Source organism: Frankia sp. Mgl5 (genome assembly GCF_023242985.1).
In the GTDB taxonomy this organism is placed as follows: domain Bacteria; phylum Actinomycetota; class Actinomycetes; order Frankiales; family Frankiaceae; genus Parafrankia; species Parafrankia soli.
In genome coordinates, this window is the sequence record NZ_JALKFY010000799.1 from 1 (window position 1) to 41,016 (window position 41,016).

Here is a 41,016-nt window from a genome sequence, read left to right on the forward strand (position 1 = left end):
TCCGGAATACCGAAGATCGTCTTGATCCCCTCGGCCTCGAACAACTGGAGGATGCGCTCGTAGACTTTTACCGCCATATTCGCCCCTCTCGGCAATAATCGCGAATTCGCCACGGAGGCCACGGACGCCGTCATCACGGATGCCGTCAGCCTGCTTCGTGTTCGTGTTCGTGTTCGTGTTCGTGCGCGTTGCGGGCGAGGTGGCCTGGACGGGCACCACGCCCGGGTCGGTCAGTCGGTTCGCGGTGACCTCGGCTGGTCGACCCGGCCCCGGTTGTCGCCTCGCCGCCCAGCTCCGCCCGGCCGCGCGCGGCGGAGCGTCCTGTTCCGGGACGCCGCGTTCCAGGGTGCCGCCATCCCGGTCGCCGTGCTGCGGGTCGCGGTGATGTAGGTCGCCGTGGTCCGGTCCGTCGAGGGCCTGTGTTGGCCATCCGAACACCGCCTCAGGGAGGAAGGGTGTATGCAATATAGGTCGGAGGACCGTTTTGTTGCAAGACTCTTGCGGTGCTTCCGGGCAAAGTGTATGCAATAAAGGCCGGGTGTCGAGCCGACGCGACAGGGGGTCGCGGCTGCCGGCACCGCCGGCCGGTGACGCGCGCGGCCGGGTGACCCACACCGTCCGGCGCGGGTCGGTCCGGGCTGCGCAGGCCGGTCCGGGGCTCCGATGACGAGGTCGGTGAGCTCGCCGTCCGGCGTCTCCGGCCCGGCGCGGGCCACCCGGCGTGGGCCGCGCCGGTGGTCGCGTGCCACGCACCGCTCGCCACTCACCGCTCGCCGGGAACGGACAGAGCCGGGACTCGACGGAACGGAGCTTGTGATGACGGACGCGTTAGGCTGGAGACTGAAACTGGGTGTGGTCACGCCCTCGGTGAACACCGTGGTGCAGCCCGAGTATGACGACATGCGGCCGCGCGGAGTGACCAACCACATCGCGCGCATTCACATCCCCGACTGGGTCGTCAACAACGACGAGGACTTCGACGGGCTCGTACGGGACATCGACCGCAATGTCGACGACGCGGTCGGGTCCGTCCTGACCTGCGACCCGGCGTGCGTGGTGCTCGGGGTCTCCATCGAGGCGGTCTACGGCGACCCGAAGGCCGGCGAGGCGATCCGGGACCGGCTGCGGGCCAAGTTCGGCGAGGATCTTCAGCTCATCCACGCCGGAGACGCGATCCCCAGCGCGCTGCGGGCGGTCGGTGTCGAGGACGGGCCCATCAGCCTGATCACCCCCTATCAGCCGTCCTCGGAGCCGCATCTGCGTTCCTTCGTGGAGAGCCGCGGCTACGAGCTGCACACCGCGGTCCACCTGCGCAGTCCCACGGCGGTGCAGATCGCGCACACCTCGGGGGAGACCCTGCGGCGCGAGCTGAAGCGGCTCGCCGCCGACCGGCCGCGGGCGATCGTCCAGTTCGGCGCGAACATGTCCATGGGCCGGATCGCCGCGGAGGCCGAGCAGTGGCTCGAGCTTCCGGTGATCTCGGTCAACACGGCGACCTACTGGTACGCGCTGCGCAGCAACGGCGTCGACGACCAGGCGGAGGGCTTCGGGCAGCTCCTGGCCCACCACTGACGCCCGCCACTGCTGCCCGCGGCCGACGCCCGGTTGCCGCCCGTCGCTGATCACCGCCGTTGACCGCTGTCGCGATGGAGGCCCTGGAGGCACGAATGCCCCACGACTACCCGACGTTGTTCTCCCCGATCGCGCTGGGGCCGCGCACGGCCCGCAACCGGCTCTGGCTCGCCGCGCACGCCACCGAGTTCTCCACCGACGGCACCTTCGCCGACGCCAGCGCGGACTACTACGCCGAGCGGGCCCGTGGCGGGGTGGCCGTGATCACCATGGAGGCCATGGCGGTGCACCCGACCACCCGGCCCCGGCGCGGGGTGATCCTGGCCTACGAGGACGCGGTGGTGGACAGCTACCGCAAGGTCGCGGCCGCCGTCCAGCCGCACGGCACGCTGCTGATGGCCCAGCTGTGGCACCGCGGCCGGCAGACCGACGGCATCATCAGCCGGCTGCCCACCTGGGCGCCGAGCCCGGTGCCCGACACGGTGTACCGGGAGATCCCGCATGAGGTGACCCACCGGGAGATCGACGAGCTGGTCGCGCACTACGTCCTGGCGGCGCGGCACGCGATGGAGGGCGGTGTCGACGGCGTCGAGGTCCACGGGCTGGCGCACGGCTACCTGCTCGGCCAGTTCCTGTCCCCGGCCACGAACCACCGCACCGACGAGTACGGCGGCTCGTTCGAGGGGCGGATCCGCATAGTCCGCCGCATCGTCGAGGAGGTGCGCCAGGTCGTTCCCGCCGACCGGGTGCTCGGGATCCGGGTCAACAGCAACGACGGCCCCGGGCAGGGCCTCGACAACGCCGACTGGGTGCGCATCGCGACGGAGGTCGAGAGCTGGGGCGCCCTGGACTACATCTCCACCACCCAGGGCACCTACCTGGACCGGATGCAGATCTACGGCACCTCGGCGGCGCGGCCCGCCGGCTACGAGGTCGCCGACACCGCGAACATCACCCGCGCGGTCTCGCTGCCGGTCGTGGCCGTCGGGCGGATCACCACCCCGGAGATGGCCGAGGACATCCTCGCGAGCGGCCGGGCGCAGTTCGTCGGCATGGCCCGTCAGCTGATCGCCGATCCGCTGTGGGCGGTCAAGGCCGAGCAGGGGCGCCCGGACGACATCCGGCCCTGCGTCGGCGCGAACTGGTGCGTCGCCTCCTTCGCTCGCGGCCCGCTGGCGTGCATCCACAATCCGCAGGTCGGCCGGGAGCGGGAGTTCCGGCACGACGAGACCCGGCAGCGGCGTCGCCGGCGGGTCGCGGTCGTCGGTGGCGGTCCGGCCGGGCTGCGTGCCGCGCTGACCGCCGCCGAGCTCGGCCACGAGGTCACCCTCTTCGAGCAGGACGACACCCTCGGCGGCCAGGTCAACCTGATCGCGCGGGCACCGTCCTACCGGGAGTGGACCGGGGTGACCGACTGGCTGATCACCCAGCTGGCCCGGACCGACGTCGCGGTCCAGCTCAAGCACCGGGCCACGGCCGACGAGCTGGTCGGCCGGTTCGAGGCGGTCGTGGTCGCCACCGGGTCCACGCCGCTGCGCCACGGCTGGACGGCTCGCCGTCCCGAACGGTGGGCCCGGGACGCCGCGGCGCTACCCGGTTCGGACCAGTGGAACGTCTACACCCCGGTGGAGATCCTCACCGGAGGCGTCGACCTGCCGAACCGGATCCTGATCGTCGACGACACCGGCGACCGCCAGGCGTTCGTCACCGCCGAGTACCTGGCCCAGCGCCGCCACGAGGTGCACGTGATCTCGCAGTACCCCCAGCTCGGGCATGCCTTCGCCGACGGTCATGATCTTCCGTTCGCGTTCGGGCAGCTGCGGCGCTCCGGGGTCACCTTCACGCCGAACGTCGAGGTGCGCGCCATCGACGAGGACACCGTCACCCTGGTCGACGTCTTCACCGGTGAGACCTCCCAGCTGTCCGACGTCGACGGTGTCGTGCTCGTTCTCGGCAACGCCGTCAACGACCTGCTCGCCCGTGAGCTCGACGGCACCGGTCTCGACGTCCACCTGGTCGGCGACGCGCAGGCGCCGCGGCGCATCTTCAACGCGATCTGGGAAGCCGACACCGCGGCCCGAAAAATCTGACCGAGCCAAGTGGAAAGCTGAGGAGACCAGTGGACAACGGAGAAGTGCACGGGCCGTTGACGGGATGCCGTGTTCTCGAGCTCGGTTCATTGATCGCCGGCCCGTTCTGCGGGCAGCTTCTGGGCGACTTCGGCGCGGAAGTCATCAAGATAGAGGACCCCGCCGGGGGCGACCCGATGCGCAACTGGGGCAGCCAGGCACCGGGCGGACTGTCGCTCACCTGGCCGATCATCGCCCGCAACAAGAAGTCCATCACCTGTGACCTGCGGGACGCCCGCGGCCAGGAACTGGTACGGCGGCTCGCGGCGCACGCGGACGTGCTCGTGGAGAACTTCCGCCCCGGCACCCTGGAACGCTGGAACCTCGGGTACGACACTCTTTCGAGTATCAATCCGGGGCTCGTCCTGGTCCGGGTCACCGGCTACGGGCAGGACGGCCCGTACGCGAACCGGGCGGGCTTCGGTTCCATCGGGGAGGCGATGGGCGGCATCCGCTACACGACCGGGAATCCGGACCGCCCGCCGAGCCGCACCGGCATCTCGCTCGGCGACTCGCTGGCGGGCACGTTCGCGGCGCTCGGAACGGTCATGGCGCTGCTCAACCGGGAGCGCAGCGGCCGCGGGCAGGTCGTCGACTCCGCCATCTACGAGGCCGTGCTGGCGCTGATGGAGGCCCTGGTGCCGGAATGGGAGCTGGCCGACTTCCGGCGCGAGCGCACCGGCTCCATCCTGCCGGGGGTCGCGCCCAGCAACGTCTACACCACCGCGGACGGTGCGGAGATCCTGATCGCGGCGAACCGGGACACCATCTTCACCCGCCTCTGCGACGTCATGGGCAGCCCCGAGCTGGCGACGAACCCGCACTTCGACACGCACCACGGGCGCGGCGAGAATCTCGAGGAGCTCGACAAGATCATCGGCGAGTGGACCGCGACCCAGCCCTCGGACCAGCTCCTCGACCGTCTGCACGAGGCGGGTGTCCCGGCTGGCCGGATCTACACCGCGGCCGACATGGTCACCGACGCGCACTTTAAAGCGCGCAAGGCCGTCGTCCGGCTGCTGCACGACCGCCTCGGCGAGTTCCCGATGCAGAACGTCGCGCCGCGGCTGTCCGCCACGCCGGGCGGCATCCGCTCGCTCGGCCCGGAGCTCGGCGAGCACAACGAGACCGTCTACGGTGGCCTGCTCGGCCTCAGCCCCGCCGACCGCGAACAGCTCGTCGCCGACGGCATCATCTGACCGGCACCAGCCGAACCCCGGAACGGAGTACCGCGTGGCCATCACGATCTGCGAGGTAGGCCCGCGTGACGGCCTGCAGAACGAAAAGACGCTGCTTCCGACCGGGACCAAGGTGGAGCTGATCCGGCGCGCCGTCGCCGGCGGCGTGCGCCGGATCGAGGCGACGGCGTTCGTGCACCCGAAGCGGGTGCCACAGATGGCCGACGCCGAACAGGTGATGGCGCAGGTCCCCCGCGACGGCGGGGTCTCCTACATCGGCCTGGTCCTGAACCGGCGGGGATTCGAACGCGCCCTGCGGGCGGGCGTCGACGAGGTCAACATGGTCGTCCTCGCCACCGAGACGTTCAGCGAACGCAACCAGGGGATGACCGTCGAGGCGAGCCTGCGCGCCTGGTCGGAGATCGCGGAACTGGCGCACCAGGCCGGCGTCCGGGCGTCCGTCACGCTCTCCGCCGCGTTCGGCTGCCCGTTCGAAGGCGAGGTCAGCCCGGAGCGGATCCGGGACCTGGCCCGCCGGGTCGTCGAGTCGGGCCCCGCGGAGATCGCCCTGGCCGACACCATCGGTGTCGGGGTGCCCACGCAGGTCACCGAGCTGGTGGCGGCCGTCCGTGACGTCGCCCCCGGCGTCGCCCTGCGGTGCCACTTCCACAACACCCGCAACACCGGCTACGCCAACGCCGTGGCCGCGGTCAGTTCCGGGGTGGAGACTCTCGACGCCAGTGCCGGGGGCATCGGGGGCTGCCCGTTCGCCCCGGCGGCCACCGGCAACATCGCCACCGAGGACCTCGTCTACCTGCTCGACCGGATGGGCGTCCCGACCGGTGTGGATCTCGGCCAGCTCGCGGACACCGGCCGCTGGATCGGCGCGCAGCTCGGGACCGACGTGCCGGCGCTGCTCGGCCGCGCCGGTACGTTTCCCGAACCACGTCCGTAGCCGCGGTTGTCGGATGTCAGCTGACAGTGATTCGGACCTGCTGACGACCGAGTCCTGGGACGATCACCGAGCCGGGTTCGTGTCGCGGTAGCCGGACCGGGGCATGCCTTGCCGGGAAATCTGCCGGGACAACTGCTTCCCGCAGATGGAGGCCTGGGTTAGTTTTTCTACCATGGGGGACGCGTTTGTAAGCCACACGTCGGACATGGCCGGGTACCCGCGGACCCGATCGTTCGTCCGAGCGGCGATGGACGCGGTCGCCCGTGCCGGTTACGTTCCGGTTGACATGTCGCTCTTCCCGGCGGGCAGTGAGACTCCTGAGGAATACTGCCGGCGCAGGGTGGGAACGTGCGATGTCTACGTCGGAGTCATCGGGTTTCGGTACGGCAGCCTTGTTCCCGACACGGACATCTCGTACACGGAGCTCGAGTTCGACTCGGCGACCGAGAGCGGCATCCCTCGGTTGCTCTTCCTCCTCGACGAGGAGGCTCCGCTGCCGCCCAGCATGGTGGATCGTGACCAGTCGCGCGTATGCTTCTTCCGGGAGCGACTGAACAAAGCGGGGATCGTGACCGTCAAGTTCGGGTCGGCGGAGGACCTGGACGGGAAGATCCTGCATGCGCTGCACTCGTTGGCACGGCTCGGTGGCGGGTATCCGGACGGCGTGCCCGGCGTGGCCGGAGTGCGTTCCGATTCGGTAGCCGAGAACCTCCTCCGTTACCGGGAGGGCCTGGTACGACGTTATCGTCGCCTCGAGCTCGAGGTACTCACACCGACCGATCACGAAGAACAGCCGCCGGTGATGCTCCGGTCGATCTTCATTCCTCCCGCGGTGCGGCCGGATGCACCCCCACCGGAGCTGCCCAAGGAGCTGTGGCACCGGCTGCTCGACGACGGCGAGATCGAACGGTCCGAACTCCCGGAGGGTTTCGATGCCGAACGGCTCGCGAAGCAGCGCGCCGTCTACCGGGAGCAACCGGTGCGACCGGTCCTCGAGGTGCTCGGCGATCCCGGCGCTCGGCGGACGGTCATCCTGGGTGATCCCGGTTCGGGAAAGTCGACGCTGACCCGCTACCTCGCGCTGTCGCTGCTCGCCGGGCCGCTGCCGGACCCCCTGCGTAGGCTTGAGGGCTGGCTCCCGTTTCTGGTGGAGCTGCGGGCCTACGCCAGCCGACGGCGCGACCTGCCGACGTTCCTCGACTACCTGGACGACCTGCACCACACCGAGAACCTGGGCATCCCGGCGGATCAGCTGGAGCGGCTGCTCGAGTCGGAAGGCCGCGTCGTCGTGGTCTTCGACGGGCTCGACGAGATTTTCGATCCGCGTGAGCGCGACGTGGTCGGCCGGCAGATCGCGGCCTTCGCGGAGCGTTTTCCGCGGGCCCGCGTCGTCGTCACGTCGCGTGTGATCGGTTACGGCCGCCGGGTTCTCGCGGACGCGGATTTCGCGCACTTCACCCTGCAGGAGCTCTCGGTCCAGGAGATCCGTGCGTTCGTGCGGAGGTGGTACGAGATCGCGCTGCCCGACCAGCCGACGGAGGCGACCCGGAGACGTAACCGCCTGTGGCAGGCCATAGACGAATCGTCATCCATCCGCGAGCTGGCCGGAAATCCTCTCCTGCTGACCGTCTTGGCCATCATCGGCCGCCGCCAGGAGCTGCCCCGGGAACGGCGTGCCGTCTACGCGCACGCCGCAGCTGTTCTGGTCGACCGCTGGGATGTGAACCGCTACCTGGTCGACTCGCGGGTCGACACGGGTTACCTCGACGTCGACGACAAGAAGGAACTGCTGCGACGGGTAGCCGGTCGCATGCAGTCGGGCCGGTCCGGGCTCGGTGGCAACCACATCCGCGGCGCCGATCTGATCAGGGAGTTCAGTCGGTACCTCCGCGACCGGTACGAGCTCGACGAACCGGAGGCGAAGCGGGTCGCCACGACGATGCTCGCGCAGTTCCGTGAGCGGAACTTCATCCTCACCCTGTACGGCGCGGAGGTGTATGGCTTCGTCCACCGGGCGTTTCTCGAGTACTTCTGCGCGGACGACATCGTCCAGCGGTTTCAGAACAAGCGCGAGCTGACGCCGGAGGACCTGGTTCAGGGAATTGTCGGGCGGCGCTGGTCCGATTCGGCGTGGCAGGAGGTTCTCCTCCTGGTCGCGTCGATGGTTGATGACAGGTTCACGGCGCGGATGGTGGAGTACCTGGTCCGTGAGGCGAACCCGGTCTGGAGTCTGGCGGCCTGGGACCAGTCGGTGACCCGTGCCACGCCGGACGCGCACCTCCCACAGAATCTGGTGCTTGCCGCGCGCTGTGTCGCCGACGTCCGGAGTTCTGCTGCCTCGGCGGGTAATGGGGCTCTCCTGCTGAACGTGCTGCTCGCGATGCTCGAATGGGTCGGGGACTACAACGGAGTGCCGCTGGCCTCCCGGTCCGCGCTGGCGGCCTTCGCCCAGGACGAAGTCCTTCCCGTCGTCGCCTCGACCGGCATCCGGTGGCCGAGCCGTGCTCAGTTCCGGCGGTGGCACGAGGCGGGATGGCCCGGCGAGCCGTGGACCGGCCCGGGAACGACCTCGGTTCTGGCCAGCCTCTTCGCCGACGACGAGGCTGTGCGGCGCCAGGTCATGACGGCGGCCGCGTTGGACCCGAGCTGGGAAATCCGCGAGGACGCGGTCCGCGGAGCGGCGCGGGCCTGGCCGGGGCATCCGGATCTGTATTCACTTCTGCATGAGTATGCGGTCCAGGACGCGGACGACGACGTTGTTACCGCCGGGCTGCAGACCTTACGGGAACACTGGCCCGACGAGACCGCGACCCGTGTGTTGCACTGGGAGCTCGCCGAGAGTTCTCGGAGCGATCAGGTTCGGGAAACGGCACTCACCGCACTGCTGGAGACCTGGCCGCAGGAGCCAGGCCTGCGAGACCTCGCTCTTCGCCTGGCGATGGACGACACGACCGCAACGACGGACATCCGTGCGGCGGCGCTGGCCGCGCTGCTGACCCGGTGGCCGCCGGACGAGGATCTCGTCGTCGTCCTGCGCGAACGAGCGGAACGCGATCCTGATCCGGACATGCGGACGGCTGCGCTGCGTGGTTTCGCCGAGGTATCGCAAGATCATGATCGGGTTGCCGACCTTGCGGAGCGGCTTGTCGGCAGCGACGTTCATCCGGATGTGCGGGGCGAGGCACTGGAGGTCCTGTCCATGCTTCCCCGGGCTGACGATCTCCTTCTCCCCGTGGTTGCCGTCGCCGCGCGGTCCGACCGCAGCTCGGGTGTGCGGACGGCGGCACTCCACATCCTGGTCGGGCGGTTGGCGGCCGAAGCGGAAGCGATGGCTGCCGTACTGGATCTCGCCGCGGGTGACCGTGATCCCAAGGTGCGCGAGGCCGCCATCCGCGGCCTGGAGGGAGGCTGGCTGTCCGTCCGGGACGGGTTCGGCGTGCTCGCTCGGCTGGCCACCTCAGACGAGGGCGCCGAAGCCCGCGCCGCCGCCCTGGCTGTGCTCGCCGAGACCTGGCCCGACGACCCACGGACGGCTCCGATCCTCCGGGCCTGTGCCATGCGTGACGGGCATCTCGACGTCCGCTTCGCGGCCATGACCGCGCTTTTCGGTGAACTGGACGATGATCCGTGGATCGGTCGCGTCGTCCGGCGTGGGGTTCTGCCTGTACTGGCCACCGACCACCATGGTGAGCTGCAGGATGTTGCCACCGAGGTGATCATTTCTGCTTTCGTCGACCGGCCGGCGGAGGACGTGGCGCTGCTGAGGGAGATCCTCACCCAGTCACCGTTCAGCGGGTTCGAATCGGCCGTGGTGACAATGCTCTTCGATGAAACGGACGAAGCGGATGAAGTAGACGAGGCGACCGACGACGACAGCGGTAGCGGGATCGCTCGGTCGTTGTCCGCAGCGGTAAACCTGCTTCCTCGCCTGTCGGACATCTCCGCGCGGTTGACGATCGTGAGATATCTGGCGAAGCGATGCGCAGATCATCCCGAGCCGGGGCCGATCCTACGCGCCACGGCCGCCGCTGACAGTGATGACAGCGTTCGCCGGGCGGCCATAGAGGCGATCGGCCGATGGCAGCGGGATGATCCCCCGACGCGTCAGTTCATCCGGTCGAGGGCCGTCCACGACGCGGATGCGAAGATCCGGATCATTGCGCTTCAGGCGGTGGTGGTCGGCTGGCCGGAGGATCAGGGGCTGTTTGACTGGCTGCGATGGCGCGGGGCGGCCGACGCCGACTGGACCGTGCGCAGGGCGGTGGTCCGCCTTGTGGCCCGGCACTGGGGCGATCACGCCGAAACCTTGCGGTGGCTGCGGCATCGAGCGCGCGCCGACGGTCACTTCGTGGTCCAGGAGTCTGCTGTAATCGCGGTGGCGGCACACCAACACGACCGGGCGGCCACGGACGCCTGGTTGCGTTCCTGCGCCGTCCGGCATCCCGGGGCCTGGGAACGAGCCGCCGCCCTCACCGCGTGCGCGCGCCGGGGCCGAGCCGACAGCTCCGTGCTGGCATGGTTGCTTCGGCGTGCCGTCGCCGACAGCAGCCATATCGTTCGAGGCCGGGCGCTCACCGAGATCCTGCTCGGCTGGCCGGACGATCCGGCCGGGTACGACCTGCTCCTCGACCGGCTCACCGTGGACGACGCGTCCGAGGTTCGCGAGGTGGCTGTCGGGCTCCTGACCCGGGCGGCGAAGCGCGTGCCGGGTGCCAGAGAGCGTCTGCAGGATTCGGCGCTGAACGACGTCAGTGGCAAGGTGCGGCGTGTGGCAGCCGAAGCGGTCGTGGATCGATGGTGGCGGGATCCGGCACTCCGGCCATGGCTCGAGGAGGTCGCCGCCACGCACGCGGACCCGGCGGTCCGGTCCGCCGCGTACACCGGATGTGCCGCAGCGCGCTGGATCGGTGGCGACCCGGACCTGTACGGATGGCTCGGCGCACAGGCGGCGCTGGACGGCGACCCGGCCGTCCGGATGCGCATCATGGAGATGGTCTCCGAGAACCACCCCCAGTACGGCCGAAGCATCGCCTTGGCGGCAGCCGACGATCCGCACTGGCAGGTGCGGAAGGCGGCGGTGGGCATCCTGGCCGACGGCCGGGACGACCCTGAGCACCTGCGGTGGTTGCGAGAGCGGGCCCGACACGACTCAGACCAAGAGGTCCGGCGAGCGGCTCTGGGCGCGCTGGGCGACGTGGCTGACACCATGCCGGAGACGGGTGACCTGCTGCGCGAGCTGGCGGGGACGGACCCGCATCGAGCAGTGCGCATGCAGGCGATCGACAGCCTCGGCGATCGCGCTACCAGCGACGCGGGCGCCCTGACGACACTGCGGGACCTGGCGGAGACCGATAGCGATTGGCGAGTCCGCAAGGCGGCGGTGGCCGCGGTCGCGCGCAACGCGAACGACTGGAGGCCGGTGCGGATCTGGTTGCGGAAGGTCGCTGAGACCGACGCCGACGGCGATGTGCGCACCGAGGCGCTGTCCGCCGTCTGCAGTAACGATCACGTTGAGGTCGACACGTTGGAGTGGGTGCTCGGTAGGGCGCGCAGTGAGGTCGACGACGACGTGCGAATGAAGATTCTCACCGAGCTGGTGGATAATTGGCCGTCGAAGCCGGAAGTGGTGCGGTATCTACGTAAATGTGCTGAGGACGACCCGAACCCGGATATGCGGGCGGACGCGCTCGACGCCTTCATGACGGGGACCTACGCGGATCCGTCGCGCGGAGAATGGTTGTTTCGCCGCGTGGTTGCCGATCCCGCGGAAGAGGTTCGGGAAGCGGCGGTCCGAGCGGCGATCCGCTGTGCCGAGCAGGCTGGGCCAGTCGGGTGGTTGCGGGTATGCGCGGCCGATGACCGGAGGCAGGCCGTCCGCCGTGCCGCATTGTTCGCGGTCGTGCGGACCTGGCACGATGAAGCCATCGTGCCGTGGCTGCTGTCCAGATTCGAGGAGGAACGCAGCACCGAGCTTCAGCGGGAGATCGCTGTCCTGCTCGTGACCGGATGGCCGTTCCACCCCGATGTCCAGGACCGGCTCAGGGATGTCGCCGGCCGGAACGACGGACCCCCCTCGCCGGCGGTGCGTGCACTGGTGAGTGACCTTGACGAGGCCTGGTGAGCTCAGAGCCCGGGTGAACCTGCCACGACCTACCGGCCGGCGTTGTTGTCCGCAGGGGTGACCGGGGCGCGCTCCGGTAGAGCACAGCCGATCCCGAAAGCGATCAGGGTCGTGCTGAGGGTGATGGCGAGATCGGTGGGTGTCGACGGAGCCGTCAGGCCCATCGCCGACAGCGCGAGAACGGCGAAGAGCCCGGCGACGCAGCCGGCCGGGACGAGGCGCAATCCACGTCGCCATGGTGCAGCCGGCCGCCCGTGCCGTCGCCCAGGCAACAGGCCCATCGCGAGTAGCAGTCCGGCCAGCGCGAACAGGCCTAGGCCGAACAGGCCGTAGGCCGAAAACAGCGACCCGTGAACGTCCGCGCGTCCGTTCTCGGCGGCCACCATGGTGAGATCGGTGTCGCGGATCTCCACCCGGACCGGTAGCGAGCCACTGACCCGTCGAGTGAGGCCTCGCAGGTCGAGATCGACGGTCCAGGTTGCCGCGCCGCGTGCCGGGACGGTCGTGCGCACCCGGGTGTCGTAGCCGAAGAAGGTGATGCCGAACACCGTTCCGCTCAGCCGCACCGCATCGACCTCGAGCGCCGACCCGCCGAGGTTCTCCACGCCGACGACCAGACGGGTCGCGGCTGACGAGTCCAGGACGACGTCACCATCGAGTGGTTGGCCATCGATGGTGACGGACAGCCGTGTCGTATTGTCGTTCTCCGCCCAGGCCGTGGGTGCGAAGAATACCCCGAGCCATGTCATGCAGATGACAAGGGTGGCGAGGAGGCGGCATTTTAGTGTCGTTGTCGGCCCGTGCGATCCGGACATCACATCTCCCCTCCTGGCCGGTAGGACGCCGAATCGGATGTTACGCTGGCCGGGATGTCGGCGGTCCTTCACCGTAATCGTATTGGTGGCGGGCGCCGTTCGGATGGCGCACTTCGGGTGCCATGCCGCGGCCGAACTCCACTCCTGGGTGTGTGGGCGATCACTGGCCTGCGTGTCCTGGGGATCGCGGCCGGCTTTCGCGATACTGGAAAATTATTCCCGGGGGACGGTGGATGGTGGGCGGGCGACGTGCCGCTGGAATGCGCGGAAAACCGTGGGCTCTCCGCGTTCTCCTTCTCGCGCTCGCGGCGCTGTTCTGCGGCGTAGCCGGTGGGGTGCCGCCGGCCGCCGGTACGTCCGTGTCGGCCTCGGCTGTCGACACCGTTCCGCCGGCAGCGCTGTCCTCCGCCAAACCACCATCGTCCGATCCGCTGCCGTCGGAGCCGCGGCCATCAATGCCCGCGCCGGCGCCTGAGCCGTCCACGGTGCCGGCGCCGCCGCCAGCGGGCTCCGGGGCAGCGCCACCGGCCGGTACCGCCGAGCCGGCCCCGGATGCGCCGGACACGCCTGCGGGCACGACCGCACTTGGTGGGGGCGGGTCGGGAGACGACAGCGAGACGACCGCGCCGGGCCCGCCGACCGCCTCGCCGTCATGCGTGCCCGCAACGCCGGTGCCGAGGGGGAGTGGCTGCCCGCCGACCACCCCGGGCGGGACCACCGGCCCCGGAAAGACCTCCAGCCCCGGCGAAAGCACCGGCCCCACCTCGAGTCCGTCCTGCGGGGCCGGCCGGGGGTCGGGTCCGCCTGCGGTACCGCAGGCGAACTGCGGCGGCACTGTCGTCTGTCCGAGCCTCGGCCGGCCGTTCGACACGCTGCCCCTGCCCGGCTGCCCGCCGGACGACTCTGGTGACGGCGGCCAGCCCGGCGGCGGGGGCGGCAGCGGTGGAGCGGGCAGCGGCGCGGGGGGCAGCGGCGGCAGTGATGGCGGCGGAGCCCCCGTCGTGCGCTGTGACGACGGCTCGTGGGCCCGGACGGCCGGAGACTGCCCGATCCGGCGCGTCCAGTGCCCGAACACCCCGGTCAGCGTGGCCGTGGGGGAGCCGTGCCCGCGGCCGGCGCCGACCCGGCCCGCGCCCGTCGCCTGCTGGGACGGCTCCACCGCGCCCAGCACCGCCGCCTGCCCACCCGGGCGCACGTTCTGCCCGGGCGGCGTCACTGTCCCGCTCGGGAGCAGGTGCGCCGAGCCGGCCGAGGCGGCGAAGTGCCCGCCGGGCACGGCGCGCGTCCTCGGCGCCTGCACCCCGATCGCCCGGCCGGGTTCGCCGCCACCACCGCCCGGCGTCCCCGTCGCGCGCGAGCCCGAACCCGGGGAGCTGCGCTTCGACCGGTACGTGCTGGCCGCCGGCGACCTCCTCTACGCGCAGGGCGCCGGCTGCACCCCGGGCGCGGAGACGACCCTGACCGCCGGCGGCGAGCTCGTCGGGCGCACCGTCGCCGACCAGGACGGCCGTTTCGAGACCGTGGTGCGCTTCGCGAGCTTCCGTCCCGGCCACCGGCAGGTCGCCGCGGACTGCGGCGCCCACCTCGCCTCCGGCGTCGACATGATGCTGGTCTCCGCGGACACGAGTGCCTCCGTCCCGTCGGTGGCGCTGCCGTTCCTGCTCGCGTTCGGGTCCCTCGCCGTCCACCGCCAGACGGCCCCCCTGCGCGGCCGTCGCCCCCGGCGGCGGCAGCTGCACCGCCCCCGGCGGCGGCAGTCGTAGCGGGTGACAGTGAGCTCGTCCAGCCTCGGTGGATCCGATGGGTTCGACGGCGCCGATCCGGTGCGGGTCGGGCCGTACCGGCTGCTGCGCCGGCTCGGCGCGGGCGGCATGGGCACCGTCTACCTCGGGCTGAACGGTTCCGGGCGGCAGGTGGCGGTCAAGCTCGTCCGGCCCGACCTGGCGCGGGTCGCCGAGTTCCGCGAGCGGCTGAAACGGGAGGCGGACAGCGCCCGGCGGGTCGCCCGGTTCTGCACCGCGGCGGTGCTCGACGTGAACGTCACCGCCGACGTGCCCTACCTGGTCACCGAGTTCGTGGACGGCCCGACGCTGGCCGAGGTGGTGCGGGAGCGCGGGCCGCTGCATCCCGCCGAGCTGCACCAGCTCGCCGCCAGCATGGCCACCGCGCTGATGGCGATCCACCGCGCCGGCATCGTCCACCGCGACCTCAAGCCCAGCAACATCGTGCTCTCCCGGCTCGGCCCGAAGGTCATCGACTTCGGCATCGCCCGCGCGCTCGACACGGCGTCCGTCCTGAGCGGGGAGCACCCCGTCGGCACCCCCGCGCTGATGGCCCCCGAGCAGGCCCGCGGCGACACGATCACCTCCGCGGCGGACGTCTTCGCCTGGGGCGGGGTGCTCGTGTACGCGGCCACCGGCCGCTACCCGTTCGGCACCGGCCCGGCCGCCGCGCTGCTCTACCGCACGGTCAACGACACCCCCACGCTCGACGGCTTCGAGGACTCCCTGCGTCCGCTGGTCGAGGAGGCGATGCGCAAGGCCCCGGCCGATCGGCCCACCGCCGAGCAGCTCTACGCCCGGCTGCTCGACATGCGCGTGGACGAGGCCGAAGTACCCCTGGGGCCCCCGCTCGCCGAGGTCACCGCGCTCGTCCAGCCGGTCGCGCCCGGGACGCCTGGAACACCTGGGACGCCTGGAACAGCCGGGAATCCGCCGCCGCCGTCATCGTCGTCGGTGGAGACGCAGGCCGTCCCGCCGACCCCGGTTACCGTTCTGTCCCCGCACGGCTCGCCGGCACCGGCACCGGCGCCGTCCACGGCCGGTCGCGTCGGAACGGCTGGGCGGCCCAAAGCGGCGGGGCGAGCCAGCGCGGATGGCCGGAGCCGGAGCAGGCGGAGCCGAGGCGGGTGGCGCGGGATGGCCCTGCTCGCGGCGATCCTCGCCGCGGTCATCGCGACGGTCGTGCTCGTCGTGGTCGACAACCGTGGCGCGCCCAGCCCGACCGGCGTGCCCGAGCAGGTCGCGGCCAGGGCGCTGCGGCTGCAGTTCCAGGACCGTCCACTCGCCCGCCGGCTCGCGCTCGCGGCCTACCACGCCGCGCCGGAGTCGGCGTCCACCCGCAACGCGGTGATCGGTCTGTTCGCGGCCGACGTCGACCCGGTGGTGGCCCCGCTGGGCAGCCGCGTCCTGAGCGCCGCCCTGCGTCCCGACGGCCGGCTGCTCGCCGCCGGGACGGAAGCCGGGACCATCGAGCTCTGGGATCTCACCGACCTCGCCCATCCCGTCCACGCCGGCACCATTTCCGGGGTCGGTGACTGGGTCTACTCGGTGGCCTTCAACCCGGGCGGGAACCTGCTCGCGGCCGGTGTCGGCGACGGAGCCGTCCGGCTGTGGGACGTGACCGACCCCGCCCACGCCGGCGCGCTCGCCACCATCGCGTTCCACCGCGACCGGGTGCGCTCCGTCGCCTTCGCCCCGGACGGCGGCACCCTCGCCTCCGGCGGCGACGACGGCCAGGTCGGCCTGTGGGCGGTGACCGACCCGGCCCATCCGCAGCGGCGGTCGGCGACCGACGGCGCCGTCGCCGGAATCCGGTCGCTCGCGTTCTCCCCGCGCGGCGGCCTGCTGGCCCTCGCCGGTGACGACGGCTCCGTCCGGCTGTGGAACGTCGCCGATCCGGCGCGGCCCGCCACCAGCTCCACCCTGCGCGGCACCGGCCGCACGGTGCAGTCCGTCGCCTTCTCCGCCGACAGCTCGATCCTCGCCGCCGGCGGCATCGACGGCGCCGTGCACACCTGGCGGGCCGACGGCCCGGGATCGGTCGTCGACCTCGGCTCCACCCCCGGCGGCGTCGGCGGGGTGACCAGCGTCGCCTTCAGCCCCGACAGCGCCATCCTGGTCTCGGCCAGCGAGGACGAGACCGTCCGGCTCACCGACATCTCCGCCCCGGCGGACCCCGTCCTGCTCACCGACCTGCGCGGCCACACGAAGGCGGTGAGCGCGGCGATGTTCGTCCCCGGTGGGCGGACCGTCGTGTCGGCCGGCGGCGACGGCTCCGTCCGACTGTGGACGGTCGACCCATCGGTGCTCACCCGCAACGCCTGCGCCGACCCGGCGAACCAGATCGGCTCCAAGGAGTGGTACGCCAACTTCCCACACCTGCCCTACGCCCCGCCCTGCCCCTGACAGGTTGCTTCGGATTGGGTGGCACCCCCACCCCCCACCCCCCACCGCCTCCCGACATGCCCTGATTTACCGCTATTGCGAAAAGCGACACAAGTAGTTATGCGCACCGGCTCCCGCCGTCGGGTGAAGTGTGGCCGTTGAAAGAGCCCTGGCTGTCACTCGATCGCCACGGTTCCTCGGCTGCCGTGAATGGCGGCCGGGTTGGTGCGAATACTTATAGGAGGAGAACCTCACCATCTGGACCGGTGATCCAACATTCGACGTGTGGGAGGTTCACTTCCCGCGCTGGTCTCCGCCGCGGGAGACTTGTCCACGCTGTAGCGTCCGCCGGGGCTTCACAGGAGTGGATCGGGTGCGGGCCGCACGGCCGGATCACCCGGGGATGGAGAGATCATGGCGACGTCCGGGCGGATCACCACACCGTTCACCGCCGAGTCCACCGCGGCCGAGGTCGCGGCCGGGATCGATCTCGGTGGCCGCCGCGTCGTGGTGACCGGCGCGTCGTCCGGCATCGGGGTCGAGACGGCCCGGGCGCTGGCCGGGGCGGGCGCCGAGGTCACCCTTGCCGTCCGCGATGTCGAGGCGGGCCGGCGGACCGGCGACGAGATCGTGGCCGCCACGGGTAACAAGGAGATCCATGTGGCGCCGCTGGATCTCGCCGACCGGGCATCGGTCGCCGCGTTCGTCGCCGGCTGGGACGGCCCGCTGCACATCCTGGTGAACAACGCCGGTGTGATGGCCACCCCCGAGCTGCGCACGCCGGAGGGCTGGGAGCTGCAGTTCGCGACCAACCACCTCGGTCATTTCGCGGTGGCTTCCGGCCTGCGTGGCGCGCTGGCGGCGGCCGGGGGCGCGCGGGTGGTGTCGGTCAGCTCGAGCGGGCACCTGCGCTCGCCGGTGGTCTTCTCCGACATCCACTTCCGTGAGCGCGCCTACGAGCCGTGGGCGGCGTACGGCCAGTCCAAGACCGCGAACGTGCTGTTCGCGGTCGAGGCGACCAGGCGCTGGGCCGACGACGGCATCACCGTGAACGCGCTGATGCCGGGGGCGATCGCCACCAGGCTGCAGCGCCATATCAGCACCGAGGATCTCGACCGGCTCCGTGGCCAGATCAACGCCCCGGCTCTGGTCTGGAAATCCGTCGAGCAGGGCGCCGCGACCTCGGTGCTGCTCGCGACCTCGCCGCTGCTGGACGGGCTCGGCGGCCGGTACTTCGAGGACTGCAACGAGGCGCTCCCGAACACTCCGGGTGTCCGGGGCGGTGTGGCCGCCTACGCCCTCGACCCCGAGGCCGCGGCCCGGCTCTGGGACGTCACCGTCGACACGCTCACCTGAGAACCCGGGCGGTCCGCGGGCGGCCGCCGCGCCAGGATGTCTACTTCTGGTCGCTTTCCGTAGCCATCCGGGTATCCCTGCCCGGCTCGGGGCAAGAGGAGGGGATGGGACGCGGCCCGGCGACGGCGCTGGCCGCGGCCCGCCTGAAGGCGGTGAACGTGATGGTCGACGCGTCCGCGCCGCCGGCCGATCCACCGCGGACGGTACCGCGCCAGGCGGCGGCCGGCAGCGGCTTCTTCTGGCCGGCGGTGGTGATCAGCGCGCTGCTGGTCGTCGGATCGGCGGTCGTCGCGGTCGCCCTGCCGGCCCGGCCGGCACTTCTCACCGTCCGCCTGATCATGATCTTCTGTCTGCTGCTGGGCGGCGGGACCTGCGTGGTGACGGGCCTGCGCCGGCGCGGCGCGGAACGCGCGTGGCGGCTGCTGGTCGCGGGGATGGTGCTGGGCATCGGCGCCGGTGCGGCGGAGATGTTCCCGGCCATGGCCAGCCGCGGGCCACCGGTCCCGCGGCAGGACGCGTCCTCGCTCGCCTACCTGATCCCGCAGGCGTTCGGGCTGGCCGGAGTGCTGTGCTACCCGACCGACCCGTTCGACCTGTCGCTGCGGCCGCCGGGGCGGGGCCGCGACCGCCGCTGGTACGTGATCACGATCATGGACGGCCTGATCGTGGCCGGCGCGGTGACGCTGCTGGCCTGGATCGCCATCCTCGAGGACGCGATCGCGGCGCGGGGGCCGCTGGGTGACGGGCCCATCTACTCGATCGTCCTGTCCGCCAACACCCTGATCATCGCCGTGGTGGTGATCCTGGTCGCGGTGTTCCGCCAGCCGCGCTCCGGTGGTGGCCTGAGCCTGCTGATCATGGGGCTGCTCACCGTCACCGCCTCGATCGCCAGTTACATGGCGGTGGTCGTCCGTGGTGGGACGGACGTCCCGCGGCTGCTGGACCTGCTGCTGATCGCCGGGCCGCTGCTGGTCGGGCTGGCGGCGCTGGCGCCGGAGACGTCCCGGCCGGGGCGCGCCGCCGTGGACGGGAGCGGTGACACGTTCGTCCCCTCGCGGCGCCGGCGGTGGCACGCGATGCTGCCGTACCTGCCGCTGGCCGCGGCCGGCGTCGCGACGCTGCTCGAGCTCTCCGGGGAGGATCTCGCCCAGCAGGAGGAGATCTGGGCGCTGCTCGCCCTGCTGCTGATCGCGCTGCTCCGGCAGATGACCACGATGAGCGACAACATCCGCCTGCTCGGCCAGGTGGAGGAGAAGCAGCGCCAGCTGCACCACCAGGCGTTCCACGACCCGCTCACCGGGCTCGCGAACCGCGCCCTGTTCAGCGAACGGCTCGACTCGGCGCTGCGCCGGCGTGACCTGGGCACCGGACGTCTCGCGGTGCTGTTCTGCGACCTGGACGGATTCAAGCGGGTCAACGATGAGTTCGGGCACGCCGCCGGCGACGACCTGCTGCGGGTGACCGCCCGTCGGCTGGCCGGGTGCGTGCGGCCGGCGGACACGGTCGCCCGGCTCGGCGGGGACGAGTTCGCGATCCTGCTGGACGCCGATGCCGAGGACCCCGGATCGGTCGGGCGGCGGCTCGCCGCCGCGGTGCGGGCGCCGATCCGGCTCGCCGACACCACGTTCACCGTCGCGGCCAGCACCGGCCTCGTCGTCGTCGACCCGGCCGCCGGGCCCGTCACCGCGGACGCCCTGCTGCACCGCGCCGACCTGGCCATGTACGCGGCGAAAGCCCAGGGGGACGGGCGGCAGACGGTGTACACCCCCGATCTCGCCGTGCCGCGCTCGGGCTCCGCGCTGCGGGCCGCGCTCGATGCCGCGGCCCGTGGTGAGCCCGCCGACGGCCGGCTCGCCGTGACCTACCGGCCCATCATCGACCTCACCACCGCCACCCCGGTAGCCCACGAGGCGCGCCTCGCCTGGGTACACCCCGACCTCGGCGCCACCCGGCTGCTCCCCGCCGACGACGCCCTCGGCCTGGTGCCGGCCGTGGACCGGATCCTGCTGCGCGCCGCCTGCTGCGCGGACGGGTCGGGCCGTCCGCTGCCCGTGCACGTCACGATCTCCGCCCGCCGGGCCGGCCAGCCGACCCTCGTCGACGACGTCGCCGCCGCGCTGCGGGCGGCGGACCTGCCGCCCGCCGGCCTCGTCCTCCAGATCCGCCCCACTCCGCGCGCCGCCGGCCCGGCCGACTTCGGTGACGTGGTCAGCCGCGTCCGCGCCAGCGGGGTCCGGATCGGGCTCGCCGAGATCGGGGGACCGGACACCCTGATCGACACCGCCATCGGCATTCTCGGCAGTGCCCCGGTGGACATGATCACCGTCCATTCCGACCTCACCGCGACCTGGACGGCTCCCGGCCGCGATGATCCGGCCGCGGCCCTCGCCCGCACCGGCCTCGCGACTCTGATCGGTCTCGGCATCACCGTGGTCGCCGACGGGGTGGACGGCCCGGCCACCGCGGCCCGCCTGCGGGAACGCGGCTGCCGGCTGGCCTTCGGTGATCCCTGCGGTCGTGCCTTCCTGCCAAACCCGCTCCCGCGCGCCGCCGCGGCCGATCATGCCGATCCCCGGCATGCCGACCGCCGTCACGCCGACCGGTGCCGATCGCCGTGACGGCCAGCGCTCGTCGCGGGCCGCCGCCCCGGCCGGTGATCGGCCCGGGAAATCGCATCAAGCGTGCTGGAGGAGGACAGAATGTCGCATCGTTCCGATCCTGTGCTGGAGCCCGATCCTGTGCTGGACGCCCCCTTCGGGGCCGAGCCGGAGCCGGACGCGCTCATCCAGGCGGCCATGCGCTGGCATTTCTCGCCGGAGACGGGATCGCCGTTCTGGCTGCGGACGGCGGAGACCTTCGATTTCGACCCGCGCCGCGACGTGCGCACGTTCGCCGATCTCGCGCGCTTCCCCAACGTTGTGAACCAGTTCCGCGACGTCCGGGTGCAGGATCTCATCCCGCGCGGCTACGGGCCCGACCCGGACGTGGTCGGCGTCTACGAGAGCGGTGGGACGACCGGGGCGCCCAAGCGGGTGGTCATCCTGGAGGACTGGATGCGGCGCCTGGTGGCGAACTCACAGGACCTCAGCGACCGGCGCGGTGTCCCCAACGGCGTCGGCTGGCTGTCCGTGGTGCCGAGCGGCCCGCACGTGTTCGGCGAGTTCGTCGGCCGGCAGGCACGGCAGCGCGGCTCGGTACGTTTCACCGTCGACCTCGATCCGCGCTGGGTCCGCAAGGTGCTCGCGGACGGCCGTCCCGAGGAGGCCGAACGCTACGCCGAGCACGTGATCGACCAGGCCGGGCGCATCCTCGAGACCCAGGACATCGGGGTGCTCGTGACGACGCCGCCGCTGCTGGAACGGCTCGCGCGCCGCGACGACCTCGTGAAACTCGTCAACGAACACGTGCGGGTGATCTCCTGGGGCGGCGCGCACATGGACGCCGACACCCGGTCGATCCTCCGGGACGAGGTCTTCCCCGAGATCCAGATCTACGGCGTGTACGGCAGCACGATGGTGCTCGGCGCGGCGCACGAGCGGCTCGGCCTGACCGCCGACGACCCGTGCGTCTTCGACCCGTACTCGCCGTACATCTCGTTCGAGGTCGTCGACCCGCAGACCCGCCGTCCGGTCGGGTACGGCGAGCGCGGCCAGGTGATCATGCATCACATCAGCAGGAACGCCCTGCTGCCCAACAACCTCGAACGCGACCTGGCGACCCGGATCGAACCGCCGCCCGGGCAGATGGGGGACTCGGTCGCCGACGTCGGCCCGGTGGCGGTCTTCGACGACGAGCCGCTCATCGAGGGGGTCTACTGATGGCCGACCTGATCGATCTCGACGCGCTCGGCCCCGCCGGCCCGTACCGGGCCCGCAACCGGGAGACGATCCCCGACGTCACCGGGCGGCCCGTCGCCGAGCTGAGCCTGGTACCGAGCCTGTTCGTGCGGCGCGGGATGGCCGCCCTGCACCGGGCCGACACCCTGCCCGCCGACCGCCGCGCCGCCGCGCTCGCCCACGCCGGCCAGATCTTCGCCACCGGGGTCATCGACGGGATGTCCCGTGACGAGTACGAGCACACGGTCACCAGGGTGTGCGGCCTGCCGATCTCCGTCGTGCGGGCCGCGACCGACGCGGTCGCGCTCGCCGCCCAGGAGGCGTACACCTCGGCCGACGCCGCCCGGCCGGCCGCGGCCGTCGACGACTGGCACGACCCGTTGACCAGGCAGGGGCGGGCGCTGTGGACCCGGCGCGGGAACGTCTTCGCGGTGCACGCGGCGGGCAACCATCCCGCGGTGCACTCGCTGTGGCTGGAGGCGCTCGCGCTCGGCTACCGGGTGGCCGTCCGGCCGTCGCGGCGCGAGCCGTTCACCCCGCACCGGCTGATCCTCGCCCTGCGCGAGGCCGGCTTCCCCGACGACTCGGTGCTGCTGCTGCCCACCGACCACCGGGTCGCCGACGAGATCATCGACGGTGCGGAGCTGGCGATGGCCTACGGCGGGGACGACGTCGTCGCCAGGTACGGCCGGGACCCACGGGTGCTCACGCAGGGCCCAGGCCGGACCAAGATCCTGCTCGACGACCCGGACTGGCGCTCCCACCTGGACGTCGTCGTCGACTCCGTCAGCCACGAGGGCGGGGTCGCCTGCGTCAACACCACCGCCGTGTTCGTCGCCGGCGACCCGGCGCCGGTCGCCGCGGCCCTCGCCGAGCGGCTGGCGACCATTCCGACGCTGCCGCCGGAGGACGAGAAGGCCGTCCTGCCGGTGCGGGGCGCCGCGGCCGCCCACGCCGTCGAGCGCTACCTGCTCGACCACGCCGGCGACGCGCGGATGCCGCTGGGCGGCGACGGCGTGGCCGACGAGCTGGGCGACGGCAGCGCCGCCCTGCGCCCGGCGGTGCTCCAGCTGGACCGGCCGGACGCGCCCCAGGCCGGCATCGAGCTGCCTTTCCCCTGCGTGTGGGTGGCGCCGTGGTCCCGCGAGGACGGCGTCGGACCGGTGCGGGGCTCCCTCGTCCTCACCGCGATCACCGCGGACGACGCGCTCCTGGACGAGCTGGTCGCGGAGCCGACGATCAGCAACGTCTACATCGGCGACCACCCGACCTACTGGATCCGGCCGGGCATCCCGCATGACCGCTATCTCGGCGAGTTCCTCATGCGGACGAAGGCCATGATCCGTGCCTGAGTCGGGGGCGCCGGCGTGGCCCGCAGGGCGGGGCCGGTCGCCGGGGCCGGTCTGGCCGGCCTGGCCGGCGGGGTCACCCGGGGACCGTCTCCCGGGCCGTCGCCGGCACCTCGTCGGGCGCGTCAGTGGGCGCGTCGGCGACCGGGCGCCAGGTACCGTCCGTGTCGGCCCAGCCGTGGCCCCGGTCGTAGGCGGCGTTGAGCTCGGCGGTCAGGCGTGAGCCCCGCTCGGGCAGGGTCAGCCCGTGGTCTTCGGCGTGTTCCCTCAGCCACGCGCGGACGTCGGTCGCGGACGCCGTCTGGTGCGGGCGGCGTGGCCGGGAGCGGGACGGCACCGGGCGTTTCGGAGCGCTCTCCGGCGCCGGTGGCGCAATAGCGTCGTTCTTCTCCACGTCCGTCCACGCCGTGTCTATCTTGGCCGTTCGGGCGATGGCCACCGTCTCGCCGTACTCCGCGTACTCGCCGAGCACGGACGCTATTTCGTCGCGGCATTCGTCGCACACGTCGAGCCGCACCAGCCTGCCGTCGTAGGCGAGCACCGCGGTCCTGGTGGCAGCGATCCTCTCCGTACCGTGGTTCCCGACGTTGTCGCACCAGACGTTGATGAGCGATATTACTTCGCGTGCCATCAGAAAGACCCCTCTTCGTGTTCGGACGCCCATCGTCCGGGTGTTTCCGGACACCAGCCTAGTGGGGTCGAAGAAGGGTGGCAAATGGAGTATGGATCGTACTGTTCGCATGTCGGTCAAACCGATAGGCGGCGCCGCGGAATACCGTTGGCCGTCGCCGCCGGGTAGAGCCGGCGTGGGGGGTTCTGCCAGTGCCTGGTCGGGCAGGGACTCCCACCCGCGCGTGCCAGCCTGTTCGCTGGAAGCGCGCAGCGCGCAGCGCGCAGGCGCGCGGCGCGGTGCGCACGCCCCTCGAGGGCGGGCCACGGGCCGCCCCACTGGGGCGGCCATCCCTCGACGAGTACTCGGAAGAGATCTATGCGAGCGACATACATGTACGGTGCCGGCGACGTGCGGATCGCCGACGTCGGCGACCCGGCGCTGGAGCAGCCGACCGACGCGCTGGTGCGCGTCGTGCTGGCGTGTATCTGCGGCAGCGACCTGCACCCATATCACAGCCTGGCGGCAACCCCGGCGGGCGTCCCGATGGGCCACGAGTTCATCGGCGTCGTCGAGGAGGTCGGCGGCGAGGTGTCGACGCTGCGCGCCGGCGACCTCGTCATCGCCCCGTTCGCCTGGTCGGACGGCACCTGCGAGTTCTGCCTTGAGGGCCTGCACACCTCGTGCCGCACCGGCGGGTTCTTCGCGGCCGGCGGCGTCGGCGGCGGCCAGGCCGAGGCGATACGCGTCCCGCAGGCCGACGGCACCCTGGTGAAGGTCCCGGTGCCCGAGGACTCCGCCCTCCTGCCGTCCCTGCTGACCCTCTCGGACGTGTTCGGAACCGGCTACCACGCCGCCGTCCGGGCCGGCGTGAACCCGCGCACCACGGTCACCGTCATCGGTGACGGCGCCGTCGGGCTGATGGCGGTGCTCTCGGCTCGCCGGCTCGGCGCGGAGCAGATCATCCTGATGGGGCGGCACAAGGCCCGCACCGACCTCGGCCTCGAGTTCGGCGCGACGGACGTCGTCGCCGAGCGCGGCGAGGAGGGCGTCGCCCGGGTGCGGGAGCTCACCGGCGGCGACGGCAGCCACGCGGTGCTCGAGGCCGTCGGCTACCGGGCCGCCTACGACCAGGCCCTCGGTGTGGTCCGGCCGGGTGGCGTGATCAGCCGGGTCGGCGTGCCCCAGTACGCCGACGCGCCGATCGGCTTCCCCAGCCTCTTCGGCCGCAACATCACCCTCACCGGGGGCCCGGCGCCGGTCCGGGCCTACATCGAGACGCTGCTGCCCGCCGTCCTCGACGGGGAGGTCGAGCCCGGCAAGGTCTTCGACCGCACCGTCTCCCTCGAGGACGTCCCCGCCGGCTACCGCGCGATGGACGACCGCAAGGCCCTCAAGGTCCTCGTCCGCCCGTAGCGGCCGCCCCGGGGCCGGGCCCGCCACGCCACCGGGGGTTCAGGCCTCGCCGGTGGCGTGGCCGGCTTCGGTGTGGCCGGTCTCGTCGACGGTGGCCGCCCAGCTCGCGAGCAGCCGGAGCGAGTCGCTCGTCGGCGACCCGGGCTCGGCACTGTAGATGATCATGGTGAGTCCCGGGTCGCCGGGGAACTCCATGGCCTCGAAGGCCAGGTCCAGGGCGCCGACCACGGGATGGCACAACCGCTTCGCGCCGGTGCGGTGGAAACGCACGTCGTGCGCCGCCCACCGGGTGCGGAACGTCTCACTGCGGGTCGAGAGCTCACCGATCAGGTCACTGAGGGCCCGGTCGTAGGGGGATCGGCCGGCCTCGGCCCGCAGGATCGCCACGATGTCGTTGGCCGCGCGTTCCCAGTCGGTGAAGAACTCCCTCGCGCGCGGGTTGAGGAAGGCGAACCGGGCGCTGTTCGCGGGGCGCACCGGATCGGCCAGCATCTCCGAGTAGAGCTCCTGGCCGAGCGGGTTGGCGGCGAGGAGATCCATCCGGCCGTTGCGCACCCAGGCCGGCGCCGCGGTGACGGCGTCCAGGATGCGCTGGATGCCCGGCCGGACCCGCTGGGGGCTGCGGCGGCGGGCGCCCGGCGCGGCGTTCGCGGCCCGCGCCAGGTCGAACAGGTGCGCCCGCTCGGCCTCGTCGAGCTGCAGGGCGCGGGCGATCGCGTCCAGCACGCCGTCGGAGGCGCCGGGCAGGCTGCCGCGCTCCAGGCGGGTGTAGTAGTCCACGCTCACGCCGGCGAGGAGCGCGACCTCCTCCCGGCGCAGGCCCGGCACCCGCCGGTGCCCGCCGTAGCTCGGCAGTCCCGCCTGCCCCGGCGTGAGCCTCGCCCGCCGCGAGGCCAGGAACTCACGGATCTGCTCCCGGTTATCCACCCCGCCCACGGTAGGCGGGGCGCCGCGGGTCAGGGAGGCCCTGCCGGTACCCGGGTCGGCCGGGCCTGCCCCGTCCGGCGCCCCGCGGCTCCGCCATCACCTGCGGGGCTCCGTCAGGGCCCCGTCATCACCGGCCGAGCGCCGTCAAGGCCGCGTCAGGCGCACGCCACCCGGTCGCTGCGGCGGCTGTCGACGCCGCCGTCCTCCACCGCGCTGGTGCACTGGGTGAAGATGACCAGCACCAGCTCGGGAGTCCGGGTGCCGCCCGCGAGGATTTCCACGCTCTGGCTCCGCCCGGTGAAGGTGAGCTTCGTCCTCCCGTCGGAACCGCCCTCCTGGAAGAACTTGTAACCGGCGCCCGGCAGCGCCTGCCGGTAAAAGGCGAGGGCCGCGGCCGGGGTGACGCCGGCGAGGTTGAGGGTCGCGTCGGTCGGCTTGCTGTCGGACACGGTCACCGTCGCCCCCGGGGGAAACGGGAAATCCGCGGGAATGATGCCGGTACGCGGATCGGCGGCGGCCGACGCGGTGGGTGCGGCGGCCGCGACCGTGACCGCCGGGGCCGGTGTCGCCGAACCCCCGGTCAGGTTGTCCGGGACGTCGGTCGCCCAGGTGTGCGGCACCTCGCTGGCGCTGGACGCGCCTGCCGTGGCCGAGCCGTCGTCCGCGCCGCCCCCGCCGCACGCGGTGAGCAGCAGCGCCAGCCCCACTCCTGCGCAGGCCATCGCGCTCCGCAGGCGCAGCTTTCCGATCCGCATTGATCCCCCGTTTCAAGACCGTATGATCAGTACACGGTCTTGTCAGCTTGCCATCCGGCCCGCAATTCATCCGAGACGTCATCCCCGACGCCGCTCGTGAAAATACGCGTACTCCGACCGAAGTGGCGCGCCAGAATGTCCGGATGACAGCGGGGATCCTAGGATACGGGTTTGCGGCCGGCAACCGAGCGCGCGTCGCTCAGGTCCGTGCGACCTCCCGCGCATCGTCGTCCCGGGAGCCGGCCTGGCGGGTGGCGCCGCGCTGGCCGGGGACGGCGTCGATCAGCTCCCGGGTGTACTCGCTGCGCGGCGAGCCGAACACCGCGGCGACGGAGCCGGACTCGACCTGCCGGCCGCGGTTGAGCACCGACACCGTGTGCGAGATCCGCGCGACGACGGCCAGATCGTGCGAGACGAACAGGTAGCTGAGGCCGAGGCGCTCCTGCAGGTCGGTCAGCAGCGCGAGGATCTGTTCCTGCACGGAGACGTCGAGCGCCGACACCGGCTCGTCGAGCAGCACCAGCTCGGGGGAGAGGGCGAGCGCGCGGGCGATGGCGACCCGCTGGCGCTGGCCGCCGGACAGCTCCGCCGGCAGCCGGTCGAGGTAGGAGCCGGGCAGCGCCACCTGGTCGAGCAGCTCCAGCGCGCGGGCCGTGCGGGTGCGCCGGTCGCCGATCCGGAACGACACCAGCGGCTCGGTGATGCTCTGCCCGACGGTGAAGCGCGGGTCGAGCGAGGCGTACGGGTTCTGGTGGACGAGCTGGACCTTGCGGCGCAGCAACCGGGTCTGCTTCCAGCCCAGGCCGGTGATGTCGACGCCGTCGAGGCTGACCCGTCCGTCGGTCGCCTGCTCGAAGCCGAACGCGATGCGCAGCATCGTGGTCTTGCCGGAGCCGGACTCGCCGACGAGCGCGTGCGTGCGCCCGCGGGCCACCTCGACCGACACCCCGTCCAGGGCGAGGAACGAGCCGGCCTGCCGGCCCGGCAGCGGGTAGCGCTTGGAGACGTTCTCCAGCCGGATCACCGGGTCCGGGGTGGCCACCTGCTCGGGTGGAAGCTGGAAGCGGGGCACGATCTGGCCGCCGTGGGCCAGACCGGGCGCGGCCGCGATGAGTCGCTTGGTGTAGTCCCGCGCCGGGCTCACCAGGATGTCGCCCGGTGGGCCCTGCTCGACGATCTCCCCGTCCTGCAGGACGACCACGCGGTCACCGCGGTCGGCCGCGACGGCGAGGTCGTGCGTGATGATCAGCAGCGAGATCCCGGACTCGCGGACGAGCCCTTCGAGGTGGTCGAGGATCCTGCGCTGCACCGTCACGTCGAGGGCGCTGGTCGGCTCGTCGGCGATGATCAGGCGGGGCCGGCCGGCCAGGGCGATCCCGATGAGCACGCGCTGGCGCAGGCCACCGGACAGTTCGTGCGGGTACTGACGGGCGCGCAGCCGCGGGTTGTCGACGCCGGCCTGCGCGAGGAACTCGAGCACCTCGGCGTCGAGATCGTCGCCGCCCACCCCGCGCAGCCGGATCGCCTCGGCGACCTGCCCGCCGATGCGGCGGGTGGGGTTGAGCCCGACCATCGGGTCCTGCGGCACCAGCCCGACGACCCGGCCGCGCAGCTCACGCAGGACCTTCTCTCTGGCCCCGACGATCTCGACCGGCCGCCGGCCGCGCTCGTCGAGGTCCAGACGGTCGTCGAGCGCCGGGCCGTCGACATCGTCGGGGCTCGGGCCGGTGTGGAGGAGGACGCTGCCGGCGGTGACCCGGGCGCTGTCGGGCAGCAGGCCGATGATCGTGTTCGCGATCGTGGACTTGCCCGAGCCCGACTCGCCGACGAGGGCGACGATCTCCCCGGACCCGATCGACAGGTCCACGCCGCGCACGGCGGGCGCCGTCCGGCGGCGGCGGACGTAGCCGACGTGGAGATCCCGGATCGTCACCAGTGGGCTGACCAGCGGGCTTGTCGGCGGGCTCGTCAGTTGGCTCGTTCCGGCCGTCATCGCTCGAGCTCCTGGAGGGTCTTCGAGATGTGGTTGAGGCTCAGCACCGTCATGGCGACGAACAGCCCGGGGAGCAGCGAGACCCACGGAGCGGTGATGAGGTAGTTGCGGCCGGCGGAGATGAGGGTGCCCCACTCGGCGGTCGGCGGCGCCGCGCCGAAGCCCAGGAAGCTCAGCGACGCGATCGCGATGATCGCGACGCCCGTGTCCAGGACGGCGAGCACGGCGACCGGGCCCCACGAGTTCGGCAGCACGTGGCGCAGCAGCACCCGCAGCCAGGACGCCCCCCCGCCACGCGCCGCCTCGACGTAGGGCAGGGTCTTCACCCGCAGCACCTCGGCGCGGGTGGTGCGGGCGAATCCCGGCACGATGCCGACGCCGACGGCGACGGCGACCGGCACCGTGCCGAAGCCCAGGGCCGTGACGATGGACAGCGCCATCAGCAGGCTCGGGATGGCCAGCAGCACGTCGACGCCCCGCATGAGCAGCGCGTCGACGAGACCACCGAAGAAGCCGGCGATCACGCCGAGCGCGAGTCCGGCCACGATCGCGATCCCGAGCGCGATCAGGGTGGCCTTGATCGTCAGTGCCGAGCCGTGCAGCATGCGGGACCACAGGTCGCGGCCGAGCTCGTCGGTGCCGAACAGGTGGCCGACACCCGGGCCGACCAGCCGGTCGGCCGGCGCGGTCGCGTAGGGATCGTGCGAGGTGAACAGGCCCGGTGCGAAGGCCGTCACCACCACGAAGGCGATGAACAGCACCGCGATCACGAATCCCGGCCTGGAACCGAGGGTCCGCAGGCTCGCGGCGAGGTTGGCTCGCCGTCCGCCGGGCTGGGACTCGTCGAGCAGCGCCTCGTCGAGCAGCGCCTCGCCGGCGGCGCGGCCGGCTCCGGTGGTGACCGGATCCGTTCCGGTGGTGACCGGGCCGGCTCCGGTGCTGACCGGATCCGCTCCGGCGGTGGCCGGGTCGGCTCCGGCGGCCGGGCTGGCGATGTGGGCAGCCGAGACGGTCACGATGAGGCCACCTTCCGCCGGCCCTGCGCGATGCGGGGGTCCAGCAACGGATAGAGCAGATCGACCACGAGGTTGACGAAGACGAAGACGGCGGCCGCCAGCGAGACGATCGCGAGGACCACCGGAACGTCCTGCGCCAGCACCGCTTCCTGGGCGAGCTTGCCGAGGCCGTTGCGGGAGAACACCGTCTCGACGACGATTGCGCTGGTGACGGTCAGGCCGACCAGGACGCCGAGGATGGTCAGGGCGGGCAGCAGCGCGTTGCGGAAGCCGTGCCGCCACTGCACCGCCGCCCGGGAGAGGCCCTTTGCGCGCGCCGTCACGATGTAGGGCTGGCGGAGCGTGTCGTCGAAGCTGCGCATCAGCACCTGCGCGAGCATCGAGGCCGTCAGCAGCGAGATCGTGATGGACGGCATCACCAGCGACTTCCAGCCCTTCACCCCGGTGGCCGGCAGCCAGCCGAGGTTGAACGACAGCAGCTGGATCAGCAGCAGCGCGATGAAGAACTGGGGGAACGAGGCCCCGAACGAGGGCAGCCGGGTCAGGAACAGCCGGGCCGGCCGCCACCGCACGTAGGAGGCCAGGTAGGCCAGCGCCATCCCGGCCACGAGCGAGAGTGCGGCGGCGGTGATGCTCAGCGCGACCGTGGGGCCCAGCCGGTCGCCGATGAGGTCGGCGACCGGCTGCTGCTTGGAGATCGAGTCACCGAAGTCTCCGTGCAGGAAGCCCCACAGGTGGGAGAAGTACTGATTCAGGACCGGACGGTCCAGCCCGTACTGGGCCATCGCGGTGTCGAGCTGCTCAGGGGTGAGCTTGTCGGTCTCGATCCCCGCCGCTCCCAGTTGCAGGGCGACCGGATCGCTCGGCAGCAGGTAGAGGACCGCGAAGGTCACGGTGTAGGCCGCCCAGAGCACGACGAGCGCCTGGGCGAACCGACCGAGGACGTACCGAGTCATCAGAGTTCTCCTACTGCTGCTTCCACACGTCGTTGAGCTTCAGGAAGCTCTCCGACGTGAACGCGAAGCCGTGGACCTGGCTGCTGACCCCCGCGTACTGCACCCGCTCGAACTGCGGGAACGACACGCCCTGGTCGATGAGCAGGTTCTGCAGGTCGGCGTAGGCCTGCTTGGTCGTCTCCGCGTCGGTGGTCTGCGCCGCCTTGGCGAACAGCCCGGTGAGCTTCGCCAGGGTCTCCGGGGTCGTCGCGTTCGTCGCGAGCGCCTTGGAGTTGGCGTGGGCCGGGTCGAGGATGAACTGCAGCGCACCCGGGTCGGCCCGGGTGAAGTAGCTGCCGGCCAGGTCGTAGTCGCCGTTCTTGTACTTCGCGGGAAGCTCGGCCGTCGTCGTGGTGTCGAGCACGAGGTCGATGCCGACCTGCTTGAGCTGGTCCTGGATGAGCTCGGAACCGACGTTGAACGTGGTGGTCGGCGTCTTCAGCGTGAGCTTCTGGTTGTCCTTGTAGCGGTAGCCGTCGGGGCCGAGCTTCCAGCCGGCCTGGTCGAGCAGCTTGCCCGCGCCCGCCGGGTCGTGGCGGAGCTTGTCGGCCTGCGACACGAAGTACGGCGTCGTCGAGTTGAAGGCGCCGGTCACGACCGGGTAGTCGGCACCGAACACCGTCTTGGCGTAGCTCTCGAGGTCGAACGCCTTGTACAGCGCCTTGCGGACGTTGAGGTCCGCCAGTGGGTGACCCGCGCTCACGTTGGGGAAGAACACGGACGCCGGGCCCGGCAGCGGCCGGGACTCGACGACGTCACCCGACTTCTCGATCAGCTCGCGGTCCTCGACCGTGAAGGGGTTACGCGGCCAGGCGATGTCGACGGTGCCGCTGAGCAGGTTGCCGGTGCGGACGCTGTCCTCGGCGACGTAGCTGAACTCGACCGTGTCGAGGTGGGCCTCGCCGGTGTTCTCCGACAGCGCCGAACCCCACGCGTAGCCCGGCCGCCGCTTGAGGGTGGTGAGCTCGTTGGGCTTGTAGCTCTCCAGCGTGAACGCCCCGGAGGCGACGTAGTCGCCGAGGCAGCGCTCCTTGGAGGTCTTCTTGTACGACGCCGGCGAGATGATCGCCAGGTTGGTCGTCGAGGTGGCCTGCAGGAACGAGGCGTTCGGCGTCGAGAAGAAGATCTTGACAGTGCTCGGGTCGACGACCTCGCTGTGGTCGTAGCCGAGGATGTAGCTGGCGCCGTAGGCCGTGCCTCCGGTCTCCTCCACGACGCTCTTGTCGCCGTCGAAGTTGGCCTTGACCGCCGCGGCGTCGAGCGGGGTGCCGTCGCTGAAGGTGACGCCGTCACGCAGGTGGAAGGTGTATTCCTTCCCGTCCGCGCTGATCTCCCACTTCTCGGCGAGCCAGGGCTTGATCTCGCCGGTCTTGGGGTCCTGGTCGGTCAGGGAGTCGGCGACGTTGCGGATCACCGTGCGGTGCTCGATCCAGTAGGTCTGGAACGGGTCGAGGCACGTGAACACCGGGTTGTCGGGGAAGAAGGCGACCTTCAGAGTCCCACCGGCTACCGGCGTCCCCGCGGTGTCGCCGGCGGCACCGTCATCATCGCCGGAGGAGCCACACGCGGCCAGGCCCAGCGCGGCCGTGACGGCAAGGGCCATGGCAGCCAGGCCAGGCCGGTGCGAGTGAAGGCGTCGTTTCATCGTTTCGTTTCTTTTCTTTCTCTAGGGATGGGACCAGTCGTCATCGGGACTCCTGGTCGAGCAGCCGGCGGCCGGCGGCAAGCAGGGCGGTGTCCTCCTGCGGCGGGTGGACCCGCACGCACAGGACGTCACGGAGGAGGCGCTCGAACGGCTGGTGCCGGGTGAGCGCCGGGTTGCCCAGCGCGGCGACCGCGGTGTTGACCGCGGCGATCGACGAGCGGGCGATCTGGATCTTCAGCAGCGACAGCTGCGGCAGGTGACCGGTGTCGCCGGCCTCGGCGCGCAGGAGCGCGCCGAACAGGAGGGTCTCGGCCTGGGCGATCTGCGCGTCGATCTCGCCCGCGACGGCCTGGATGCGTTCGGTCGTCGCGATCGGGCGGCCGAGGGCGGTGGGCACCCGCTCGCGGGCGAATCGCACGAAGGCACTGCGGGCGGCCCGGGCGACACCGACGTAGAGCGCCGGGTGGCCGAAGCTGCCGATGCCCGCCGCCGCGGCGGGGTCCCGGTACACGCCGTCGGGACCGCGCGGGATCTCGACGAACGCCTCGAACGGCAGCCGGACGTCCTCGTAGACGACGTCATGGGTGTTGGACGCCCGCAGGCCGAGGTGGTCCCACGTGTCGACCCAGGTGATGCCGGGCTGTTCGGCCGGGACGATCACATGGCCGACGCGGGGCCGGTCAGGGTCGCCGGAAGGCTCGTCGGCGACCGCCCACACGACGTGGTAGGCGAGCGCGGTGCCGCCGGTGGCGTACGCCTTGTGGCCGTTGAGCACCCAGCCGTCGGCGGTGCGGGTCGCCGTCGTCCTCGGCAGGCCGCCGCGGGCCGGGGCGCCGAGCTCGGGCTCGGCGCGGACGGCGTTGGCGAGCGTCGGCCCCTCGGCGCTGCGGCGCAGGAAGTCGGCGTAGTACGCCTCGGGCCAGTGGCCGCCGGCCGCCTGCGCCTGGTGGGTGCCGAGATTGTTCGCGGCGAGCAGCGCGACGGAGGCGTCGCCCTCGCCGAGGGCAACGAGAACGCGGGCGGTGTCCACGAGCCCGAGGCCGGGTCCGCCGTACTGCGTGCCCACGGTCGCGGTCAGCAGCCCGGCGCGGTGCGCGGCCCCCAGGCCCCTGACCGGGATCTCGCCCGTGCGGTCGTAGGCGGGCGCGACCGCGGCGATCTCGTCCGTGACGGCCGCCAGCGCCTCCGGAGACAGATCGGGGCGGACCAGCTCGGGCGTGTGCACCGCCGTCGTCATCGCAGGCCGGCCAGCGCGGCGGGGTCGAAACCGGGGGTGAGGGCGCCGGGATGGGCGTCCTGCAGAGTGCCGCGCTGCCCGGTGGCGGCGCGGTGCGCCAGCTCCTGGCGGACGAGGGGGAGGATGTGCTGGCCGTAGTCGACGGCGTCGGCGAGGGTGTCGTAGCCCCGGATCGAGACCAGGCTGGCGCCCTGGTCGACATAGTCGAGGATGGCGGCCGCGACGGTCTCCGGGCTCCCGACGAGGGCGGTGGAGGCGCCGGCCGCGTTGGTCGCGGCCGCGGTGCGGGTCCACAGCGCGCGGTCGTAGATCTCGGCCCGCTGGGCGAAGTCCAGGGCGCGCTGCGAGCCGACGTTCTGCGGGGCGCCGGTCAGGAAACGGGCCGGAGGACCGCCGGCGCTGTACGTCTTCTCGAGCTTCGTGACGTAGTCGAAGGCCTTGCGCCAGGCGAGGTCGTCCGTCTTGGCGATGATCGGCCGGAAGGTCACCCAGATGCGCGGCCGGTCGGTGCGCCCGGCCGCGGCGGCGATCCCGTTGACCCGGTCGATCTCCGAGCGCAGGTCCGCCAGCGGCTCGCCCCAGAAGCTGAAGATGTCCGCCTTGGCGCCGCCGACCTGGAAGGCGGCGTCGGACTGGCCGCCGATCGAGATCGGGATCGTGTCGCCGTACGGCCGGAAGCCGGGGCCGAAGTCGTCGAACTTGAAGAACTCGCCCTCGTGGCTGAACGGGCCGGTCTCCGACCAGGACCTGCGGAGCAGGTCGATGTACTCCGAGGTACGCGCGTAGCGGCGGTCCTTCGGCAGGTAGTCGCCGTGGCGGGCCTGCTCGGCGTCGTTGCCGCCGGAGATGAGGTGGACGACGGCGCGACCCTCGGTGAGCTGGTCGAGGGTCGCGAGCTTCTGCGCCCCCACCTGCGGGATCGTGGTGTTCGGCCGCAGCGCGACGATCGGGCGGAGGCGTTCGGTGAGCTGGCCGACGGCCGAGGCGATAACGAACGAGTCGGCGCTGTTGGAGCCGTAGGGGAGCAGGGTGTAGTCGTAGCCCGACTCCTCGAGCGAGCGGACGTACTTGCGGAAGTACGGCAGGTCGATGCCCCGGCTCGGCACGGGATTCAGCTCGGTCGACGGGTTGAGATGCGACAGGCTGATGAACTCGACCTGCGGGGACGCGGTCGCGGGGATGGCCGTCGGACTGGTCATGCCGGGGTCCTTTCGATGTTGCTTTACGTGCTCGGGCGGTTCCGGGCGCGACGGAGCTGGCGCACACCCGAACCGCTCGGTGCGATGCGATGCGGTGCGGGACGGAGCGGGCCCGGTCCGGGTCAGGCCGGGCCGGCGGCGGCATCGGGGGCGGTCGGGCGGGACGGCGGCCGGCGGCCGCGCAATCGGGAAGTGGGCCTGCCGGCGGCCGCGTAGACGGGGGAGCCGACCGGCCGGTGTTCCGGGTACACCGATGTCCCCGATTCCGGAGATCACCGTCCTGTGTCTGACCGCGGATCGGCGGGTCGTTCCCGTGCGTGGGAACACGCCCGTCCGCTCCGTGGCTACGGCCTCGGTCAGGAGCGGTCGGTCAGGAACGGATGGACGGGCGGGCGGCGCCGGTAGCCGCGGTGGCGGACCCGGCCAGTGCGACCCGTCGGACGTCCTGGCGTGCCGTGGCCGGCAGTCGCGGGCCGCTCAGCGGGGGCGACAACAGGCGGTGGTGAGGAGACCGAAATCGACGAACCGCCGACGGGTCAGCACCGACCGGGCGGCTGGCACGCGCGCCGCATACCGGAGCGGCGCCGCGCCCCGAGCCACGCACGGCCCGTGCGCACTCGCACCCAGGTTCCCCGACATGTCCATCAGAATGGTGGAGAAGAGGGATGGTGTCCAGCGTCAAACCGCGATCGAACTGATCGGTAAACGTGATAGATCACGGATTGCGCCGCAGGTGGTGAGGCCGGGGCGGATCCGGCCTGGAGGCAGGCAGGGGTGTTCGGGACACTCACGGTATGGCGACACGCCACTGCGCGCGGCGACGGCCTCCGGTGACCATCGCCGTCCTCGGCAGCGCGAACATGGACCTGGTGGTCCGTCAGCCGCGCCTGCCCCGCCCCGGCGAGACGCTGTTCGGCTCCTCGTTCACAGCCGTCCCCGGGGGGAAGGGGCTCAACCAGGCGGTCGCGGCGGCCCGCGCGGGCGGCCGGGTCCGGTTCGCGGGAGCCGTCGGCGACGACGAGTTCGGGGCCGCGCTCCGCGAGCGGCTGGCGGCCGACGGGGTCGACACCGCGGCGCTGGCGACGGTCGGGGCGCCGACCGGAGTCGCGGCGGTCTCCGTCGTCGACGGAGGCGAGAACAGCATCGTCGTCGTCCCCGGAGCGAACCAGGCCGTCACGGCGCTGGACGACGGCACCCGCGACCTGATCGCACGGTCCGGCCTTCTCGTCACACAGTTCGAGCGTCCGCTGGGCCTGGTCGGGGAGGCCCTGGCAGCCGCCCGTGCCCGCGGCGTCACCACGGTGCTCACTCCCGCGCCCGTCCTGCCTGTCCCCGCGGACCTGCTGGAGCTTGTCGACATCCTCGTCCCCAACGCGGCGGAGGCCTGCGAGCTGGCCGGGACCGATGACGAGACGGCCGCCGCCCGCGCGCTGAGCCGGACCGCCGGAACCGTGGTGATGACCCGCGGCCCCCGGGGCGTGCTCGTGGCCCGCGGCGGCGCCGTGCTCGCCGAGGTGCCCGCGCGACCGGTCGAGGCGGTCGACACCACGGCCGCCGGCGACACCCTCGCCGGCGTCATGGCGTCCGTGCTGGCGGCCGGGCAAGGTCTTGATCAAGCGGTGCGGGCGGCGGTCATCGCGGCGTCGATCGCGGTGACTCGCCCGGGCGCCTCCTCCTCCATGCCGACCTGGGCCGAGATCGCCGCGCTGCTCTGAGATCGCCGTGTGCCCTGGGACCGGCGCGGTCAACCGCCGCATGGTCTGCTGCCGCGTGGTCCACCTCCGCGGCGGTGCGGGTCACGGCTGCGCCGTCCACTCGGTACCGCAGGCCGTGCAGGTCTGGACCATGGTGCGGCTGAGCGAGCCGGCCCGGCGGGTGACGAGCGCGTCCGCCGGGTGCGGGCACGGCTCGGTGGGGGGCGCGCCAGGGCCGGCGGGGGCCGCGTCCGGCGTCGAGCCCGGGGCCTTGCGCGCCCGTCGCTGGAGGGCGGTGAGGGCCTGCCGCCAGGCGGTCACGGGGTGGCCTCCGGCACGAACCGCCACCGCTCGCGGCAACCACCGGGCGTCGCCGGCCACCTGTCGGGCGTGAGCCGCACCATGGTTATGAGGCGCACCAGGGCCGTAGGTCGCGCCAGGGTCAAAGGGCAGTTCATCACCTCACCAACGTCCCACATGGGTAACGCCGGGCCGGAACGCAGCACCGAAGCCATAAAGTAGCCTTTCGGTCACTCCTCGGGCACAGTGCCAGCCGGGCACTGTGCCCGACTGACGCAGTGCCAGGCCGCCGAGGGCTTCGCCCTGCTCGCGACGCCGTGCGGGCGGGTGTCAGGCCTTGGCATCGGACCACCGCCGAACAACCGCGATGTCGACGACGAAACGGACCCCGCTGCCGGCGGCCCAGTATCCGGCGGTGGCGTCCAGCGCCCGGCGGGTCGCCTCCGCCGCCGCCTCCGCCCGCGGGGCCGGCACGTGCAGCAGCAGCTCGTCGTGCAGGCAGAGGACGATCGCGCCGCCGAGCGGGGCGATCGACTGGCGTACCGTCACGGCCCACGCCTTGAACAGCTCGGCGGCCGCGCCCTGCACGACGGCGTTGCGCGCGAACCGGCCCCAGGCCGTACCCACCCTGTTCTCGTCGGCGCCGTCGTCCACCGCGGCGAACCGCAGCGGGACCCGCCGCCCGCCGAACGTCCGCAGCCGCGCCTGTGGGTCTGTGGCCGGTGGGTTCGGCGGTGGCCGGCCCAGGGAGGCGGCCCGGCCCGTGGCGTCGGCGGCGTCCAGGTACGCCAGCGCGACCGGGTAGGTCTCGCGCATCTGCCGCAGGGCCTGGCCGGCGACGCCGGTCGTCTGCCCGTACATCGCAGCGAGCACCGCGACCTTCGCCGTCGGCCGGTCGACGCCGAGGCTGGCCGCTACCGGGGCGTAGAGGTCGTCCTGCCGGGTCGCCCTGGTCAGCTCCGGGTCGCCGGAGACCACGGCCAGCACCCGCGGCTCGATCTGGCCGAGGTCGGCGCGGACGAACCGGTACCCCGGCTCGGCGATCACCACGACCCGCAGGTCGGCCGGCAGGTTGTGCAGGCCGGCGGCCGCGGTCATCCGGCCGGCGGCGCCGTCGCTGCCGTGCCACTCGCCCCGCAGCCGGCCGTCGGCGCCGACATGGGTGTCGAGCCACCGGTACCCGTAGGTCGTCGCGATCCGCTCGGCCTTGCGCCAGGCGAGCAGCGCCTCGACGACAGGGTGGACACCGCGCAGCGCGCTCAGCCGGCCCGACCGGGTGTCCGGCACGTCGATGCCCACCGCGGCGAGCGCGGACCGGACCGCCACCGGGTTGCGCAGGTCGACCGACGTGCCGAGGTGGCGCAGGACGGGTGCGTCCCGGGCCCGCCGGGCAGCCGCGCCCGCGGCGTCGCCGTCGGGCCTCGGCCCGACAGCGGCGGCGATCGTCGCCTCGGCGGTCGGCCGGTCCACCGGCAGGCCGTCCCGTCGCAGTTCGCGGGCGAGGAGCTCGGCGCCGGACTCGGCCCGCGCGGTCAGGACGGCCAGCGGGAGCCCGGCCGGCCGCGCCCGCGGGTCGGGCAGTGCGCGCAGCGCCTCGTCCTGAGCGGCTGTGACGGTGAGGGCCAGCTGGGCGAGCCGGGTGGCCCGGGCCAGTTGGGCGCCCGTCCCGCCCGGGCCCGCGCCGCGCAGCGTCTCCTCGGCCCAGCCCGGTCGGAGCTGGCCGTCCGGGCCGATCGGATCGTCGGCCTCGCCGTCACCCGGGCCGCCCGGGTGATCGACCAGGTCGAGCAGGTCGAGCTGGCCGTCGGCGCGGGGCCGGGGCGGTGGCGGCGGGAGCGGCAGTCCGCGTGCGCCGGCCCAGACCGCCGCCGGATCATCCCGGTGCCCCCCGTGCAGGACGCGGTGCGCCGCCGCGAGATCCCAGCACACGGCGGGAACGGGACTGCGCCCGGGACCGGTGTCAGCGCCGGGGCCGGCGTGGGTGCCGGGGCCGGCGTAGGTGCCAGAGCCAGCGCGGGGTTCGGCGATCGTGCTGGTACCCGACCTGGTCAGCAGTGCCCCGGTGCTGTGCGCCGACCACCAGACCCACCGGGGGGCGAGGGCGCGCTCCACTTCGGCCAGGACGGCGGCCGGGTCGGCGGGCTGGGCCCAGACGACGCCGGCGCACGCCAGCGCCACCGCGACATCCGAGACCGGAACCACCGCCACCAGGCTGCCCCGGCCCACCCCGGCCGCCCGCAGCGCGGCCACGGCGCCGGCCCCAACGCCAGCCGCGGCACCAGCACCAGCACCAGCGCCGGCGCCCGCGGCGGCCGGCGTGCGGGCGGGACGGGAAGTGGGGACCACGCGGTCATCCTCTCCCGCCGCACTGACAGAAATCCCGGGACGGGTGCGGGATCTACGCATGCCGGATTCCGGCGCGCCCGCCGCCTGCTCGACGACGCGGCCACCACGGCTCACGGTCGGTCTCGGGGTTCCGCGGAACCCCGGAGCGCCAGGGCAGGCCGTGACGCCAAGCTACTTCGGCTCAGTACCAGGGCGATCTGACGGCTTCACGGTGGAAAGTGGGGGTTGGCGGCGATGGGTGACACCGAGGTCGGGGCAGCCGGCGGGACCTCGTTCCGCAAATCCGTCAGCGCCAGCGTGAGCCCGCTGGACCTGCGGACCGACATCCCCCACCCGGCCCGGATGTACGACTACTACCTGGGCGGGAAGGACAACTTCCCGGCGGACCGGGAGGCGGCCGAGCAGGCGCTGGCGGCCTTCCCGAACCTGCGGCTCTACGCCCGGCAGAACCGGGCGTTCCTGCACCGGGCATTCCTGTATCGGGCAGTCGCGCACCTGACCACGACGGCCGGGGTGAGCCAGTTCCTGGACATCGGCACCGGCATTCCCACCAACCCGAGCCTGCACGAGACCGCGCAGCGGCTCGATCCGGCGGCGCGGGTGCTCTACGTCGACAACGACCCGATGGTCCTCAGCCACTCTCGCGCCCTGCTCACCAGCACATCCTCCGAGGGGCGCACCGCCTACCTCGATGCCGACCTGCGCGAGGTCGACCGCATCCTCGACGCGCCGGACCTGCACGCCACCCTCGACCTCTCCCAGCCCGTCGCCGTGTCCCTGATCGCGGTCCTGCCCTTCCTCGCAGACTCCGACGATCCCTATGGCATCGTCCGCCGCCTCCTCGACGCGGTCCCCTCCGGCAGCTACCTCGTCCTCACCCATGGCACCGCCGACGCCAACCCGGCCACACAGCGGCCGGCCGCCCTCTACCAGCAGCACGGGATCCACCTTCAGCCACGTAGCCGCACCGAGGTCGAACGGTTCTTCGACATCCTGGAGCTGGTCGAACCGGGTGTGCAGATCGTGCACCGCTGGCGTCCCGACGACACCGTGCCCAGTGACCTCACCGACGCCCAGGTCAGCATGTACGGCGCCGTCGGACGCAAACCGTAACGGGGGCCGGCTGGGGATTCACGAGGGTGGATCCGCCCGCGACCAAGCCGCCCCGACCGGCTCGCGGCGCCGGGCTACACCGTCGTGCACGGCTGAGAGAGAGGGCGCCCACACCCCTCGATCATCCGCGCAGACATCGTGGCCGACGACGCTGCGCGCCGTCCGCGGCTGGCTGACCCCTGGATCGGATTCCACCGCTGATGGACCTGGTCCACCACGACCCGGCCGACGTCGTGCGCGCCACTCTCGACGGCATCGAGGCCGGCCACGCCGAGGTCATCGCCGACGCCCTG

The 41,016-nt window shown here is 72.3% G+C and carries 26 protein-coding genes; 14 read left to right on the plus strand and 12 right to left on the minus strand.

Features of this window, described 5'->3' with window-relative positions; translation table 11 throughout:
* Positions 1-816: 816 nt before the first annotated feature.
* From MXD62_RS28370 to MXD62_RS28390, 5 genes are all read left to right on the plus strand, one after another.
* A complete protein-coding gene (locus tag MXD62_RS28370) occupies positions 817-1,572 on the plus strand; it encodes an IgiC (protein WP_248832450.1) in 756 nt (251 codons plus the stop codon).
* A gap of 95 nt (positions 1,573-1,667) precedes the next feature.
* A complete protein-coding gene (locus MXD62_RS28375; RefSeq protein ID WP_368862462.1) occupies positions 1,668-3,662 on the plus strand; it encodes an FAD-dependent oxidoreductase in 1,995 nt (664 codons plus the stop codon).
* 29 nt (positions 3,663-3,691) lie between these two features.
* Positions 3,692-4,900 carry a CaiB/BaiF CoA-transferase family protein gene (locus MXD62_RS28380; protein ID WP_248832452.1) on the plus strand — a complete coding sequence of 403 codons (1,209 nt, stop codon included), beginning with the start codon at positions 3,692-3,694 and terminating at the stop codon, positions 4,898-4,900.
* Between the two features lie 34 nt (positions 4,901-4,934).
* Positions 4,935-5,834 carry a hydroxymethylglutaryl-CoA lyase gene (locus MXD62_RS28385; protein ID WP_248832453.1) on the plus strand — a complete coding sequence of 300 codons (900 nt, stop codon included), beginning with the start codon at positions 4,935-4,937 and terminating at the stop codon, positions 5,832-5,834.
* A 145-nt stretch (positions 5,835-5,979) separates the two neighbouring features.
* A complete protein-coding gene (locus tag MXD62_RS28390; protein ID WP_248832454.1) occupies positions 5,980-11,955 on the plus strand; it encodes a HEAT repeat domain-containing protein in 5,976 nt (1,991 codons plus the stop codon).
* A 29-nt stretch (positions 11,956-11,984) separates the two neighbouring features.
* Here MXD62_RS28390 and MXD62_RS28395 read toward each other — a convergent pair whose 3' ends face one another.
* Positions 11,985-12,704 carry a hypothetical protein gene (locus MXD62_RS28395; RefSeq protein WP_248832455.1) on the minus strand — a complete coding sequence of 240 codons (720 nt, stop codon included), beginning with the start codon at positions 12,702-12,704 and terminating at the stop codon, positions 11,985-11,987.
* A gap of 1,067 nt (positions 12,705-13,771) precedes the next feature.
* Between MXD62_RS28395 and MXD62_RS28400 the strand changes: the two genes are divergently transcribed.
* From MXD62_RS28400 to MXD62_RS28425, 6 genes are all read left to right on the plus strand, one after another.
* Positions 13,772-14,533 (plus strand): hypothetical protein, encoded by a 762-nt coding sequence (locus MXD62_RS28400; protein ID WP_248832456.1) that lies wholly within the window; start codon positions 13,772-13,774, stop codon positions 14,531-14,533.
* Positions 14,534-14,536: 3 nt separating this feature from the next.
* Positions 14,537-16,957: a WD40 repeat domain-containing serine/threonine protein kinase gene (locus MXD62_RS28405; protein WP_248832457.1), complete on the plus strand. Its 2,421-nt coding sequence runs from the start codon at positions 14,537-14,539 to the stop codon at positions 16,955-16,957.
* Between the two features lie 393 nt (positions 16,958-17,350).
* Positions 17,351-18,292, plus strand: a complete 942-nt coding sequence (locus tag MXD62_RS28410; RefSeq protein WP_248832458.1) for an SDR family NAD(P)-dependent oxidoreductase — start codon at positions 17,351-17,353, stop codon at positions 18,290-18,292.
* A 104-nt stretch (positions 18,293-18,396) separates the two neighbouring features.
* Positions 18,397-20,910 (plus strand): diguanylate cyclase, encoded by a 2,514-nt coding sequence (locus MXD62_RS28415; protein ID WP_248832459.1) that lies wholly within the window; start codon positions 18,397-18,399, stop codon positions 20,908-20,910.
* A gap of 81 nt (positions 20,911-20,991) precedes the next feature.
* The gene (locus MXD62_RS28420) at positions 20,992-22,110 is read left to right on the plus strand and encodes an AMP-binding protein (RefSeq protein ID WP_248832460.1); all 1,119 of its coding nucleotides are present in this window, start codon (positions 20,992-20,994) and stop codon (positions 22,108-22,110) included.
* Entirely contained in the window at positions 22,110-23,480 is a 1,371-nt protein-coding gene (locus MXD62_RS28425; protein WP_248832461.1) for an aldehyde dehydrogenase family protein, read from the plus strand. Before MXD62_RS28420 ends, MXD62_RS28425 begins: the two co-directional genes overlap by 1 nt.
* 73 nt (positions 23,481-23,553) lie before the next feature.
* On the opposite strand, the gene MXD62_RS28430 is transcribed toward MXD62_RS28425, so the two are convergent.
* Positions 23,554-24,108: a hypothetical protein gene (locus tag MXD62_RS28430; protein ID WP_248832462.1), complete on the minus strand. Its 555-nt coding sequence runs from the start codon at positions 24,106-24,108 to the stop codon at positions 23,554-23,556.
* Positions 24,109-24,465: 357 nt separating this feature from the next.
* Here MXD62_RS28430 and MXD62_RS28435 point away from each other — a divergent pair, with 357 nt between their 5' ends.
* Positions 24,466-25,503: an alcohol dehydrogenase catalytic domain-containing protein gene (locus MXD62_RS28435; protein ID WP_248832463.1), complete on the plus strand. Its 1,038-nt coding sequence runs from the start codon at positions 24,466-24,468 to the stop codon at positions 25,501-25,503.
* A gap of 39 nt (positions 25,504-25,542) precedes the next feature.
* Here the strand turns inward: MXD62_RS28435 and MXD62_RS28440 are convergent, their stop codons facing one another.
* The 8 genes from MXD62_RS28440 to MXD62_RS28475 form a co-directional block, all read right to left on the minus strand.
* A complete protein-coding gene (locus MXD62_RS28440) occupies positions 25,543-26,430 on the minus strand; it encodes a helix-turn-helix transcriptional regulator (RefSeq protein ID WP_248832464.1) in 888 nt (295 codons plus the stop codon).
* Between the two features lie 155 nt (positions 26,431-26,585).
* Positions 26,586-27,185 carry a hypothetical protein gene (locus MXD62_RS28445; protein WP_248832465.1) on the minus strand — a complete coding sequence of 200 codons (600 nt, stop codon included), beginning with the start codon at positions 27,183-27,185 and terminating at the stop codon, positions 26,586-26,588.
* Between the two features lie 199 nt (positions 27,186-27,384).
* Complete coding sequence (locus MXD62_RS28450; protein ID WP_248832466.1) at positions 27,385-29,178, minus strand: ABC transporter ATP-binding protein; 1,794 nt, start codon at positions 29,176-29,178, stop codon at positions 27,385-27,387.
* Entirely contained in the window at positions 29,175-30,194 is a 1,020-nt protein-coding gene (locus MXD62_RS28455) for an ABC transporter permease (RefSeq protein ID WP_248832467.1), read from the minus strand. Before MXD62_RS28455 ends, MXD62_RS28450 begins: the two co-directional genes overlap by 4 nt.
* On the minus strand, positions 30,191-31,150 hold the full coding sequence (locus MXD62_RS28460; protein WP_248832468.1) for an ABC transporter permease: 960 nt from the start codon (positions 31,148-31,150) through the stop codon (positions 30,191-30,193). The genes MXD62_RS28455 and MXD62_RS28460 overlap by 4 nt, the downstream gene beginning before the upstream one ends.
* Before the next feature lie 10 nt (positions 31,151-31,160).
* The gene (locus tag MXD62_RS28465) at positions 31,161-32,834 is read right to left on the minus strand and encodes an ABC transporter substrate-binding protein (RefSeq protein ID WP_248832469.1); all 1,674 of its coding nucleotides are present in this window, start codon (positions 32,832-32,834) and stop codon (positions 31,161-31,163) included.
* 40 nt (positions 32,835-32,874) lie between these two features.
* Complete coding sequence (locus MXD62_RS28470; protein WP_248832470.1) at positions 32,875-34,071, minus strand: acyl-CoA dehydrogenase family protein; 1,197 nt, start codon at positions 34,069-34,071, stop codon at positions 32,875-32,877.
* Positions 34,068-35,270, minus strand: a complete 1,203-nt coding sequence (locus tag MXD62_RS28475; RefSeq protein WP_248832471.1) for an LLM class flavin-dependent oxidoreductase — start codon at positions 35,268-35,270, stop codon at positions 34,068-34,070. Before MXD62_RS28475 ends, MXD62_RS28470 begins: the two co-directional genes overlap by 4 nt.
* 830 nt (positions 35,271-36,100) lie before the next feature.
* Here MXD62_RS28475 and MXD62_RS28480 point away from each other — a divergent pair.
* Positions 36,101-36,985 carry a ribokinase gene (locus tag MXD62_RS28480; protein WP_248832472.1) on the plus strand — a complete coding sequence of 295 codons (885 nt, stop codon included), beginning with the start codon at positions 36,101-36,103 and terminating at the stop codon, positions 36,983-36,985.
* 81 nt (positions 36,986-37,066) lie between these two features.
* On the opposite strand, the gene MXD62_RS28485 is transcribed toward MXD62_RS28480, so the two are convergent.
* Together MXD62_RS28485 and MXD62_RS28490 are read right to left on the minus strand one after the other, a co-directional pair.
* Positions 37,067-37,285 (minus strand): hypothetical protein, encoded by a 219-nt coding sequence (locus MXD62_RS28485; RefSeq protein ID WP_248832473.1) that lies wholly within the window; start codon positions 37,283-37,285, stop codon positions 37,067-37,069.
* 309 nt (positions 37,286-37,594) lie between these two features.
* The gene (locus tag MXD62_RS28490; RefSeq protein WP_248832474.1) at positions 37,595-39,610 is read right to left on the minus strand and encodes a DNA polymerase; all 2,016 of its coding nucleotides are present in this window, start codon (positions 39,608-39,610) and stop codon (positions 37,595-37,597) included.
* A 234-nt stretch (positions 39,611-39,844) separates the two neighbouring features.
* Between MXD62_RS28490 and MXD62_RS28495 the strand changes: the two genes are divergently transcribed.
* Positions 39,845-40,723 (plus strand): SAM-dependent methyltransferase, encoded by an 879-nt coding sequence (locus MXD62_RS28495; RefSeq protein ID WP_248832475.1) that lies wholly within the window; start codon positions 39,845-39,847, stop codon positions 40,721-40,723.
* Positions 40,724-41,016 lie beyond the last annotated feature (293 nt).

Excerpts from the sequence above, each read along its gene's own strand:
- MXD62_RS28420 (WP_248832460.1), top strand. The coding sequence starts at position 20,992 with ATGTCGCATCGTTCCGATCCTGTGCTGGAGCCCGATCCTGTGCTGGAC.
- MXD62_RS28465 (WP_248832469.1), bottom strand. The coding sequence starts at position 32,834 with ATGAAACGACGCCTTCACTCGCACCGGCCTGGCCTGGCTGCCATGGCC.
- MXD62_RS28390 (WP_248832454.1), top strand. The coding sequence starts at position 5,980 with ATGGAGGCCTGGGTTAGTTTTTCTACCATGGGGGACGCGTTTGTAAGC.
- MXD62_RS28425 (WP_248832461.1), top strand. The coding sequence starts at position 22,110 with ATGGCCGACCTGATCGATCTCGACGCGCTCGGCCCCGCCGGCCCGTAC.
- MXD62_RS28475 (WP_248832471.1), bottom strand. The coding sequence starts at position 35,270 with ATGACCAGTCCGACGGCCATCCCCGCGACCGCGTCCCCGCAGGTCGAG.
- MXD62_RS28410 (WP_248832458.1), top strand. The coding sequence starts at position 17,351 with ATGGCGACGTCCGGGCGGATCACCACACCGTTCACCGCCGAGTCCACC.
- MXD62_RS28470 (WP_248832470.1), bottom strand. The coding sequence starts at position 34,071 with ATGACGACGGCGGTGCACACGCCCGAGCTGGTCCGCCCCGATCTGTCT.
- MXD62_RS28375 (WP_368862462.1), top strand. The coding sequence starts at position 1,668 with ATGCCCCACGACTACCCGACGTTGTTCTCCCCGATCGCGCTGGGGCCG.
- MXD62_RS28445 (WP_248832465.1), bottom strand. The coding sequence starts at position 27,185 with ATGCGGATCGGAAAGCTGCGCCTGCGGAGCGCGATGGCCTGCGCAGGA.
- MXD62_RS28460 (WP_248832468.1), bottom strand. The coding sequence starts at position 31,150 with ATGACTCGGTACGTCCTCGGTCGGTTCGCCCAGGCGCTCGTCGTGCTC.
- MXD62_RS28435 (WP_248832463.1), top strand. The coding sequence starts at position 24,466 with ATGCGAGCGACATACATGTACGGTGCCGGCGACGTGCGGATCGCCGAC.
- MXD62_RS28395 (WP_248832455.1), bottom strand. The coding sequence starts at position 12,704 with ATGACATGGCTCGGGGTATTCTTCGCACCCACGGCCTGGGCGGAGAAC.
- MXD62_RS28430 (WP_248832462.1), bottom strand. The coding sequence starts at position 24,108 with ATGGCACGCGAAGTAATATCGCTCATCAACGTCTGGTGCGACAACGTC.
- MXD62_RS28450 (WP_248832466.1), bottom strand. The coding sequence starts at position 29,178 with ATGACGGCCGGAACGAGCCAACTGACGAGCCCGCCGACAAGCCCGCTG.
- MXD62_RS28495 (WP_248832475.1), top strand. The coding sequence starts at position 39,845 with ATGGGTGACACCGAGGTCGGGGCAGCCGGCGGGACCTCGTTCCGCAAA.
- MXD62_RS28415 (WP_248832459.1), top strand. The coding sequence starts at position 18,397 with ATGGGACGCGGCCCGGCGACGGCGCTGGCCGCGGCCCGCCTGAAGGCG.
- MXD62_RS28370 (WP_248832450.1), top strand. The coding sequence starts at position 817 with ATGACGGACGCGTTAGGCTGGAGACTGAAACTGGGTGTGGTCACGCCC.